Raw genomic sequence first — 57275 nt, 5'->3', positions numbered from 1 at the left:
TCGCCCTCGAGCTCGTGCGGCCCGGCTCGCTCGAGCCCGACCGCGCGGCAGCCGCACAAGTCGCGCGGGACTGCGCGGCGTCGGGCGTGCTCGTGCTCACATGCGGCACCTGGGGCAACGTCGTGCGACTGCTCCCGCCGCTGGTGATCGACGCCCGGTTGCTCGACGACGCGCTGGACGTGCTGGCCGCCGCACTGCGCGCCCTGCCCGTTTGAGGCGGACACGCCGGGCCGGGCGATGGCGCCGTCAGAGGCCCGCCGCCGCGAAGAACTCGTTGCTGAAGCGCTCGTCCTCGTCGGGCTCGAGCGTGCGGAACACGCTGACGCGTCGCAGCGTCTCGTCGTCCGGGAAGATCATCGGATTCTCGGCGAGCTCCGGATCGATCGCGACCATCGCCTCCTGGGCGCCTTCCACAGGGGTGATGTAGTTGACCCACGCGGCCACCTGGGCCGCCACCTCGGGCTGGTAGTAGTAGTCGAAGAGGTCCTCGGCGTTCGACCGGTGCGTCGAGCCGACCGGCACCAGGAGGTTGTCGCTCCACAAGGTCCCCCCGGCCTCCGGGATGGCGAACTCGAAGCGGTCGCCATGCTCGAAGTTGAGCGCGGTGATGTCGCCAGACCACGCGAACACGGCGACGGCCTCCCCCGCCACCAGCGCGTCGGCGTAGGAGTTGCCCGCGACCTCGCGCACGTGGCCGCTGCTGACCTTCTCCCGCATGACCTCGAGCGCCTGGTAGAACTCGTCGTTGCTCCACGTGCCGGACGGGTCGACGCCCTCCTCGAGCATCAGCAGGCCCATCGTGTCGCGCATCTCCGAGAGGAGCTGGACTCCCCCCGCGAGGTCGGGGTCCCACAGGTCGGAGACGGTGCGCAGCCCCTTCGGGACGGCCTGCTTGTCCCAGGCGATGCCCGCGAAGCCCGACTGCCAGGTGAGCGAGCGGGTCCGGCCGAAGTCGAAGTCGACGCCCTTGAGGCTGGGCAGCAGGTTGTCCGCGTTCGGGATCCGCGTCCGGTCCAGGTTCTGCGCGTAGCCGAGCCGGATGAGCCGCGCGGCGAGGTAGTCCGTCACCGTGACGACGTCGTAGCCGATGTCGGCGCCCGCCAGCAGGCGCTCCTGCACCGAGGCGTAGAACGACTCGTTGTCCTCGATCGCCTCCGCGTAGTCCACCCGGATGCCGGAGAGGTCCTCGAAGGCGCTGATCGTCGGCGAGGCGCCGCTCTCGTCCTGGTCGACGTAAATGGGCCAGTTGGCCCACCGCACCAGGCGCTCCTCGGTGGAGCGGTCGACCACTCCCACGACGTCCTCGCCCTCGCTGCCGCAGGCGGCGAGGAGCGCTCCCACTCCGGCGGCGCCCAGGGTGCCGAGCAGGAAGGACCGCCGGGAGAGGGCGCTCCCACGGGGTGTGCGGGCGGCGCGGACAAGCTCGCGCACCCTGGGGTCGGTGATCGGCGGACGACGACGGGGGGTCATCAGACTCCTCTCGGCCGGCAGGCCCGGGCGGCGCGCCGGAGACGGACGGGGCTGGCCCACGCGACGCGCGGCCGATTCCCCCGTGGATAGTGGCAAAACATGTCACAGCCGACAATCACCAAACACCAGGTGGGATGTGACCGGACTCGCCCGTGACACAGGCTCAGGTGGCGGCTCCGCGCGGCGCCCGCTCCTGCAGGCCCCACGGCGAGCCGTAGCCCGTCGGCTGCGGCGCCGCCAGCAGCTCGAGGAACGGCTCCGGGGGGAACGCCTCGGGGCCGAGCACTCCGACACCGTCCCAGATCCCCGCCGCGAGCAGCTCGAGCGCGACCACGGGGTTCACCGCCGTCTGCCAGACGACGCACTGCGCCCCGTACTCCGCCATCGACCACGCGTTGTCGACCACATGGTGCAGGTACACCTCGCGGGGCGCGCCATCGACACCGGTCCCCGTCACGAGCACGCCCGCGCACGTCGAGCCGGTCATCTGCGGGCCGATCGTCGCGGGGTCGGGCAGCACCGCGGCGACCACGTCACGGGGGCTGACGTGGGCCCCGCGCACCTGGACGGGCTCCGTTGAGTCGAGCCCCAGCCGGTGCAGCGTGCGCAGCACGCCGATGAACTCCTCGCCGAGCCCGTACTTGAACGTCACCTTGCGCGCGTCCAGCCAACGCGGCATGAGGAGGACCTCCTCATGCTCCACGTGCACGCACTCCACGGGGCCGATGGGCGCGGGGAAGTCGAAGACCTCGGGCTCATGGAAGGGCGGCACGGTGTGCCACCCGTCCTCGAGCCCGGCGCCCGCCTCGGCCCGCTCCGCCGACCAGATGACCGGCGGGTTCAGGCACTCCTCGATCGTGGTCCAGATGGAGAAGGACGGCGCGAACACGGGCTCGCCGTCGGGTCCGCGCACCTCGAGGTTCGCCCCGTCACGCACGCCCAGCTCGTCGATGCTCGAGAAGAGCCGCTCGGCCGCGTACCGCGCGAAGACGTCCGACAGGCCGGGCTCCACGCCGATCCCCACCAGCGCGAGCCGCCCAGCCCGCTCCCAGGAGTCCGCGAGCGCGAACTGCTCGTCGCCGAGCTTGACGCCCGGCAGCTCATGCGGGCGCTCGGGGTGCGGTCGGGACAGCGACATGGCCATGTCGAGGTAGTCGGCGCCCGCGGCGAGCACCCCGGTGAAGATCGGCATCACCAGCCGGGGGTCCACGGCGTTCAGCACATGGGTGGACCGGTGCTCGCGCACCAGCGCCTCCACCGACGCGGGGTCGGACGCGTCGATCAGCGCCGTCCGGAAGCGGTCCACGCCCACGTCGTGCTTGCGCGCCGCGGCGGCGGTGCGCTCGGCCCGCCCCAGGTCGACGTCGGCGATCACCATCTGCTCGAAGAACTCCCGGCGCGCGGCGATGCGGGCGACGGCGTCGCCCACCCCGCCGCTGCCGATCACGAGGATCCGCACGTGCCACACCTCCGTGACGACGGGGGCGGTCGGCCCCCGCTCTGGTCAACCGCGCTGGCGTCTGCCGGCGCGGACCGAGCTCACGACCTGGAACACGACCACCAGGACGAGCGCGAGGACGAACATGAACGAGCTGATGACGTTGGCCTGCGGCGGGATGCCGCGGGCCGCCGAGACGTAGACGAACTTGGGGAACGTGGTGAACGAGCCCGAGTTGAAGTTCGTGATGATGAAGTCGTCGAAGCTCAGGCTGAAGGCGAGCAGCGCGGCCGCCGCGATGCCCGGGAGCAGCAGCGGGAAGGTGACCCGCCAGAACGCGTGCCACGGCGTCGCGTACAGGTCGGCGGCGGCCTCCTCGAGCGCAGGGTCCAGGCTCGCCACCCGCGCCTTGACCGTGACGACCACGAAGCTGATGCAGAACATCACGTGCGCGATCACCACGGTGGTGAGGCCGAGCTGCACCCGCAGGGACAGGAACTGGGCGAGCAGCGCGGCGCCCAGCACCACCTCGGGTGTCGACATCGGCAGGAAGATCAGCAGGTTGACCAGCGGGCGCCCGCGGAACCGGAAGCGCACGAGCGCGACGGCCAGCAACGTGCCGAGGGCGGTGGCGATGACCGTGGAGGCCACTCCCACCCGCAGCGAGTTCGCGAACGCCTCGCACACCTGCGGGGCGCCGCACGGGTTGCGCCACGCGTCGAGCGTGAACCCGCGCCACACCAGGTTCGATTTGCCGGCGTCGTTGAACGAGAACGCGACGGTGTAGGCCACCGGCACCAGCAGGTAGAGGAAGGCGAGCCCGGCGAACACGGGCACCAGGGCCTCGCCCAGCCGCCACCGCCGCCGCCGGCTTCCGCCGGTTCGGGGCGTCGTGGCCCGGCGGACGGTGGCCGGGCGGGTCGGCTCGACAGTGGTGCTCACAGGAGCTCCTCCGTCCCGGAGCGCCGCACATAGGCGCCCACCAGCAGGAGGATCGCCACCATGAGCACCACCGACAGCGCGGCGGCGGTCGGGTAGTCGAGCACTTTGAAGAATCGGGCGTCGATGACCTGCCCGATCATCGAGGTGTTGGTGTTGTTGCCCAGCAGCGAGGAGTTCACGTAGTCGCCGGAGGCCGGGATGAACGTGAGCAGGGTGCCGCCGACGACCCCCGGCATCGACAGCGGCAGCGTCACCGTGCGGAATGTCGTGAACGGCGAGGCGTAGAGGTCCGCCCCCGCCTCCAGCATGCGGGCGTCGAGCCGTTCCAGGCTGGCGTAGATCGGCAGCACCATGAACGGCAGGAAGTTGTAGGTCAGACCGCACACGACGGCGAAGGGGGTCGCGGTGAGCCGCCCGCCGGGCGGTAGCAGGTGCAGCCAGTGCAGCGCCGAGACCACGAACGAGTCGTCCGCGAGGATCTGCTTCCACGCGATGGTGCGCAGGATGAAGCTGGTGAAGAACGGCGCCACCACGAGGACGAGCATCAGGCCCTGGAGGAGCCGCCTGCCGCGGGCCCGCACACCGATGACGTAGGCCATCGGGTACCCGATGAGCAGCGCCGCGATGGTCGCCATGAGCGCGAAGCCGAAGGACCGCACGAGCTGTGGCCAGAACTTGGCGAGCGCGTCCGTGTAGTTCTGCCAGTGCAGCGCGGGCTGGTACTGCCCCACATCGCCGCCGGGCACCGGCACATACAGCGAGGTCGCCAGGAGCGCGCCCACCGGCACCACGAAGAACAGCGTGAGGTAGACGAGGCCGGGCAGCAGCAGCGGCAGGTGCCCGCGGGCACGGGTGCGCCGCGGTGTGGCCGCCTGCGGGCCGCCCTCCCCCAGCACCGTCGCGATGCTCACGGCTCGACGTCCAGGTCGGCGAGGCCCTCGGCGGCGTCGTCGCGGCCGTCGAGGCCGAAGGTGAAGTCCACCGCCCAGGCCAGGCGCACCTGGTCGCCCAGCGCGGCGCCAGCCCGTCCCGAGAGGTTCTGCGCGAACACCCCGAACACGCCCAGGCCCGGGACGCGCACCTCGTACTGCGTGCTCACGCCCGTGAACGAGACATCGGTGACAGTCCCGGGGCCCACCACGTTCTCGTCGGGCGCCGGCTCCTCGCCGTCGGCGAGCAGCCGCACCTTCTCCGGACGGGCGCCGACAAGGACGTCGCCGGTGTCCCGCACGGCGCGCGAGGCCGGCACCCGCACCCGGGCCCCGCCGACGTCCACGCCGAGCAGGTCGCCGTCGAGGCGTTCAACGACAGTCCCCGGCACCAGGTTCGAGCGTCCGAGGAAGTTCGCGACGAACGTCGTCCGCGGATGCTCGTAGAGGTCCGCCGGGGGGCCCATCTGCTCGATCCTCCCCCTGTTCATCACGGCGACCGTGTCCGCCATCGTCATGGCCTCCTCCTGGTCGTGCGTGACGTGCACGAACGTGAGGCCCACCTCCGTCTGGATCCGCTTGAGCTCGAGCTGCATCTGCCGGCGGAGCTTGAGGTCCAGGGCCCCGAGCGGCTCGTCGAGCAGCAGCAGCGCGGGCCGGTTGACGAGCGCCCGGGCCAGTGCCACACGCTGCTGCTGGCCGCCGGAGAGGAGCGCGGGCCGCCGATCGGCCAGGTGGCCGAGCTCCACCAGGGCCAGGCCCTCGGCGACGCGCGCCTCCACGTCCGCCTCGCGCCGCCGGCGCAGCCCGAAGGCGACGTTCTCGGCGACGGTCAGGTGCGGGAACAGCGCGTAGCTCTGGAACACCGTGTTCACGGGGCGACGGTGTGCGCGCGTGCCCGTCACGTCACGGCCGTCGATCGAGATCGTGCCGTCGGTGGGCTGCTCGAGGCCCGCGACCATCCGCAGCGTCGTCGTCTTGCCGCAGCCAGAGGGCCCGAGCAGGGCGAAGAACGATCCGGACGGCACGGTCAGCGTCAGGTCGTCGACGGCGACGAAGGCGCCGAAGCGCTTCGTCACCGCCGCGAGCTCGAGTGCGGCGCCGGCGGACGCCGACGCCGCGCCGGGGTGGGCGGGGGCGGTCGTGGTCATCGCGACGACCTCAGGCGCCGATGACGTCGAGGAACTCGCCGTTGTAGCGCTCCTCCTCGTCCGGGGTGAGGCTGCGGAACACCTTGACCTGGCTGAGGGTCTGCGCGTCGGGGAAGATGAGCTGGTTCTCGGCGAGCTCGGGATCGATGGCGGCCATCGCCTCCTGGGCGCCCTGCACCGGGGTGATGTAGTTGACCCACGCCGCGACCTGCGCCGCGACCTCGGGGTCGTAGTAGTAGTCGATCAGCGTCTCGGCGCTGGCCTTGTGCGGCGAGCCCGTGGGGATCAGGAGGTTGTCGCTCCAGAGCATGCCGCCGGCCTCGGGAATCGCGAACTCGAACCGGTCCTCGTTCTCGTAGTTCAGGGCGGTGATGTCGCCCGACCAGCCGATCACCGCGACGGCGTCGCCGGAGACCAGGTCCTGGGTGTAGGAGTTCCCTCGCACCTGGCGGATGTGCCCGGAGGAGATCTTCTCCGACAGCAGCGCGAGCGCCGCGCCGAACTCGTCGTCGCCCCATGCGCCGCTCGGGTCGACGCCCTGGTCCAGCAGGATCAGCCCGATGGTGTCCCGCATCTCGGAGAGCACCTCGACGCGGCCGGCGAGCTCCGGCGCCCAGAGGTCGGACACCGAGCCCAGGCCCTTCGGCAGTTTGGCGGTGTCCCACGCCAAGCCGCCGAAGCCCGACTGCCAGGTGAGCGAGTGGGTGCGGCCCGGGTCGAAGTCGACGTCCGCGAGGTTCGGCAGGATGTTCTTCGCGTTCGGTATCCGCGAGCGGTCCAGCTCCTGGGCGTAGTCGAGCCGGATCAGCCGGGCGGCCATCCAGTCCGTCAGCGTGACCAGGTCGTAGCCGATGTCCTGGCCGTTCGCGAGCTGGCCCTGCACCTTGCCGTAGAACGAGTCGTTGTCCTCGATGTCCTCGGCGTACTGGACGGTGATCCCGCTGGCCTCCTCGAACGCGTCGAGCGTCGGGTAGGCGGAGCCGCTCTCGTCCTGGTCGAGGTACAGCGTCCAGTTCGCCCAGCGGACCAGCTCGGCGTCCGACTCGTCGGCTCCCCCACCGGACCCGCCTGGGGTGGGGCCCGTGCCGCAGGCGGCGAGGGCCGCGGCGCCTGCGGCCCCGAAGGCGCCGAGCAGCAGGGAGCGACGGGACAGCCCCGCCCGCCGAGGCGCGTGGGCCGCGGCGACGAGCGCGCGGACGCGGGGGTCGGTGATCGGTGGACGGCGGGCGGCTGTCATCGGACTCCTCTCGGGCCGGAGGGTCTGGGGACCGACCGGGGGGATGCTGGCAGGAACGCAGGCAGATCGTCGCAATGCAGCAGGCGCGGATCAAGCGATTCATCACGATCGTCCCGATCCAGGACGGAAATGTCGCACGTCACGGGGACATGAGTCGCAAGTCCCCATGATCTGGACAGCAACCTCTCGGGTCGATGCCCGGGGCGCCGCGGGCCGCGGCGCATCAGCCCTCGAACGCGGACATGACGTGCTTCACGCGCGTGTAGTCCTCGAACCCGTACACCGAGAGGTCCTTGCCGTACCCCGAGTGCTTGAAGCCGCCATGCGGCATCTCGGCGACGAACGGGATGTGCGTGTTGACCCACACCACCCCGAAGTCCAGAGCGCGCGACATCCGCATGGCGGTGCCGTGGTCCCGGGTCCACACCGAGCTGGCGAGCCCATAGCGGACGCCGTTCGCGAGCGCCACAGCCTCGGCCTCGTCCTCGAAGGCCTGCACGGTGATGACCGGCCCGAAGACCTCGTCCTGCACGGCCTCGTCGTCCTGTCGGAGCCCGTCGACGACTGTCGCCTCGAGGAAGTAGCCGACGTCGCCGATCCGGTGGCCGCCCGCGAGCACCCGGGCGTGCGGGGGCAGCCGGTCGAGGAAGCCGAGCACCCGCTCGAGCTGCTGCTCGTTGTTCAGCGGCCCGTAGTCGGCGCCCGGGTCGTCCGGCGGGCCGGTGCGCTGGGCGCGCGCCTGCTCCGCGAGCGCCTGGGCGAACTCGTCGCGCACGGACGCGTGCACGAGCACCCGGGCCGCGGCGGTGCAGTCCTGGCCCGCGTTGTAGAAGCCGCCCCCGGCGATCCCCGCCGCGGCGGCCTCGAGGTCGGCGTCCGCGAAGACCACTGCCGGAGCCTTGCCGCCCAGCTCGAGGTGCACCCGCTTGAGGTCGGCGGCAGCCTCACGCGCGACCTGCGACCCCGCGCGCACCGAGCCGGTGATGGCGACCAGGTCGGGGCGGGGGTGGGCGACGAGCGCGCGGCCGGTGTCACGGTCGCCGCACACGACGTTCAGCACGCCGGGCGGCAGCACCTGGGCGGCCAGCTCGGCCAGGAGCAGCGTGGAGGCGGGAGTGGTGTCGGACGGCTTGAGCACCACCGTGTTCCCGGCGGCGAGCGCGGGCGCGATCTTCCACACGGCCATCATCAACGGGTAGTTCCACGGCGTGACCTGGCCCACCACACCGATCGGCTCGCGCCGCACCCAGGAGGTGTGCCCCGCGAGGTACTCCCCCGCGCTGACCCCGTCGAGCATCCGGGCGGCGCCCGCGAAGAACCGGAGCTGGTCGGCGCAGGGTGGCACCTCGTCGGTGGCGGTCAGGCGCAGCGGCTTGCCGGTGTTCCTGGACTCCACGGCGACGAGCTCGTCGGCGTGCTCCTCGACCGCGTCGGCGAGCCGGAGCAGCGCGAGCTGCCGCTCAGCCGGCGTGGTGCGGCCCCAGGAGTCGAACGCGTCGCTCGCCGCGGCGCAGGCCTCGTCGACGTCCTGGGCGCCGCTGACCGGGGCATGCGCGTAGACCTTCCCGGTGGACGGGTCGACCAGGGGCGAGGTGCGCCCGTCCGCGGCGGGGCGGCGCACACCGCCCACGAGGTTGAGCAGCTCGATCGGCGCGTCCGCCGAGGACGCGGGGCTGGCGGCGGATGTCGGCAACGTGGTCACGGCTCTCTCCTTCGCTCGGGCGGCTCGGGGCGCAGGCCGGTGGATGAGGCGCCGGACGCCTGCTCGCCGTGCGCGGAACGCTATCCCGATCCATGCCCCGGAGGGGAGGGATACGACGGAACTCCGTGTCAACATTGTGTTTCGGCGCCGAGATTCGAAGCGAGAACGCGTCCTCGCAACGGATTCGCTTGCGCTTGCCGCGACAGCGCGCGACCATCACCTACGTGAGCACTCGAGCCAACCACGTCGCCCCACCCGTCCTCGACGACCTGTCGAAGGCGATCATCGAACAGCTCCAGGAGGACGGTCGCAGGCCGTACGCGACCATCGGCAAGGCGGTCGGGCTGTCCGAGGCGGCCGTGCGGCAGCGCGTGCAGCGGCTCACCGACTCCGGCGTCATGCAGATCGTGGCCGTCACGGACCCGCTCCAGGTGGGCTTCTCGCGGCAGGCCATGATCGGCATCAAGACCGACGGCGACCTGGAGCACCTCGCCGACGCCCTGGCGGCGCTGCCCGAGGTCGACTACGTCGTCATCACCGCGGGCGGCTTCGACGTGCTCGCCGAGGTCGTGTGCGAGGACGACGAGCACCTGCTCGAGGTGCTCAACAGCAAGATCCGCACGATCGCGGGCGTGCGGGCCACCGAGACGTTCGTGTACCTGCGCCTGCGCAAGCAGCTCTACAACTGGGGAACCCGATGACCGACTCCACGACCCCGCGCGGCACACTGCGCGCCGACGCCGCCCGCTCCCACCTGTGGGGGCACTTCACCCGCCAGAGCGCGTGGGACGGCGGTGTGCCGACCATCGTGCGCGGCGAGGGCCACCACATCTGGGACGACACCGGCCGCCGGTACATCGACGGGCTGTCCGGGCTGTTCGTCGTCCAGGTGGGGCACGGCCGCGCCGAGCTCGCCGAGCGGGCCCGCCAGCAGGCCAGCGAGCTCGCCTTCTTCCCGCTGTGGTCCTACGCCCACCCGCAGGCGATCGACCTCGCGGAGAGGCTCGCCTCGCACGCCCCCGGCGACCTCAACCGGGTGTTCTTCACGACGAGCGGCTCCGAGGCCGTCGAGACCGCGTGGAAGCTCGCCAAGCAGTACTGGAAGCTGCAGGGCCGCCCGGGCAAGCACAAGGTGATCTCCCGAGCGGTGGCCTACCACGGCACCACGCATGGCGCGCTGTCCATCACCGGGCTGCCGACCCTCAAGGAGCCGTTCGAGCCGCTGGTCCCCGGCGCCCACAAGGTGCCGAACACCAACCAGTACCGGGCGCCCGAGGGTCTGCGCGACGACCCGAAGGCCTTCGGCCGGTGGGCCGCGGACCGGATCGCCGAGGCCATCGAGTTCGAGGGCCCGGACACCGTCGCCGCCGTGTTCCTCGAGCCCGTGCAGAACGCCGGCGGCTGCTTCCCACCGCCGCCCGGGTACTTCGAGCGAGTCCGGGAGATCTGCGACCAGTACGACGTGCTGCTCGTCTCCGACGAGGTCATCTGCGCGTTCGGACGGATCGGCGACATCTTCGCGTGCAACGAGCTGGGCTACGTGCCGGACATGATCACGTGCGCGAAGGGCATGACGTCCGGCTACTCTCCCATCGGCGCCCTCATCGCCTCGGACCGCCTGTTCGAGCCGTTCGCCACAGGCGCCGCGTCGTTCGCACACGGGTACACGTTCGGCGGGCACCCCGTCTCCGCCGCGGTGGCGATGGCGAACCTCGACATCTTCGAGCGGGAGAAGATCCCCGAGCACGTGCGCGCCAACGCCCCGGTGTTCCGCGCCACACTCGAGCGGCTGCTGGACCTGCCCATCGTCGGCGACGTGCGGGGCGAGGGGTACTTCTACGGGATCGAGCTCGTCAAGGACAAGGCCACCCGTGAGACCTTCGACGACGACGAGAGCGAGCGGCTGCTGCGCGGGTTCCTCTCCGGCGCGCTGTACGACGCGGGGCTGTACTGCCGCGCCGACGACCGCGGGGACCCGGTGATCCAGCTCGCCCCGCCGCTGACCTGTGGGCCCGCGCAGTTCGACGAGATCGAGCAGATCCTGCGCGGGGTGCTCTCCGAGGCCTGGTCCCGCCTGTGACCGACGTGCGGCCCCTGTCGCTGTGGTGGGACCAGCTCGTCGAGGAGGATCCCACCGCGCAGGGGCCGCACCCGGCCCGGGCGGCGCTGGACGGGGACGCGCAGGCCGACGTGGTGATCGTCGGCGCGGGCCTCACCGGCCTGTGGGCCGCCTACTACCTGCTGGAGGCCGACCCGTCCCTCGAGGTCGTGATCGTCGAGCAAGAGGTCGCCGGGTTCGGCGCCAGCGGGCGCAACGGCGGCTGGTGCTCGGCGCTGTTCCCCGTCTCCGCGTCGGCCCTGGCCCGCCGGCACGGGCGCGAGGCGGCCCTCGCGATGCGCGCGGCCATGCGGGACACGGTGGTCGAGGTGGGGGGCGTGGCGGCCGCCGAGGGCATCGACTGCGACTTCGCCTACGGCGGGACCGTCACCCTCGCCCGCAACGAGCCCCAGCTCGAGCGCGTGCGCCAGGAAGCCGCCCACGCGGCGCAGTGGGGCGACGAGGAGCACCTGCTCGACCCGGACGGCGTGCGGGAGCGCGTCCGCGCCGCAGGGGTGCTGGGAGGCACGTGGACGCCCGACTGCGCGCGCGTGCAGCCCGCACGGCTGGTGCGCGGGCTGGCCGACGTCGTAGAGCAGCGCGGCGCACGCCTCCACGAGGGCACGCGCGCGCTGCGGATCTCCCCCCGCGCCGTCGTCACCGACCACGGCACGGTGCGGGCCCGGTGGGTGCTGCGCGCCACCGAGGCGTGGACGCCCGAGCTGCCCGGCGACCGCCGCGCCATCGCCCCCGTCTACTCCCTCATGGTGGCCACCGCCCCACTGCCCGCCCAGGTGTGGGATGAGATCGGCCTGGCGCGCTTCGAGACCTTCACCGACGCCCGGCGCCTCATCGTCTACGGCCAGCGCACCGCCGACGACCGCCTCGCGTTCGGCGGTCGCGGCGCCCCCTACCACCTCGGCTCGGCCGTGCGGCCCGAGTTCGACCGCTCGCCCGCCGTCCTCGCGCATCTGCAGCGGAGCCTCGTCGAGTTGTTCCCAATCATCGACGGCGCCCGGTTCACGCACTCCTGGGGCGGCCCGTTGGGCGTTCCCCGGGATTGGAGCCCCTCGGTGGGCCTCGACGCGGACACCGGCATCGGCTGGGCGGGCGGCTATGTCGGCGACGGCGTGGCGACGTCCAACCTGGCCGGGCGCACCTTCGCGGACCTGGTCACCGGCGCGGACAGCGAGCTGGTCAGGCTGCCCTGGGTGGGGCACCGCTCGCCGGCGTGGGAGCCCGAGCCGCTGCGCTGGGCGGGGATCACCGCAGGCCGGCGCGCCGCGGAGCTCGCCGACCGCGCCGAGCAGCGCACCGGGCGGCCCAGCCGGGCGGCGGCGCTGCTCGAGCGGCTCACCGGCGGCTAGGCCCGCCCGGCCAGGCGGGCGAGCGGCCTCAGCTGACGGTGACGACCGGCGCCCCGGACCCGTCCACCGGGTCCATCGACTCGGCGAGGCGCATGGCCTCCTCGATCAGCGTCTCGACGATCATCGACTCGGGCACGGTCTTGATGACCTCGCCCCGCACGAAGATCTGACCCTTGCCGTTGCCCGACGCGACGCCGAGGTCCGCCTCGCGCGCCTCGCCCGGGCCGTTGACGACGCAGCCCATGACGGCCACGCGCAGCGGCACCTCGAGGCCCTCCAACCCGGCGGTGACCCGCTCGGCGAGGGTGTAGACGTCCACCTGCGCGCGACCGCATGACGGGCACGAGACGATCTCCAGCTTGCGCGGGCGCAGGTTGAGCGACTGCAGGATCTGGATGCCGACCTTGACCTCCTCGACCGGAGGCGCCGACAGGGACACGCGGATGGTGTCGCCGATGCCCTTGCTCAGCAGCGCGCCGAACGCGGTCGCGGACTTGATGGTGCCCTGGAATGCCGGGCCCGCCTCGGTGACGCCCAGGTGCAGGGGCCAGTCGCCGCGCTCGGAGAGCAGCTCGTAGGCACGCACCATCACCACGGGGTCGTTGTGCTTGACCGAGATCTTGAAGTCGTGGAAGCCGTGCTCCTCGAACAGCGACGCCTCCCACACGGCGGACTCGACGAGCGCCTCGGGGGTGGCCTTGCCGTACTTCGCCAGCAGCCGAGGGTCGAGCGAGCCCGCGTTGACGCCGATCCGGATGGAGATCCCGGCGTCGGTGGCGGCGCGCGCGATCTCCTTGACCTGGTCGTCGAACTTGCGGATGTTGCCCGGGTTCACCCGGACCGCCGCGCAGCCGGCGTCGATGGCCGCGAAGACGTACTTGGGCTGGAAGTGGATGTCCGCGATCACGGGGATCTGCGACTTGCGGGCGATCGCCGGGAGGGCCTCCGCGTCGTCCTGGCTCGGCACCGCCACGCGCACGATGTCGCAGCCCGCTGCCGTGAGGGCGGCGATCTGCTGCAGCGTGCCGTTGATGTCGGTGGTCGGCGTGGTGCACATCGACTGCACGCTGACCGGCGCGTCGCCGCCGACCTCGACCTTGCCGACCTTGATCTTGCGGGTCGGACGGCGGGGGGCCAGCACCGGGGCTGGAGCCTCCGGCATGCCAAGACTGATCGGGATGCTCACGCGGTCATTATTCCTCTCTTCGCGGCGCCCACCGCACACAAAGCGGGGGCAGGCGCCAGACGTGCACAGATCCCGCCCGGTCGGCCGGGTGGCGGCCGGGTCAGCCGAGCGTGACCGGTTTGACCACGTCGGCGTAGATGAGCAGCGCGCCCATGCCCGCGAGCAGCACGAACACCCCGTAGGCGAGCGGCACCAGCCGCGCCGTATCGAACGGCCCGGGCCGGGCGCGCCCCCGCAGCCGGGCGACCTGCCGTCGGGCGCCCTCCCACAGCGCGCCGACCACATGGCCGCCGTCCAGCGGCAGCAACGGGATCAGGTTGAACACGAACAGGGCGATGTTGAGCGACGCGAGCAGGGCCAGCATGCTGGCGACCCGCTCCGCGGGCCCGTACCCCTCGGCTTCGGTCGAGGCGATCTCACCGGCGAAGCGGCCCACGCCGACCACCGAGATGATGGTCGACTCGTCGCGCTCCGCGGAGCCGAACGCGGACCGGGCGACGTCGGCGACGCGGGCCGGGAGGTTCACCACGACCCCTGCCGTCTGCGCCACCGCGTCGCCGACCACGCCGGGCACAGTGCTGATCGGCTGGGTCTGCAGCTCGGTTCCGGGCCGGATCCCCAGGAAGCCCACCTCGTGGGTCACCGGCTCGCCGTCGGCGGTGGCCTTCGGCACGCCGTCCTCATAGACCGGGCGCTCCGCGACCACAGGTGTGACAGTGGTGGCGACCTCGTCGCCGTCACGCTCGACCACGATCGGCACCGGGGTGGCCCCCGTCTGCTGGATCAGCGAGGAGAGCTGCTCCCAGCTCGTGATCTCCACGCCGTCGTAGGACACCACCCGGTCGCCGGGCTCGAGGCCAGCCGCCGCGCCCGGCGCCAGCTCGTCGGCGTCGGTGCACTCGCGCGTCGCATCGGCGCCCGCAGGGATGACGCACTGGTTGACGGCGGTGAGCGTGGTGCTGCTGCCCGCCAGCCCGAACCCGCTGATCACCACGGTGAGCAGCACGATCGCGATCAGCAGGTTCACGAACGGCCCGCCGAGCATGACGATGACCTTCTTGGGCGTCGACAGCCGGTAGAAGGCCCGGTGGTCCTCGCCGGGCAGGATCTCCTCGGCGCTGGCCTCACGCGCCTGCGCGGCGACCTTGCCGAATACCGTGCGCGCGGGCGGGTCGCCCACCGCCTGCGCGGTCGGGTACATCCCGACCAGGCGCACGTAGCCGCCCAGCGGGATCGCCTTGAGGCCGTACTCCGTCTCACCCTTGGTCCGCGACCAGAGCGTGGGGCCGAAGCCCACCATGTACTGGCTGACCCGCACGCCGAAGCGCTTCGCGGGGATCATGTGCCCGAGCTCGTGCAGGCCGATGGAGACCAGCACGCCCACGACCAGCACGACCACGCCCAGCAGATACGCCATGACACTCCGTTCTGAGGAACCGGGGGCTGACGCTACCCGGAGGCCGTCCTTCGATCATCCCCCGCATGGCTGAGAACGCACTGGACGTCAGCGGTTCGACGCCCACGGCAGCGCGGGGCGGCAGCGGGTCAGCGGCGCGCGAGCAGCTCGTGCGTGCGGGCCCGGGCCCACTCCTCGGCGCCCAGCACGTCGTCGAGCGTGAGCGCCCCGCGCGCGCCCTCGTGCTCGTCCAGCACCCGAGCCACCGTGTCCACGATCTCCACGAAGCCGAGCCGCCCCGCGAGGAACTCCGCGACGCACTCCTCGTTGGCGGCGTTGAGCACCGCCGGGTGGGTCGGCGAGGCGGCCACGGCCTCCCGGGCCAGCCGCACGGCGCCGAACGCCTCCTCGTCGAGCGGCTCGAACGTCCACGCCGTCGCCTGCGACCAGTCGCAGGGCGGCGCGACGTCGGGGACGCGGTGCGGCCACGACAGGCCCAGCGCGATCGGCAGCCGCATGTCGGGCGGCGACGCCTGCGCGATGGTCGAGCCATCCACGAACTCCACCATCGAGTGCACCACCGACTGCGGGTGCACCACGACGGTGATATCCGCCACCGGCACGCCGAACAGCAGATGCGCCTCGATGAGCTCCAGGCCCTTGTTCATCAGCGTCGCGGAGTTCACCGTCACCACGGGGCCCATCGACCACGTGGGGTGGGCCAGGGCCTGCTCGGGGGTGACCTTCTTCAAGTCGTCGCGGCCACGGCCACGGAACGGCCCGCCCGACGCGGTCAGGATCAGCCGGCGCACCTCGGACCGCGAGCCCGACCGCAGCGCCTGCGCGATGGCGGAGTGCTCGGAGTCGACGGGGATGACCTGTCCGGGCCGCTGCTGGGCCGCGGCGACGAGCGCCCCGCCCACCACCAACGACTCTTTGTTCGCCAGCGCGAGCGTGCTGCCCGACTCGAGCGCAGCGAGCGTGGGGCCCAGGCCCACCGACCCGGTGATGCCGTTGAGGACCACGTCGGCGCCGCGTGCGGCGAGCCGGGTCGCGGCATCCGGGCCGGCCAGCACCTCCACGCCGAGCTGGCGCAGCCCCGCGTCGGCGCTGGCCCGGGTCAGCTCCGCGAGCAGCGGGCCGGCCGCGTCGGGGTCCGCCACCGCGACGGCCTGCACGCCGAGGCTGATGGCCTGGCGGGCGAGCGCGGCGGGGTCGGCGCCGCCAGCGCTGAGGCCGGTGACCCGGAACCGCTCGGGGTTGCGGGTGATGACGTCGACAGCCTGGGTCCCGATGGACCCGGTCGAGCCGAGCAGGAGGACGGTGCGCTCACTCATGGGACCCATCATCCCGTGCCGTGGGGCCGTCACCTGACGCGTGTCACTCCGCGCCGAGCAGGACCTCCACGGCCCGGGCGAAGAACGCGTCCACGGGAGCCTCGGCGTAGGCGCCCCGGCCCTTGCGCCGCCCGAACGTCGCCGAGCGGATGTCCTGGGCGGTCAACGGCACGCCCTTGTCGAAGTAGGCGACGAGCCGCTCGCACAGGTCGTCCACGTCGTCGGCGTCGTACCCCTGCTGGCGTCCGGCAGGCGGTGCGAAACGCTCGCCGTCGGGACGGGTGAGCCGCCCGTACAGGGTCCGCGCCTGGTCGGCGAGCATCTCCATCCACGCCTGCTGGCCGCGCTCCGCGAGGACCTCCGAGCGGGAGCGCGCCACGAACGCGGCCTCCAGCCGGTCCAGCGCCGCGTCGACCGCGGAGGTGACGTACCCGCCACGAACCATGTCGAAGGCGACCGACCGCACGTCCTTGCCGGTCAGCGCCCCGGGCTGGCCCGCCTCGTACACCGAGCGGGCGTGGTCGAAGAACTCGTCGACCTCATCCGGGTCGTAACCGCTGCGTAGCCGCGAGACCGTGCGGAACATGCCCTCACTCATCCCTGTTCCTCCGCTGCGAGCTGGCCGCAGGCGCCGTCGATGTCACTCCCCCGCGTGTCACGGACCGTCGTGGGAATGCCGTGCGCGCGCAAGCGTGCCACGAACTCGCGCTCCACGGCGGGATCACTCGCGGTCCAGATCGACCCGGGCGTCGGGTTGAGCGGGATCGGGTTGCAGTGCACCCAGCCGCGACCGCGGGCGTTGAGCTTGGAGCCCAGCATGTCCGCGCGCCACGCGTGGTCGTTCATGTCCTTGATGAGCGCGTACTCGATGGACACCCGACGGCCGGTGACCTCGAAGTAGTGGTACGCCGCGTCGAGCGTCTGGTCGACGCTGTACCGGGTGTTGATCGGGATGAGCGAGTCGCGCAGCTCGTCGTCCGGGGCGTGCAGCGACACCGCGAGCGTCACCGGGATGCCCTCGTTGGTGAGCCTCGTGATCGCCGGCACCAGGCCCACGGTCGAGACGGTGATGTTCCGGGCGGACATCCCCAGGCCCTCCGGCGCGGGCGCCACGAGGGTGCGCACCGTCTCCATGACGGCCTTGTAGTTCGCCAGCGGCTCGCCCATGCCCATGAACACCAGGTTCGAGAGCCGCGTCGGCCCGCCGGGAACCTCGCCGTCCGCGAGCGACCGGCTCGCGAGCCGCACCTGCTCCACGATCTCGGCGGTGGACAGGTTCCGGGTCAGGCCCATCTGGCCGGTGGCGCAGAACGGGCATGCCATGCCGCAGCCCGCCTGGCTGGAGACGCACAGCGTCGAGCGGTTCGGGTAGCGCATCAGCACCGACTCGACCTTGGCGCCGTCGAACATGTGCCACAGCGTCTTGACGGTGGTGCCGCCGTCCGCCTTCATGGTGCGCACCGCGGTCAGCAACTGCGGGAACAGCTTCTCGACGAGGAGGTCCCTCGTCGCCTTCGGCAAGTCGGTCATCGCCTCCGGGTCGGAGGTCAGGTGCGTGAAGTAGTGCGTCGCCAGCTGCTTGGCCCGGAACGGCTTCTCGCCCAGCTCCGTGACGGCGGCGATCCGCTGCTCGGGCGTGAGATCCACGAAATGGCGCGGCGGCTTGCCGCGGGGTCCCCGGGTGGTGGGGGGCGTCAGGTTCAGTGCGACAGGTGACTTCTGCAGTTCGACGGGTGTCCCGCTCATGGGCACCCCCTTCCTAGCGATCGATGTGCGTCGGGTGCGCGAGTGCGCTCACACGACAGGTTGGAGCACGTTCAGGATGAGGTAGACGACCGGGGCCGCGAACAGCATCGAGTCGATGCGGTCCAGGAGCCCGCCGTGGCCCGGCAGCAGGGACCCCATGTCCTTGAGCTCGAGGTCGCGCTTGAGCAGCGACTCCGACAGGTCGCCGAGCGTGGCCGTCACCACCGTCGCCACGCCGAGGAACACGCCCACCACGGGGTCGCCGTCGAACATCACGCGGAGCCCGACGACGCCGACGACACACGCCAGCACGATCGAGCCCAGCAGGCCCTCCCACGTCTTCTTGGGGCTGACCGACGGCGCCAACGGGTGCCGTCCGATCAGCACCCCGACCGCGTAGCCGCCGGTGTCGCTCGCCACGCACAGCAGGATGAACAGCAGGACGCGCTGGGCGCCGTCCGGCATCGCCAGCAGCAGCATCACAAACCCGCCGAGGAACGGCAGGTACGCGGCCGCGAAGATCCCGGCCGTGGCGTCGCGCAGCGCCGGCGCCCCGTTGCCGTCGAGGACCCGCCAGATCACCACGCCGCCCGCCGTCAGCATGAACGCGACGAACAGCGCCTCGGGCCCGGCCGTGTACGCCGAGACCATGATGCCGACGTCGCCGACGAGCAGCGGCAGCAGCGGCAGGTGGATCCCCCGGCGGGCGAAGGCCTGCGCGAGCTCCCACAGGCCGCCGCCAACCGCGAGAACAGCGAGGAGGAGGAACCCCTCCTTGCGGACGAACAGCGACGCGCCGACCAACGCGAGCAGCAGCAGGCCCACGACGGTGGCGACGGGGAGGTCGCGACCGGCGCGGGGGGTGCGCGCTGCGGGCGGCATAGTGGACGGCACGGTGGCGGTGCGGACGGCGTTCGGGGACATCAGACCTCGAGCAGCTCGGACTCCTTGGCGGCGAGCACGGTGTCGATGACCTCGACGTGCCGCTTCGTCAGCGACTCCAGCTCCTTCTCCGCGCGGGCGACCTCGTCCTCGCCGGCCTCGCCATCCTTGACGATGCGGTCCAGCTCCTCCTTGGCGCGCCGGCGGATGTTGCGCACCGAGACCCGGGCCTCCTCGGCCTTGGTCTTGGCGAGCTTCACGAAGTCCTTGCGGCGCTCCTCAGTGAGCGCGGGCAGCACGACGCGGATGACGTTGCCGTCGTTCGAGGGGTTGACGCCCAGGTCCGAGTCGCGCAGCGCCTTCTCGACGGCGACCGTGGACGACTTGTCGAACGGCGCGATGAGGATCGTGCGGGCCTCGGTCACGTTGAACGACGCGAGCTGCTGGAGCGGCGTCGGCGTGCCGTAGTAGTCCACGAAGATCTTCGAGAACATCGCCGCGTTGGCACGTCCCGTGCGGATCGTCGCGAAGTCCTCCTTGGCGACCTCGATCGCCTTGTCCATCTTCTCTTCGGCCTCGAGGAGGGTCTCGTCGATCACCGGTGCTCCTTCGTCTACGTCGTGGGCTGTGCGGGGCGGGCTGCGGTCAGCTCGCGGTGACCAGCGTGCCGATCTTCTCACCCTGGAGTGCGCGGGTGACGTTGCCGCTCTCGCTCATGCCGAAGACGCGCATCTTCACGTCGTTGTCCCGGCACAGGCTGATCGCAGTCGCGTCCATCACCGCGAGGTCGTTGACGAGCGCGTCGGTGTAGGTCAGGTGGTCGAGCTTGACGGCCGTCGGGTCCGTGCGGGGGTCCGCGGAGTACACCCCGTCGACCCCGTTCTTGCCCATCAGCACCTCCTGGCAGTGCGTCTCGAGGGCGCGCTGCACGGAGACGGTGTCCGTGGAGAAGTACGGCATGCCGGCGCCGGCGCCGAAGATCACGACGCGGCCCTTCTCCATGTGCCGGATCGCACGGAGCGGGATATAGGGCTCGGCGACCTGGCCCATGGTGATCGCGGTCTGCACGCGGGTGCTGACGCCCGCCTGCTCGAGGAAGTCCTGCAGTGCCAGGCAGTTCATCACGGTGCCGAGCATGCCCATGTAGTCGGCGCGCGCCCGGTCGATGCCGCGCTGCGACAGCTCGGCGCCACGGAAGAAGTTCCCGCCGCCCACCACGATCGCGACCTGCACGCCGCCGCGCACGGCCACGGCGATCTCCGCGGCGACGCGCTGCACGACATCCGGAGCCAAGCCGATGCCGCCGCCCCCGAAGGTCTCCCCCGAGAGCTTGAGCAGCACGCGACGGGCAGGCTGGGCCGCCCCGTCGTCTCCTGCGGTCGCGTCCTGCGCCACGGTTCCTCCAACTTGCCGGTGGTGATGGTCTTGCCGGTGGTGATGGTCCAGATGCGCAGGTGGCCCCGACCCCAGCGGGCCGGGGCCACCTGCCTCACACGTGCGTGGGTCAGGCGCCCACGCGGAAGCGCACGAACTCCGTCACCGAGCCGCCAACCTCGGCCAGCACCTGGCCGACGGTCTTCTTCGGGTCCTTGGCGAATGCCTGCTCGAGCAGGACGTTCTCCTTGAAGTACCCGTTGACACGGCCCTCGATGATCTTCGGCAGCGCAGCCTCGGGCTTGCCCTCGTTGCGCGCGGTCTCCTCGGCGATGTGGCGCTCCGAGGCGACCGTCTCGGCCGGGACGTCCTCACGGGTGAGGAACGTGGGCGAGTACGCCGCGATGTGCGTCGCGATGTCGCGGGCCACCGAGGCGCCTGCGGCATCGGTGGCGACGAGCACGCCGACCTGCGGGGGGAGGTCCTTGTTCACCTTGTGCAGGTAGACCTCGACGTGCTCCCCCGCGACCCGGGCGAGACGGCGCACGACGATCTTCTCGCCGAGCGTCGCTGCGGTCTCGTCGACCACGCTCTGCAGCGGCGTGCCGTCCACGTCGACCGCGAGCAGGGCGTCGGCGTCGCGGGCCCCGGAGGACACAGCGACGTCGATGACCTTGGCGGCCAGCGTGATGAAGGTGACGTTCTTCGCGACGAAGTCCGTCTCCGAGTTGATCTCGACCATGACGCCCGCGGCGCCCTCGCCATCCGGCGTGGGGCCGACGTGCGCGGTGACCAGGCCGTCGGAGGCCGAGCGGCCCTCACGCTTGCCGACGCCCTTGAGGCCCTTGACGCGGATGATCTCGAGCGCCTTGTCGGGGTCGCCCGCGGCTTCCTCGAGCGCCTTCTTGACGTCCATCATGCCCGCGCCGGTCTTCTCCCGGAGCGCCTTGATGTCCGCGAGGCTGTAGTTCGCCATCAGATGTGTCCGTTCTTCTCGTCAGTGGGAGCGGTGGGTGCCGGCGTCACTCGGACGCGGCGTCACCCTCGGACTTGGCGGCCTCGTCCTCGACGGCCTCGACAACGGCCTCGGCGACCTCAGCGGCCTCGACTGCCTCGACGACCTCAGCGGCCTCGACGGCCGTCTCGGCGACGACCTCTGCCGTGGCGACCTCGTCGGCCACGGCAGCGGCCTCGGCGCCGGCGAGGAGCTCGCGCTCCCACTCGGCGAGCGGCTCGGCCGCGGCCGCAGGAGCGCCCTCGGCGCCTGCGCGGCCGGAGTGGCGCTGCGTCAGGCCCTCGGCGGCGGCGTCGGCGATCACCCGCGTGAGCAGCGCAACGGCGCGGATCGCGTCGTCGTTGCCCGGGATCGGGTAGTCCACGACGTCGGGGTCGCAGTTGGTGTCGAGGATCGCGACGATCGGGATGCCGAGCTTGCGCGCCTCGTCGACAGCAAGGTGCTCCTTGTTGGTGTCGACGATCCACACCGCGGAGGGCACCTTGGCCATGTCACGGATGCCACCGAGCGTCTTGGCGAGCTTGTCCCGCTCGCGACGCATGATGAGGAGCTCCTTCTTCGTGAAGACGCTGCCCGCGACGTCGTCGAAGTCGACGAGCTCGAGCTCCTTGAGGCGCTGCAGGCGCTTGTTCACCGTCTGGAAGTTGGTGAGCATGCCACCGAGCCAGCGCTGGTTGACGTAGGGCATGCCCACGCGTGCGGCCTGCTCGGCCACGGGCTCCTGCGCCTGCTTCTTGGTGCCGACGAAGAGGATGGTGCCGCCGTGGGCGACCGTCTCCTTGACGAAGTCGTACGCGGCGTCGATGTAGGTCAGCGACTGCTGCAGGTCGACGATGTAGATGCCATTGCGCTCGGTGAAGATGAAGCGCTTCATCTTCGGGTTCCAGCGGCGGGTCTGGTGTCCGAAGTGGACACCGCTCTCGAGCAGCTGGCGCATGGTCACGACGGCCATGGCACGTCCTTTCGGTGCGCACCTGCCGGTGCGCACGTCTGGGCGGGCCCCTGTGCGGGACCCGCATCTCGGTTGTCGGCTCCGGCCTTGTGACCGGCGCCCCTGGCGCCACGTCGTCGCTGGCGCCGGGCTGAACGAGCCCGGACCGATGCCAGCGCCGACCCTCGACCTGGACCGCCCTGAGAGGGCGCTCGGAGGAGAAGGTGACGCGCGATGTCGACCGGTGCGGACCGGTCGCGTGTGTCATCGTACCCGACGGCCCGACGCCTCCCACAGCACCGGCCGGGGCGCGCGCGCCCACAGGCGCGACGCGACGCCGGACCCGCGGGGTCGCGACGCGCGAGGATCCACCGCATGGCAGCCCTCACCAGCGGAATCACCTCGACGCTCGCCGTCGTCGCCCTCGCGGGCGCCCTCGCCTATGGGGCCGTCGTCGTCGGGCCGTCAGCCACGGATGCGGCCGACAGCGGGCCCGCAGCCGGGCATGGCGAGGGCGACGACGCCAGAGGGCGGCCCGGCGGTGGCGCGACCGCCCCGACGCCGCGCGGCGACTACCTCGTGCCGACAGCCACGCTCACCGTGCTGCGCGCGTTCGAGCGGCCCCCGGCAGCCTGGGCTGCGGGCCACCGGGGCGTGGACCTCGCCGCCTCGACCGGCGAGCAGGTGCGCGCGCCGGCCGACGGGACCGTGGCCTTCGTCGGCCTGGTCGTCGACCGACGCGTGCTCGCCATCGCCCACCCCGACGGTAGGCGGTCCACCCTCGAGCCCGTCGCCAGCGACCTCTCCCCCGGAGCCGTCGTGCGGCAGGGCGACGCCGTCGGCCACGTGGAGCCGGGCGCGGGGCACTGCGCGCCGCTGTCCTGCGTGCACTGGGGCGTGCGGGAGGGCGAGGCCTACCTCGACCCGCTCACACTGATCGAGGGTGGGGGGCCCGTGGTGCTGCTTCCCTGACGAGGCGGCGTCAGGAGCGCTCCGACTCCGTGAGCTTGGCGCGCAGGCGCAGCATCGCCGCGGTGTGCATCTGGGAGATGCGCGACTCCGTGACCCCCAGCACCCGGCCGATCTCCGCCAGCGTCATGCCCTCGTAGTAGTAGAGGATCAGCACGATCTTCTCGCGCTCGCCCAGCTGCTCGATCGCCCTGGCCAGCAGGAACTTCGTCTCCTGGGCCTCGAAGCTCCCGGCGGGGTCGCGGGCGCGGTCGTCGCCGAGCGTGTCGATGAGGCTCAGCTTGTCGGAGCGCTCAGACCCCGCCCCCATCAGCTCGTCGAGCGCGGCGACGTTCACGGTGGAGAGCTGCGTGAAGACGGAGCGGAGCTCGCTGACGCCCACGTCGAGGCGCTGGGCGACCTCGGCCTCGCTCGGCGTGCGGTGCAGCTCGCTCTCCAGCTCCGCGTACGCGCGGTCGACGGCGCGCGCCTTGGTGCGGACCGAGCGCGGAATCCAGTCCATCGCCCGCAGCTCGTCGAGGATCGCGCCCCGGATGCGCGCGCTCGCATACGTCTCGAACTTCACGGCCCGGTCCAGCTCGTACTTCTCGATCGCGTCGATCAGGCCGAACATCCCGTAGGAGACCAAGTCGGCCTGCTCCACGGTGCTGGGCAGGCGCATGCCCACGCGGGACGCGACAGCTGTGACCAAGGCGCCGTAGTGCAGGATCAGCCGCTCGCGCACCCGCCGGTCGCCGTGCGCCTTGAACTCGACCCAGGCCAGCTCGATGTCGTCCGCGGCGGGCGCGTCCGTGTCGTCGGCGGGCCGGACGAGGTTGAGGCGGCGCTGCTGCGGAAGCGTGCCGATGGCCTCCGCGGTGTGCGGCTGGGGGATGACCCCCTCCGGCGCCGTCACCGTGGAGTGCGTCCGGGATGCGAGCAGCACGACAGACTCGGCCTGTGCAGTCATCTCGCTCCTCCTCTCGTCTGGGGTCATGCCCGCGGGTGCGCCTGTTCGAACGACGCTCGTAGCCGCTCCGCGGTCACGTGCGTGTACCTCTGGGTCGTCGCCAGGCTCGCGTGGCCCAGCACCTCCTGCACGCTGCGGAGGTCCGAGCCGCCCTGGAGCAGGTGGGTGGCGGCGCTGTGGCGGAGGGCGTGCGGCGCGATGTCGTCGACGCCGGCGAGCCCGGCGACCTCATGCGAGACCGCGCGCAGCTGGCGCTGGTCCACCCGGCCCCCGCGGCGGCCCAGGAACAGCGCAGACCCGGACGTCGATGTCGCGAGCGCCGGCCGGCCGCGGGAGATCCAGTGGCCGAGCGAGTCGGCGGCGGGGATGCCGAACGGCACCACGCGCTCCTTGTCGCCCTTGCCCACGACCCTGACGGTCCGCTCGTCGAGGTCGACGTCGTCGATGTCGAGGCCGCAGATCTCGCCCACGCGGGCGCCCGTGGCGTACAGCAGCTCGAGAGCCGCCCAGTCACGCAGGTGGACCGGGTCCGCGTCGTCCGCACGGGTCCGGGCGACGTCCAACAGTTGCGCGGCCGAGTCCACCGCCAACACCGTTGGCAGGCGGCTGGCCGCCCGCGCGCTGGCGAGCCGGAGCGCGGGGTCCGCGGGCACCCGGCCCGTGCGGCTGGCCCACTCGAAGAAGGTGCGCGCCGCGGCGCCGCGGCGCGCGAGGGTCGAACGGCTGCGCTGGGCGGCGGCCATGCTGGCGAGCCAGCCGCGCAGGACGCCGAGGTCGATGTCGCACAGCTCGTCGCGCCCGTGCCGCCCGGCGTACGCGAGCAGGTGCTCGAGGTCGCTGAGGTAGGCCCGCACGGTGTGGTCTGACAGCCCGCGCTGCATGCGCAGGTGCGTGGCGAAGTCGGCGAGTGCGCGGACCTGGTCCGCCGTCGCCCTGACCTCGCTGACTGCTGTCATGCCCCTACCGTGGCCTGTCACACAGTCGGCCCACAAGCGCCGTTGGTCACAGTTCACCCGCTGCCCCGGCGATACCTCGCCGGATGTCCTAAACGCCGCTTCTCCTCGGCCCGGTCGAAACCGAATTGTGATGTCGCGAAGTGACGACGCTCACAGGCAACGGCGTCTCAGCAGGTCGCGCTACCACAAGGCTCCGGGCCACACACGTTCGTGACTCACCCGCCCGGCGACCATGACTGCCCCCAGGGAAAGCGCAACCCCGTCCACGCGCCCGATGCGGCGTCACGCCCGGACGACCCGGCGCGCGACGTCGCACTAACACCGCTAACCTCCCAAAAGGTACCAAACGGGACGGGGGCGGATCGTGGCACACCAGGGGACCAAGGCAGACGAGACGGCGGGCAGGCGCCTGCTCGGGCGCGGGATCGCAGCGGCGACGGTGGCGGCGGCCATCGTCGCGGCCACACTGTGGATCCCCCTCGCGGAGGTGCGAGCGGCGGTGCCGACACCCGGGCCGACGTCATCAGTCATCACCGTCAACGCCGGGGGCGTGCGGGACACGGCCACATCAGTGGCCGGGCTGGCCGGCGTCACGCTCCAGCTCTACAACGGCGGAGCCGCCGGCCCGACGACCCCAGTGGCCGACAGCTGGGCCACTTGCGTCTCCGACGCGGACGGCGACTGCAGCTTCGTCGTGCCCGGCACGAACCTCACCGGCCCCAACCGCGACCGCCGCTTCTGGGTCGTCCAGACCGGTGCGGCGCCCGACTACGAGATCACCACCACGCTCGGCACCGGCGACAACGGGGAAGTCTCGACGCCCTACCGGTTCCGCACTGGCACGGTGCTCCGCAGCGGGGAGACCTACTCCTCGACCAGCTCCTTCATGATCGGCACCGGCGACACCAACTCCGTCGCGTCGGGCGGGATCTGGGCGACGACTCGGGACAACCCCGCCATCCCCGCCCAGTGCGGGCTGACCGTCGCGCTCGTCCTCGACCTGTCGGGCTCCACCGCCGGCAGCTTCGACGCGCTGAAGACCGCTGCGCAGGAGATGGTCGACGCCCTCGCCGGCACGAACTCCCAGATCGCCCTCTTCACGTTCGCCACCACCGCCCCGGCAGCCCCTGGCGCCAACCTGCCCGTCACCCCGGTGTCCACCGCCGCCGGCGCCGCGACCGTCAACGCCGCGATCGACGCGCTCCCGACACCTGTGGGCGGCACCAACTGGGACCGCGGCCTCTACCAGGTGGCCGCGAGCACCACCGGCTTCGACACCGCAGTCGTGGTGACGGACGGCAACCCGACCTTCTACGGCAACGGCGAGGGCCCCGGCTTCTTCACCCGGTTCCGCGAGGTCGAGAACGGCATCTTCTCGTCCAACACCGTGAAGTCCCAGGGCACGAACGTGACCGTGCTGGGCGTCGGCGCCGGCCTCACCGGACCGCCCGACAACCTCGCGGCGATCTCCGGCCCCGTGCAGGGAGTCGACTACTTCCGGGAGACGGACTACTCGGCGGCCGCTGCCGCGTTCCGGGCGCTCGCGCTGGCCGGGTGCGCCGGATCGGTGACGGTGGTCAAGAACGTCATCCCCTCGACGAACGCGGCGGGCGACGTCAGCAACGCCACCCCGGCGGGCGGCTGGACGTTCGACGCCACCGTCAGCACACCACCGGGGACTGTCGCCCCGGCGTCAGGGCAGACGGCAGACGTGACCGGCGCGCTCTCCTTCGCTCTCACCGACAACACCGACGCGACACGGCTCCAGCTCGTGGAGACGGTCCAACCGGGGTTCAGCATTGAGCAGGTCGACGGCGCCAACGCGGTCTGCACCGACCTCAACACGCAGGCCTCGGTGGCGGTGGACAACGTCACCGAGGGCTTCTCGCTGCCTGTCCCACCTAATGCGGCGATCACGTGCCAGGTCTACAACCGCTCCCCCGCCTCCGCGGCGACTGTCGTCGTCGACAAGGAGTGGGTGATCAACGGCGGCGACCCCGTCCCCGAGGGCAACCAGCTCGAAGGGCTCCAAGCGAGCCTGGAGCTCGACGCCACCACCACGCCGTGGGGGGTGACCGTGTCCGGCTACACCGAGGGCGCCACTCTCGAGGTCGGCGAGAGCACCACTGTCGACCTGGACCTGTGCGAGATCACATCGAGCACCCTGACCGGCACCGGAGTCATCGGCTCGGTCCCGCTCGACCCCACGGCGAGCGTCGAGCTCGCCGCGGGCGAGAACGACTTCGTCGTGCGCAACATCGTCGAGTGCGCGTCCCGCCTGACGCTGGTGAAGGCCACCAACGGCGGGGCGGCCGACGTCACCGCATGGGACCTCGCGGCGTCCGGCCCCAGCGGGTCGCTCCCAGGGCCCTCGGGGGCCTCGGGATCCTCCTCGGCGACCGCCGAGGTGAGCCCGGCCGTGCGGTACGAGCTGGCCGAGTCCGGCGGGGACCCGCGATACGTGCCCTACCTCAACCCGGAGGCGGCTGCTGGCACCACGGCGAGCTGGGATTGCGTGCAACTCGACGAGTCGGGGGGCGTCGTCCCAGGCTATGCGGACGGGCTCAACGGCGGCGTCACCGTCCCGTACGGGCTCATCGTGCGCTGCACGGCGCTCAACCAGATCTCGAGCCTGATCCTCGTGAAGGAGGTCGTCAACGACTCAGGCGGCCAGGCGGTCCCGGCCGACTGGACCCTGCGCGCGGAGCTCGTCAGCCCGATCCCGGGGATCGACCCCCTCGCGGTGCCGGGGTCTGCCGAGGGCACGGAGGTGGCGGTGCGGCCCGGAACCGACTACCGCGTGTCGGAGACTGGCTCCAGCCCCGCCACCGACGCCTACGGATTGGAGAGCCTGACCTGCGTCGACGCGGCGGGCGAGCCTGCCAACCTGGTGTCCTTCGACGAGGTGTCGGTCGTCGTCAACATCCCGGCCGACACCACCATGGTGTGCACCTTCGTCAACACCGACGTGCCGGGAACGTGGCGCACCTCGAAGTCGAGCGACCCCGTCACCGGATCCACGGTGCGCGTCGGCGACCTCGTCACTTACACCGTGCAGGCGGTGCACACCGGCGGTGGGCCCGTTCCCGACGCCCTCGTGGTCGACGACCTCTCCGCAGTCCTCCCGCACGCCGAGATCGTCACGCAGCCGGTCGTGACCGCGGGAGCGGTCACCCGAGTCGGCGACCGGCTCGAGTGGCTCATCCCGTCGCTGGACGCGACGCAAACCATGACGTTCTCGGTGCGCGTGACCACCACCCAGCCCAACGTCGAGATCCTCAACGTCTTGCAGCAGTCGGCGGGCGGGCCGTGCGACGACGCGTGCACGAGCGTCGTGCGGACGCCTGGCACGCCCACACCGCCCGAACCCGGCGCCGGGGGCGGACGGCTGCTGCCCACGACCGGATCCGCTCCCGTGCCCTACTTCGCCGTGATGCTCGTCATCATGGTGGTCGGCGTCGCGCTCGTCCTCGAGGCCCGGCGCCAACGGTCCCAGATCTGACCCTCTCGAACGACCGCGCGCGCCGGGGCCGGGGACCTCGCGGCGGTCGTCACACGTCCACCCGTGGCGCCGCGCGCGCCCAACCCGTCGGCGCCCGGACGGCGAGGCCGGCCAGCGCGAGCTCGCCGACGGCTGCCCGCGCCTCCGCCACCGACAGGCCCGCCCGACGGGCCAGATCCTCATGGGTCGTGGCGCCACGCCGAGGGAGGATGTCGAGCACGCGTCGCGCGCCCGGGTCGAGGCCGTCACCCGGGCGGGTGTCCTCGGCCGGGTCCGGCGCCAGGTGCTCGCCAGCGGGCGCCAGCAGCTCGAGCACCTCGGCAGTGTCCGTGACGCACACCGCCGCCCCCGCCCGGAGCAGCCGGTGGCACCCGGCCGACGCGACGGACGTCACCGGCCCCGGCACCGCGCCCAGCGGCCGCAGGAGCGCAGCCGCGTGGTGGGCGGTGCTCAGGGCGCCCGACCTCCACGCCGCCTCCACCACGACGGTGGCCGACCCGAGGGCGGCGATGAGCCTGTTGCGCTGCAGGAATCGGCTACGGAGCGGGACCGCCCCAGGCGGCGACTCGCTGACCGCGGCGCCACCGGAGGCGAGCGCGTTCTCGATGAGACGGGCGTTGCCCTGCGGGTAAGGGCGGTCCACACCCCCGGCGAGGAGCACCACGGTGCGCCCGTCGACCGCCAGGGCGCCACGATGCGCCGCGGCGTCGATGCCGTAGGCGCCCCCGGAGAGGATGGCGACGCCGCGCCCTGCCAACCCCTCAGCGAGGCCGGTCGCGACCCGCTCCCCGTAGGCGGTCGACGCGCGCGACCCGACCAGCGCCGCCGAGCCGCGCACCAGGGCGGCAAGGTCGTCGTCGCCCCGCACCCACAGGCACAGTGGCGCCGTCGGGCCGAGGTCTGCGAGGGCCGTGGGCCACCCTGCGCTCGCAGGGTGCAACAGCCTCCCGCCGGCACGCTCGAGACGGTCGAGGTCGCGGCGCGGGTCGAGCCCGGCAAGCCGGGGCTCCCACCGCGACACAGCCCTCGCCAGTCGCCGGCGAACCGGCCCCAGGGCGCCCGGTCCCGGGAAGCCGTCCGGCCCCAAGGCTCCATCCGGGTCGACAGCATCAACCGGGACCACGGCCCCATCTGATGAGATCGGGTCAGTCTCGGCAAGTGCGGCCTCCACCCCGTGGGCTGCGGCGATCCGGGCCCACCGGAGCGCCGGCCCAGCGCCGTAGAGGCCCACGAGTGCCCCGGCGACCGGGTCGCCCGGTTCGACGAGCGCGCTCCACGCCGCCCGGGCCAGCGCCTCGGGCTCCGTGCACGACTCCGCCCCCCTGGTCACGTAGCCCCCTGCCCGCGGGTGCGCAGCGCCAGCGCCTGCCCGACGTCGGGCCTGCCGGGCGCGGCACGCCCCGCCAGGTCGGCGAGCGTCCAGGCCACCCGCAACACCCGGTCGACACCCCGCAGGCTCAACGTGCCACGGTCGATCGCCCTCTCGAGGTCGGCACTGAGGGCACGGTCGGGGCCGAGCCGGTCGCGGAGCCAGCGCCCCGGGACCTCGGCGTTGGTGCGCCACGGTGTGCCCGCGAGCCGCTCGGCTTGCGAGTGCCGGGCGGCGCGGACCCTGGCGGCCACGGTGGCGGTCGACTCCCCCGAACCGGTGGCGTGCACCGACCGGGCCAGCGCCCCGCGCGAGACAGGATGGAGCTCGACTTGGAGGTCGACGCGGTCCAGCAGCGGGCCAGACATCTTCGTGAGGTAGCGCCGCCGCCGATCGGGCGTGCAGGTGCAGTCGAGCCCCTTGCCGACGTACCTGCCGCACGGGCACGGGTTCGCGGCGAGGACGAGCACGAACTGCGCGGGGTACCGCGCGGCGCCCGCTGCCCGGTGGATCACGACCTCGCCGTGCTCCAGGGGCTGGCGCAGCGTCTGGAGCACCGCGTTCGCGAACTCGGGCGCCTCGTCGAGGAACAGCACCCCACGGTGTGCGCGGGACGCGGCGCCGGGGCGGGGCACGCCGCTTCCGCCGCCCACGATGCTGGCAGGGGTGGCCGTGTGGTGGGGGTCCTCGAACGGTGGCCGGCGCATGAGGCCGGTGTCCGCGTCGAAGGTGCCCGCCACGGAGTGCACTGCGGTGACCTCGACGGCCTCGGCCTCGGTCAGGTCGGGGAGCAGGCCCGCCAGCCGTGCGGCGAGCATCGTCTTGCCGCATCCTGCGGGGCCCACCATCAGGATGTGGTGGGCCCCGGCCGCTGCGACCTCGAGCGCGGCGCGCGCGTCCTCCTGGCCGACCACATCCGCGAGGTCGGCGACGATGCCACCCGCCACGCTGCCGTCGAGGTGCACCGCTCCGACGGGCGCCACATCAGGAGCCTCGACGTCCGCCCCACACCGCCGTGCCACCTCCGCCAGGCTGTGCGCCGCGGTGACGTGGGCGCCGGGGACCAGCTCCGCCTCACGCGCGTTGGCGGCCGGGACCACCACGCGGGGGTGCCCTGCTGCCACCGCGGCGGCGACTGCCGGGAGCACGCCCCGCACCGGCCTAAGCCGCCCGTCGAGGCCGAGCTCGCCGAGGTGGACCACTCCGCGCACGACGGACGCGTCGAGCAGGCCGGCGCCCGCGAGCGTGGCGACCGCGATGGCCAGGTCGAACCCCGAGCCCGACTTGGGCAGTGTCGCGGGCGTCAGGTTGACGGTGATGCGCCGGTTCGGCCACGCGAGCCCACTCGAGGCGACCGCGGCGCGGACGCGGTCGCGTGCCTCGCCGAGCGCGGCGTCGGGCAGGCCGACGAGGCTGAACGCGGGCAGCGACGGCGCGAGGTGCGCCTCCACCTCGACGACGTGGCCGCTGAGCCCGACCAGCGCGACCGCGAGGGTGCGTCCGAGGGCCACTCAGACCACCCCCACGAGGTGCTCGAGCTGGGCTGGCCCGCGCCCGGTGAGCCGCACGGCGATCACGTCGACGCGCACCGAGGCCGGCCGGACGTCGTGCGTGTGCAGCCACTCGGCGGTCAGGCGGCGGATCCGCGCGAGCTTGCGCGCCGTGACCGCCTCCGCCGGGTGCCCGAAGGCGGTGCTGCGCCGCGTCTTGACTTCGACGGCCACGAGCTCGGGGCCGTCGAGCGCGACGAGGTCGAGCTCTCCCCTGGTCCCGCGCCAGTTGCGTTCGAGGATCGTCCAGCCCGCGTCGAGGAGGAACCTCGCCGCGGCATCCTCGCCATGCCTGCCCACCGCATCCGTCGCGCGCATGTGACCACCTCCGATCCCCACTTTCTCGGTCGGCTTGCCCGGGCCGTGAACGAGCACCCGTGACGGTGGACCCGGATGGCGCGGCGAGCCCTGGGGGTGGGTCAACGCCAACGAGCGCCTCGGCATGGGCCCGCCCCCGGCCCGCAATGCCGGGGTTCTGCGGTCCTGATAAGTTCGCAAAACGGGACAAAACACTCAAGGGGGAGTCATGGCTGGACTGGAAAGACGCCGTCGATCTCACGACGGTCCGCGCAGGCTCGCGGTCGGGCTCACCACCGCAGCCCTCACCGCGCTCGTCACACTCGGCGCCAGCCCGATCGCACACGCCACCGAGGATCCCGTGGCCCCCGCCAGCTCCTCGGATGCGGACGCCAACGCCGACGCAGCCGCCGTCGACGCGGCGACGACCGACGCGACGGCCGACGCCGCCGAGCCGGCCGAGGGAGCGTCCACGAGCAACGCGGACCCGATTGTCCCCGCCCTCGATGACGAGGCGGCGGCGAGCACCGTCGACGGGCCCTCCTCTGAGGCCGGCACACCTCGGGAGGCCCGCCCCTCGAAGCCGACGCCCACCTTCACCACAACGCCCGATCCGACTCCGACCCCCAAGCCCACGCACACCGCGAAGCCCACGCACACCGCGAAGCCCACGCACACCGCGAAGCCGACGCACACTGCGAAGCCGACGCACACTGCGAAGCCCACACACAAGCCCTGTCATTTACACATATCTCCGTGTCCACGAGACAGGCAGAAATCTAGTAAGCCGTTTTCTGCTTGCTAATAAACACATCTCCGCTCCCCCTTGACTAGTCCTACTCTCTTCTACCTTCTCGATGTCGAGTTGTTCGATGCACGACTGAGTGAGCCATCAGCTATACACGTGTCCGGTTCTTAGTAGAGTCCTAGGCCGCCCCCCACATCCACACCACTGAGGGTGGTCGCAAGGGGCAGAGGGAAAAAAGGGACCCCCCCCCCCCCCCCCCCGCCACGACCGGCGACGCTCGAGGTGGCCAAGGAGTGGGTGGTGAACGGGGCCGCAGCCGTGCCTGACGGCGAGCAGCCGGACGGGCTCGAGGCCACGCTCCTCCTCGACGGCGACAGCACCCCGTGGGGTGAGGCGCAGACCGGCTACACGCAAGGGGACACCGTGAGCGTCTCCGAGACGACCCAGGTCGGCGACGTCGACCTGTGCGAGATCGTCGGCGCCACGATCCGTGGCACGACGATCGAGGGCACTGTCGATCTGGAAGGGCCCTTCGACCTCACGCTCGCCAAGGGGGCGAACGAGCTCACGGTGACCAACGAGGTCGAGTGCACCTCGCGCCTGCGGCTCTTCATGACCACGAACGACGGCTTCTCAGTGGCCGGCTGGACGCTGGGCGCCGAGGGCGGCGGCTCGACGATCGGGTTCGCCGACGGCCTCTCAGGCGTCGAGGGCCAGGTCTCACCGAACGCGCTCTACGAGCTGACGCAGAGCCCGGGCGACCCCCGGTACGTGTCGTTCATCAACTCCGGCGCGGTCGCGGGCACCACCGCCAGCTGGGTCTGCGAGCAGGTCGACGCCCAGGGCGACAGCATCCCGGGCTTCACCGACGGCATCGACGGCGACGTCACAGTGCCGCTCGGATACCGCGTCGAGTGCACGGCCTTGAACCAGGCCGCCACGTTGCGGTTGATCAAGAACGTGGACAACAGCGGCGGCGGCATCCAGCAGCCGGACCACTGGACGCTGCACACCGAGCCGGTCGACGACGTCGAGGGCATCGCGATCGTCTCCCAGCCCGGCTCGACCGCAGGGTTCGCCGTCACGGTGCGCCCCGACACCGAGTACTACATCTGGGAGACGGCGCCGCCCACGCTCGGCTACACCCTGGTCGGCCCGACCTGCACGGACGGCACGACTTCCGTGCCGGTGCGCGCCGCGGGCGACGGCAGGTACATCGTGACGCTCGCCGTCAACACGGTCGTCTCGTGCACGTTCCTCAATGACGACGGGCCCGCCGTCTGGAAGTCCGCCAAGACGAGCAACCCGCCCACGGGGACGACTGTCGCGCGGGGCGACCTCATCACGTACACCGTCACCGCGAGCTACGTCAGCGGCGTGGAGGCTCGTGACGTGGTGGTGGTCGACGACTTGGCAGGGCTGCTCGCCCACGCCGAGATCGTGTCGGGGCCGACGGCGACCGCCGGGTCGGTCGTCCGTGAGGGCTCGACGTTCCGATGGACGCTGCCGGTGCTTGCCAGCACCGAGTCGATCACGTTCACCGCACGGGTGACGGCCACCAGCGCGGTGACCGTCGTCAACTCCATCACGCCGTCGGCCGGGGGCACATGCGACCCGTGCCGCACGGCCCACCCCACCCGGGTGGTCGCGGACCCGGCCGTCGCCACCACGCCACTGGCCGCCACCGGCGGCCAGGTGCTCCCGGCAGCCGCATTCGGCCTCGGGGCGCTGACGCTCGGCGCGATCCTGCTCGACCAGCGTCGACGACGCCTCAACCGCCTCTGAGAGCGGGCACGACGGCGGCGCCGGGACTAGCAGTGGTCCCGGCGCCGCCGTCCGCACGCCCGGCGCCACCTGGCGCCGGGCAACGCATATCAGCGAGCGAAGCCCGCCCCGGTGGACAGGTCGAGGTCCGCCTTGGCGAGCTCCTCGACGTTGACGTCCTTGAAGGTGACCACCCGCACCGACTTCACGAACCGCGCGGAGCGGTAGACGTCCCACACCCACGCGTCGGCCAGCGACAGCTCGAAGTACACCTCGCCCGCCGCCGATCGCACCTGCAGGTCCACCTGGTTCGCCAGGTAGAAGCGGCGCTCGGTCTCCACGACGTAGGAGAACAGGCCGACCACGTCCCGGTACTCGCGGTAGAGCGCGAGCTCCATGTCGGTCTCGTAGTTCTCCAGGTCTTCGGCGCTCACCCCGCCATCATCCCTCATCGCGGCGGGCGTCGCGCACAGGCGCGAGGCACGGCGAGGCGTCGGAGCGGCAGGTTCACCCCGCCGCGTCGAGCCCCAGGGGGAGCCGCCAGCTGCGCCGGTGCACCGGGCTGGGCCCATGCTCACGCAATGCGCGGATGTGCTCGGCGGAGCTGTAGCCCTTGTTGGAGTCCCATGCGTACTGCGGGTGGTCCGCCGCCATCCGCGTCATGATGCCGTCCCGCTCGCATTTGGCGAGCACGCTCGCGGCGGCCACGGAGGCGCAGGTCAGATCCGCCTTCACCCGGACATGCACGCGTGGGACTCCGACGACGTCGGCGCCGGGCAGCTCCACCTCGCCGAACAACTCGCCCTGGGCCGGGGGCGTCAGCCAGTCATGGGAGCCGTCCAGCAGCACCGCGTCCACGGGGCCCACGGCGCCGGCCACTGTCTCGAGCGCGCGCATCCCCGCCATGCGCAGGGCGGCGATGATGCCGACCTCGTCGATCTCCGCCGCGCTGGCATGCCCCACGGCCCGGGCGAGTCCCCAGCGCCCGAGCGCCGGCAGCAGCGCCGTCCGGGCGGCGGCCGTGAGGAGCTTCGAGTCGGCGACCCCCGGAGGGCAGGCACGCGTGCGCGCGTCGACCACCACGACGCCGACTGAGACCGGCCCCGCCAAGGAGCCACGGCCCACCTCGTCCATGCCCGCCACGAGCCGGGCGCCCTCGCGCAGGATCACCCGCTCATGGCGCAGCGCGGGGCTGCGTCGCACCGGCGCCGGCGACCGCGGCGCAGTCGCCGGCGGCTCGGAGATCGGGCGCTCCAGGAGAGTCATGACGGGTCGGGAACCTCAGTGAACGTCTCGGAGGGGTTGCGGAGCAGCCCCAGCCGGTCGAACGGCCACACCTTGATGAACGTCATGCCGACCACGTTGTCGATGGGGATCGAGCCGCCACCCGGGTCGCCCAGGTGGTAGCGCGAGTCCGCGGAGTCCGAGCGGTTGTCGCCCATCACCCACACATACCCCTCGGGGACCGTGATGTCGAAGGAGATGTCACTCGGCGAGACGCCCTGCGCCACGTAGGGCTCGTCGATCGCGACGCCGTTCACCGTCACGGGCTCACCCGAGCCCTCGGAGGCCACCCGGTCCCCCGGCAGGCCGATCACACGCTTGATGAGGTGCTCGCCCGAGTCCTGCGGGAGCAGCCCCACCCAGGTCAGCGCCTGGCTGACCTTCTCGGCGACGGCGCCCTGGTCGGCTGTGGAGCTCGACGGCAGCCAGCCGCCCGGGTCCTTGAAGACGACGATGTCGCCGCGATGCAGGTCGAACGGGCCGGGGGTGAGTTTCGAGACGAGGACGCGGTCGCCCTCGACCAGCGTGTCCTCCATCGAGGCGCTGGGGATGAAGAACGCCTGGACCAGGAAGGTCTTGACCAGGAACGAAAGGATGAACGCGCTCACCAGGATGATCGCGGTCTCCCGGAGCCACACGGCGCCCGCACTGCGACGCTTGCCCTGCGTCACCGTCGCCTCCGGCTCGGACGTCCCACGTTCGGGTGCTCGCTGATCGGTCACCTGCACACTGTGCCATGTCGAGCAGGGCGTCACCTATCGCGTGCGCATCGGATGAGACCGGTCCCACACCATCCCCCGCACACGCCGACGGGCGGCCACCGGGAACCCGGCGACCGCCCGTCAGGACGCGATCAACTCTGCTGGACCACTGCTCACTTGGGAGCAGGCGTGTCCCGCTTCTCCTTGATCTTGGCCTTCTTGCCGCGCAGCGCGCGCAGGTAGTACAGCTTCGCGCGGCGGACGTCACCACGGGTGATGACCTCGATCGAGTCGATCGTCGGGGAGTTCACCGGGAAGGTGCGCTCGACGCCGACGCCGAAGCTGATCTTGCGGATCGTGAAGGTCTCCCCCACGCCGCCGCCGTGGCGGCGGATGACGATGCCCTGGAAGACCTGGACGCGGGAGCGGGTGCCCTCGACGACCTTGACGTTGACCTTCAGCGTGTCCCCGGCGCGGAACGCCGGGATGTCGGTGCGCAGCGATGCCGCGTCGACCTGGTCGAGAGTGTGCATGTGATGTCGCTTCCTCGCCCTGCCACAGGTCAGCAGCGTCGTCGAGGCCGTGCCGCGCGAGCGGGGGCCTGATGGCTCATGGTCTGGTGCGTCCGGGGCTCCCTCGCGGGACCCGGAGTGGCCGTGGCCGTCTCCCCTGTGGCAGAGACGCGACCGAGCGCACCGAAAGAACAGTCTGCCACAGCGCGGGCAGGACGGTGAAACCGGCCGTCAGGGCGTCGGCGCCTGGCCGGCGTCGGCATCGCGCACCAGCCGCCCCTGCTCCACGGACCAGCCGCGCTCGGCGAGGACCGCGAGGTCGTGACGGTCGAGCGAGGCCGGGTCGAGCGCGGCCACCAGGTCGGGGCGACGGGCGGCGGTGCGCTGCAGCGCCTGGTCCCGGCGCCAGCGCTCGATGCGCGCGTGGTGCCCGGACAGCAGCACCTCGGGGACCTCGTGCCCCTGCCACTGCGGCGGCTTGGTGTACACCGGGTACTCGAGCAGCCCGGCGGCGCCATGCGACTCCTCGACCAGCGAGTGCGGGTTGCCGACCACGCCCGGCAGCAGCCGCGCGACCGCCTCGATGAGCACGAGGGCCGCGACCTCTCCCCCGTTGAGCACGTAGTCGCCGATCGAGAACTCGCTGACCCGCACTCCGGGGCGCTGGCCGTAGTGCTCGGCGACCCGCGAGTCGATCCCCTCGTAGCGGCCGCAGGCGATCACGATCTGCTGCTCGTGGGCGAGCTCCTCCGCGCGACGCTGGGTCAGCGGCGCGCCGGACGGGGTCGGCACCATCAGGTGCGCGCCCTCGTGCAGCACGTCGTCGAGCGCCGTGCCCCACACGTCGGGGCGCATGACCATGCCGGCGCCGCCGCCGAAGGGAGTGTCGTCGACGGTGCGGTGCCGGTCGGTGGTCCAGTCCCGCAGGTCGTGGACGCGCAGGTCGAGGATCCCGGACGTGCGGGCCTTGCCGACGAGCGACAGGTCCAGGGGCGCCAGGTAGTCGGGGAAGATCGAGACGACGTCGATGCGCACGTCAGCCCTCGTCCTCCACGCGGTCGGCCGAGCCCGCGGCGCCCGTCTCCTCGCTGACGACCAGGTTCGCGGCGTCCGAGGCGAGCAGCCCGCCGGGCGGGTCTAGGACGACCCGGCCCCCGGCGACGTCGACGACGGGGACGATCGCGCGGACGAACGGGATCAGCGTCCGCGCCCCGGAGGTCTCGCGCAGCAGCAGCGCGTCGTGGGCGGGCAGGTGCTCGAGGCCGATGACCTCGCCGAGCACGCGTCCGTCCACATGCTCCGCCCGCAGCCCCGCGAGCTCATGCGGGTACCAGGCGTCCTCCTCGTCGCTCTCGTCCTCCTCGACGACGAGCTCGACGCCGCGCAGCGCCTCGGCGGCCTCACGGTCGTGGACCTGGGCGAATGTCACGCTCCACCGGCCGGCCTGGGCGCGGGCGCGCTCGACCGTGAGCGGTCCAGCGGACGCGGGGACGGTCTGGAGCACGGCGCCGACGGCCAGGCGCTCCTCGGGGGTGTCGGTGCGCACGTCGAGCACGACCTCACCCCGCAGTCCGAGGGCTCGGCCGATGCGGGCGACGGTGAGCTGCATGAGGTCCTCTCGCGAGTTCAGGAAGGGTTCGCCCCGCAGGGGGCGCAGAGCGAAGGCCCGGTCCCCAGGGTAGGGGACCGGGCCTTGTGTGCTGCGTGGGCAGCGGCCGTGGTGCTGACCGTGGAGGTCAGCGGCGGTCGACGTCGACGACGTCGACGCGGACCGGGCCGTCTGCCGAGAGGGCTCCGACGACGGTGCGCAGCGCGCGCGCCGTGCGACCGCCGCGGCCGATGACGCGCCCGAGGTCGTCCGGGTGGACCCGGACCTCCAGGAGCTCACCGCGACGCAGGGACTTCGTGCTGACCTGCACGTCGTCCGGGTGGTCGACGATGCCCCGCACCAGGTGCTCGAGCGCGTCGTCGAGCATCAGGCCTGCTCGTCCTCGGACGCGGCAGGCGCGGCAGCCTCGGCGGCCTTCGCGGCAGCCTTCTTCTCCGACGCCTTGGCCTTGGCCTTCTCGGCGTCGAGCGCGACAGCCTCAACGGCAGCCGCAACATCGCCCTCGGCCGGCGTGGCCTTGGTGCGCAGGGTGCCCTCGGCGCCCGGGAGGCCCTTGAACTTCTGCCAGTCACCCGTGATCTTCAGGAGCGCGAGGACCTGCTCGGTCGGCTGCGCGCCGACGCTCAGCCAGTACTGCGCCCGCTCCGACGTGATGTCGATGAGCGAGGGCTCCTCGGTGGGGTGGTACTTGCCGATCTCCTCGATGACGCGGCCATCGCGCTTGGTGCGCGAGTCCGCGACGACGACGCGGTAGTACGGCGCCCGGATCTTGCCAAAACGCTTCAGACGGATCTTGGTGGCCACAGTGTGGTCTCTCCTGGTTTCTGCTGTGGTGGCCCGACGGGTCCATTGCTCGTGGGGTTGAGCGGACGGGTCAGGCCGGAAGGACGCGGTCACGCCCGGGTAGAGGGGCCAGACGCACCGAGTACGCAGGACATTCTGCCAGACGCGGCGCGTCCGCCCAACCGCTTCCCGGCGGCGGCCTGGGCCGACGGCGCGCACAGCGCCACCCGCTCAGCGGACGCGCGCCCCCCGCAGGACTACCGCACGCGGCGCGGCGAGCACCCGGATGTCCTCGCGCGGGTCGCCCGCCAGCACGACGAGGTCGGCGGGCTCCCCCTCGGCCAGGCTCGGGACGCCAAGCCACGCGCGGGTGCGCCAGCTCGCGGCGGCGAGCACCTCGCGGTCCGGGACGCCCGCCGCGACCAGCTCCGCGGCCTCGTCGGCGATCCGCCCGTGCCCGATGGTGCCGCCCGCGTCCGTGCCGACCAGGAGCCGCACCCCGGCGTCGTGCAGGTCCCGCACGTGCTGGTGGCGCCGGGCGTGCAGCCTGCGCAGCCGCGCCGCGAAGCGGGGGTAGCGGCCGTCGGCCTGCGCGGCGATGGCCTCGAACTGCGCGACCTGCAGCAGCGTCGGCGTCACCGGGATCCCCGCGGCGGCGATGCGCTCGATCTGCCCGGCGTCGGCGCCGGTGGCGTGCTCGAGGCAGTCCACGCCCGCGTCGAGCAGCGGGTCGAGGGCCTCGCCGGAGAAGGTGTGCGCCGTCACGCGGGCGCCGGCGGCGTGCGCGGCGCCGATCGCCTGGGCGAGGACGTCCGCGGGCCACAGCGGTGTCAGGTCGCCGTCGGCGCCCAGGTCGCGGTCGATCCAGTCCGCGACGACCTTGACCCAGCCGTCGCCGCGCGCCGCCTCCTCGGCGACCGCGTCCGCCAGCTCCGCAGGGGTGGCGAGCTCGCGGCCGTAATGCCGCAGGTACCGCTTGGGGCGGGCCAGGTGCCGCCCCGCCCGGATCAGGCGCGGGAGGTCGTCGTCGTCGTGCACCCATGCGGTGTCCGCCGGGGAGCCTGCGTCCCGCACCAGCAGCACGCCCGAGTCGCGGTCCGCCAGAGCCTGCGCCCGGGCGGCCTGCTGGTCCACGGGCCCGTCCGCGCCGAGCCCGATGTGGCAGTGCACGTCGACGAGCCCGGGGACGACCCAGCCCTCGACCTCCGCCACGTCACCGGCCGAGGCGTGCGGACGCTCGAACGTCACACGGCCGCCGACCACCCACGCCTCGGCGGCCTCCCGCTCGTCGTCGAGGAGCACCGGGCCGCGCAGGTGCAGCACCTGCGCGGCGGCGACCGGCTCTGTCACGCGTCAGCCCTTGTCACCAGTCAGCGCCCGAGGAACTTGCCCAGTGCGCCCAGGTCGATGGTGGACGGGTCCACCTGCTCCGGCTCCTTGGCCCCGCCCAGCCCGAAGGCCGAGCCCTTCGGCGCCGCCGGGGCGATGCCGGCCGCGCGGTCGGCGGCGAGCCGCTCCTGCTCCGCGCGCTTGGCCGGGTTGCCGGACTTGGCGACCTTGCCCTTGCGCTTGGGCGGGGGCGCGACGCGGCCACGCGACTTCTTGCCGCCCATGCCCGGCAGGTTGCCCATCCCCGGCATCGGCATGCCGCCGCTGCGGGCCATCTGGCGCATCATCTTCTGCGCGCCGGCGAACCGGTCGAGCAGCCCGTTGACGTCACTCGGCGTGGTGCCCGAGCCGCGGGCGATGCGGGCACGGCGCGAGCCGTTGATGATCTTGGGGGTGCGGCGCTCGGCGGGCGTCATCGAGCGGATGATCGCCTCGATGCGGTCGACCTCGCGCTCGTCGAAGTTGTCCAGGGCCTCGCGCATCTGGCCCATGCCCGGCAGCATGCCGAGCATCTTCTTCATCGAGCCCATGTTCTTCATGGCCTGCATCTGCTGCAGGAAGTCCTCGAGCGTGAAGTCCTCGCCGCTCGCGATCTTGCCGGCCATCGCCTCGGCCTGGTCGGCGTCGAAGGCCTTCTCGGCCTGCTCGATGAGGGTGAGCACGTCACCCATGTCGAGGATGCGCGAGGCCATGCGGTCGGGGTGGAAGACCTCGAAGTCGGTGAGCTTCTCACCCGTGGAGGCGTACAGGATGGGGCGGCCGGTGACCGAGGCCACCGACAGGGCCGCGCCACCACGCGCGTCGCCGTCGAGCTTGGAGAGCACCACGCCGGTGAAGTCGACGCCGTCGGCGAAGGCCTGCGCTGTCGCGACGGCGTCCTGGCCGATCATCGCGTCGATGACGAACAGGATCTCGTCGGGCTGCACGGCGTCGCGGATGTCCGCGGCCTGCGCCATGAGCTCCGCGTCGACGCCCAGGCGGCCGGCGGTGTCGACGATCAGGACGTCGTGCTGGCGGGCCTTCGCCGCGGCGAGGCCCTCGCGGGCCACGCCCACGGGGTCGCCGAAGCCGGGGTCGACCTCGCCGTGGCCCTGGTTGCCGGGGTGCGGGGCGAAGACGGGCACGCCGGCCCGCTCCCCCACGATCTGCAGCTGCGTGACGGCGTTCGGACGCTGCAGGTCGGCGGCGACCAGCAGCGGGGTGTGCCCCTGCTCGCGCAGGTGCAGCGCGAGCTTGCCGGCGAGCGTCGTCTTGCCGGCGCCCTGGAGGCCCGCGAGCATGATCACGCTCGGCGGGTTCTTGGCCAGGCGCAGCGGACGGTTCTCGCCGCCGAGGATCGCCACCAGCTCGTCGTTGACGATCTTGACGACCTGCTGGGCGGGGTTGAGCGCGCCGGAGACCTCGATGGACAGCGCCCGCTCGCGGACGGCGCCCGTGAAGGCGCGCACGACGGGGACGGCGACGTCGGCGTCGAGCAGCGCACGGCGGATCTCGCGCACTGTGGCGTCAATGTCCGCCTCGGACAGGCGCCCCTTGGTGCGGAGGTTCTTGAAGGTCGACGTCAGTCGGTCGGACAGGGTGGCGAACACCGCTGGATCCTCACGCTCTTCTCGGGATCACGGACGTCCCAGCGTACCTGCCGCCCGCGCGGTCAGGTCGTCGACGAGCCGGGCCCGCCACGCGGTCCAGGTGGCGGGCCCCGCCGCGGTCGCGTCGGCCTCCGTCAGCGCCCGGAGCAGCTCGAGCACGTCGAGCCTCCCGTCGACGGCGTCGAGCAGCGCCGCAACCGTCGCCGGGTCGTCCGGATCGGCGGTGGTGGCGAGCTCCGCCAACGTCAGGTGATGGCGGACGAGTCGGGTGACGTCCGCGGCGTCCTGGTCGTCGAAACCCATCCGCGTGACGATGGGGCCCGCCAGCCGGGCGCCCTCGGTCGAGTGGTCCCCGGCGCCGGGCCGCTTGCCGATGTCGTGCAGCAGGGCCGCGAGCAGCAGCACGTCCCCGCGCGCCACCAGCCGTCGGGCCCGGCCCGCCTGGGCGACCGTCTCCACCAGGTGCCGGTCCACCGTGTGCCGGTGGATCGGCGAGCGCTGGGGCCGGTTGCGCACCGCCGCCCACTCGGGGATCCAGGTGGTCACCACCCCGGACAGGTCGAGCGCCTCCCACACGGGGACCTGCGCGTGGCCCGATCCCAGGAGCTGGAGCAGCGACGTGCGCGCCGCCCGGGGCCAGGGCGTCTCGAGCGCCGGCGTCCGCATCAGGCTCGCCACCGTCACCGGCGAGAGGGTCAGGCCGGTGCGGGCGGCCGTCGCGGCGGCGCGCAAGGAGAGCAGCGGGTCCTCGCCCGGTCGTGCGTCGACCGCGAGCACGATCTCGCCGTCGTGCTCCACGAGCCCCTCGCCCACCGGCCGCAGGCGCGGCGCCGTGCGGCGGCCGCGCACGAGCACCGGCTTGCGCGCGGGCCGTTGCAGCGCCTGCCGGGCGTTGCGGACCGTCGTGTCGAGGGCGTACGAGATGATCCGGCCCGACTCCGCGAGGCTCGCGAGCAGGTCGTCGCGGTCGTCGAAGCCCGCCAGCTCCGCGACCTCGTCCTGGTCGGCCAGCAGCAGGCGGTTCGTGTGCCTGCGGGTGACCACCTGGAGCGCGTCACGCACGTCGAGCAGGTGCTCGTACGCCGTGTCGACGGCGCCGTGCGGGCGGTCGGTGAGCCAGGTGGCGGCGAGGGCGGACAGCACCACGGCGTCACGAATGCCGCCCCGCGCCTCCTTGAGGTCCGGCTCGATGAGGTAGGCGAGCTCGCCGTGCCGCTCGGCGCGCTGCCGGGCCGTGGCCAGCAGCTCCGGCAGCCGGCGGCGGGCCGCGGAGCGCCAGTCGGCGAGCAGCGCCGACTGCGCGTGGTGGATGACCAACGGGTCCCCGGCCACCGGCTGCAGGTCCAGCAGGCCGACCGCCGCCGGCAGGTCCCGGGAGGCGACCTGCCGGCACTGCGCGAGCGAGCGCACCGCGTGGTCGAGGTCCAGGCCGGCATCCCAGACGGGATACCAGAGCCGCTGGGCGAGCGCGGCCACGTCCTCGGCGCTATGGCCCCGGCCCTCGTGCACCAGCAGCAGGTCGAGGTCGCTCATCGGGCTCGCGTCCCCGCGCCCGATGCTGCCGACCGCCCCGAGCGCGATGCCCGTCAGCTCCCCGCCGGTCGCGTCCTCCCACAGCTCCGCGAGCCGGCGGTGGACGAGGTCGACGCCGGCGCGCCGTCGTGTGGTCCCGTCCTGGCCCGGGCCGGTGAGGCGGGCCGCGAGGTCGAGCCGTTCAGCCTTGAGGTCCCGTACCCCGATGGCAGCGGGGCACGGGACCTCGGCGGACCCGTCCTCGGCCGCGCCCCCTGCGGGCGGCCGTCCGTGTCTCATGTGATCAGTCGAACCGTCCTGCTCAGAGAGCGTCGTCGCCGTGCTCGCCGGTGCGGACCCGGGCCACGTCCTCGACCGGCGTGGTCCAGACCTTGCCGTCGCCGATCTTCCCGGTCTGCGCCGCCTGGATGATCACCTCGGTGATGCCCGGGGCGTCCTCGTCGGCGACCAGCACGTCGATCTTGACCTTGGGCACCAGGTCGACGGTGTACTCCGCCCCCCGGTAGACCTCGGTGTGCCCGCGCTGGCGGCCGTACCCGCTCGACTCGCTGACCGTGAGCCCACGGACTCCCGCGGCCTCGAGGGCTGACTTCACGTCGTCCAGCCGATGGGGCTGGATCACTGCGGTGATGAGCTTGGTCATCACTTCACCTCCGTCACGACTCGGGCGCCAATGGTCTCGTACGCGGTCTCGCCGTGGACGGCGAGGTCGATCCCTCCGACCTCCTGCTCCTCGCTCACCCGGAACCCGGACGTGCGCTTGATCACCGTGCCGATGATGAAGGTGAGGACGAAGGAGAACACCACGGCGAACAGGGCGATGATGACCTGCAGGACGAGTTGGTCGATGCCGCCGCCGTAGAACAGGCCGGTCTCGGTGCCGAGGAAGCCGATGCCGATGGTGCCGACCAGGCCGCCCACGAGGTGGACGCCGACCACGTCGAGCGAGTCGTCGTAGCCGAGCTTGTACTTCAGGCCCACGGCGAGGGCGCAGAGCACGCCGGCGACGAGGCCCAGGAGGATCGCGCCCACCGGGCTCAGTGCCGCGGCCGCCGGGGTGATGGCCACGAGGCCCGCGACGACGCCGGACGCGGCGCCGAGCGAGGTCGCGTGCCCGTCGCGGATCTTCTCCGTCACGAGCCAGCCGATGATCGCGCCCGCCGTGGCGACAGTGGTGTTGACCCAGGCCAGGCCCGCGACGTCGTTCGCCGCGCCAGCCGAGCCGGCGTTGAAGCCGAACCAGCCGAACCACAGGAGAGCGGCGCCGAGCATCACGAACGGCAGGTTGTGCGGGCGCATCGGCTCCTTGCCGAAGCCCTTGCGCTTGCCGAGGATCAGCGCCAGAGCGAGGCCTGCGACGCCGGCGTTGATGTGGACGACTGTGCCGCCGGCGAAGTCGATGGGCGCCAAGTCGGCCAGCCCGTCGGTGCTGCCGTACAGCCACGCCGCGATGCTGTTCTCGCCGCCCCCGAGGATGCCGCCACCCCAGACCATGTGCGCCAGGGGGAAGTAGACGAGCGTGACCCAGACGCCCGCGAAGAGCAGCCAGGCGCCGAACTTCGTCCGGTCGGCGATGGCGCCCGAGATGAGGGCGACGGTGATGATCGCGAACGTCGCCTGGAAGCCGACGGCCACGTAGGCCGGGACCCCGGAGCCCGCGAGCAGGCTGAGGTCGTCCGTGAGGCCGCTGAGGCCGAAGAAGTCAGTCGGGTTGCCGACGATGCCGCCCACGTCTGCGCCGAAGGTCATCGAGTAGCCCCAGAGCACCCAGATGACGGCCACGACGGCGATGGCGCCGAAGCTCATCATCATCATGTTGAGGACGGACTTGACGCGCACCATGCCGCCGTAGAAGAACGCCAGACCAGGCGTCATCAGCAGCACCAGGGCGGCGGACGTCAGCAACCATGCGGTGTTGCCGGTGTCCAGCTGGAATTCCATGTGGATCGCCTCTCCCCTCGCCAGCCGAACGGCCGGTCGGGTTCCACTTTCGGCGAGCGGCGTTTCCAGAAGGAGCGGAGATGGTTACAGGGATGTGACAGCGACGCGGTGGGCGTAAACGTTCGGTTTCGGCTTGGACAACTGCCCAGGACCGGCTCAGTCGCCGAGCAGCCCGTCGACGAACGCCTCGGGGTCGAACGGCGCCAAGTCGTCCGGGCCCTCGCCGAGCCCGACGAGCTTCACCGGCACGCCCAGCTCGCGCTGCACCGCGATGACGATGCCGCCCTTCGCGGTCCCGTCGAGCTTGGTGAGCACGATGCCCGTGACACCTGCCACCTCCGCGAACACCCGCGCCTGGTTAAGGCCGTTCTGGCCGGTGGTGGCGTCCAGCACGAGCAGGACCTCCGACAGCGGGGCCTCGCGCGTGATGACACGCGTGATCTTGCCCAGCTCGTCCATCAGCCCGGCCTTGTTCTGCAGGCGGCCGGCCGTGTCGACCAGCACCACGTCGACACCGTCACGCACACCCGTGCGCACCGCGTCGAACGCGACGGCGGCCGGATCGGCGCCATCCCGGTCAGAGCGCACCGTGGGCACCCCGACGCGGGAGCCCCACGTCTCGAGCTGGTCGGCCGCCGCCGCGCGGAACGTGTCGGCCGCGCCGAGCACCACCGTGCGGCCCTCCGCCACGAGCACCCGGGCGAGCTTGCCGACGGTGGTCGTCTTGCCGGTGCCGTTCACGCCGACGACCAGGACGACCGCGGGGACCGTGGTCGTGGAGGCCGCGTCGCCCTCGCCAGCCTCGCGCCGGTTCGGGTCGGTTGCCAGGGAGCGGTCGAGCGTGGGGTCCACGAGGGCCAGGAGCTGCTCGCGCAGCATCGCGCGGACCTGCGCGGGCTCCTTGACGCCCTGGACGCGGACCTGCGTGCGGAGCGCGTCGATGAGCTCGCCGGACGGCCCCGCGCCCACGTCGGCGAGGAGCAGCGTCTCCTCGAGCTCGTCCCAGTCGTCCTCGGTGAGGTGGTCGCGGGACAGCACCGCGAGCAGCCGGGCGCCGAGCGGCGAGCCCGAGCGGGAGAGCCGGTCGCGCAGCCGGGCCAGGCGGCCCGTCGCAGGCGCCGGGACCTCGAGCGGAGGCGCCTCCTCGAGGTCCGGGACCTCCTCCACCTCGGGCGCCGCGGCCTCCTCCGTGCCCGCCTCGGCGGACGGGCGCGGCTCGACAAGGGTCCCGCCGGTCGCCGGGTGGTCGGCGTCAGAGCCGGTGGGCCGCTGGGCGTCCGTGTCCGTGCCGCCGGGCGAGCGTCGCCGGGCGACGAGGACGGCTGCGGTCGCGATCGCGAAGAGCGAGGGCACACCGACGAAGAGCGCTGTCAGGAGGTCGTTGTCCACGCGGCCAGTCTCTCAGCATTCGTCCAGGGCGCTCGACGCCCGGCCCGACGCGGAGGCGTCAGGCGGAGCGCCGGCCGAGCCACGGGACCGTGCGGGCGGCCTTCTCCCGCGCCTTGGCCAACGTGTCGGTGATGTCGTCCGCGTGCAGGTAGGCGTCCTCGTCCACGGCTGTCGCGCTCAGGAACTCGTCGAGCCGCACGTCCACCGGCTCGGCGGACTCACGGACGGCAGCCCGATCGGGGTCGTTCCGGTCGCGTCGCGTCACCAGGCCGACCACGCCGTTGCGCAGGTCCTCGAGGCCTGACCTCAGCCCCCGGTCGCCAGGCTCACGGGACGCCACGCTCGCGACGAGGAGCACGCCCGCCCCAGAGGCGAGCGCGATGATGGTCCACACGACGACGGCTGTCATCACCCCAGTATCCGTGGGGCGAAGGCGGGGTCACGGCCAGGGCGGTCGAGACCGGCAACTGCCACAGAACATTCACATCCCCGCGCCATCCGGGCGCCATCGCGGTCAGCCCAGCGGGGCAGGCGCCTCCTCGCGCATCCGCTGGCTGATGACGGTGGTCACACCGTCGCCGCGCATGGTCACCCCGTACAGGGCGTCGGCGATCTCCATGGTGCGCTTCTGGTGGGTGACGACGATGAGCTGCGAGTCCTCCTGCAGCTCGCGGAACAGCCCGAGCAGCCGCCCCAAGTTCGCGTCGTCGAGCGCGGCCTCCACCTCGTCCATGACGTAGAACGGGCTCGGCCTGGCCTTGAAGATCGCGACGAGCAGCGCGACGGCCGTGAGCGAGCGCTCCCCGCCGGACAGCAACGACAGCCGCTTGACCTTCTTGCCGGCCGGACGGGCCTCGACCTCGATGCCCGTGGTGAGCATGTTGCCCGGGTCGGTGAGCACCAGGCGGCCCTCGCCGCCGGGGAACAGCCGGGGGAAGACGCGGTCGAACTGCTCGGCGGTGTCCCGGTACGCGTCGGCGAAGACCTGCTCGACGCGCTCGTCGATCTCCCGGACGATCTCCAGCAGGTCCGCGCGGGACTTCTTCAGGTCGGCGAGCTGCTCCACGAGGAACTGGTGCCGCTCCTCGAGCGCGGCGAACTCCTCGAGGGCCAGCGGGTTGACCCGGCCGAGCTGGGCGAGCGCGCGCTCGGCGGCACGCAGCCGCTTCTCCTGCTCGGCGCGGACGTACGGGACCTCCGTGGGCGCGTCGTCGGCGGGCTCGGAGCCGGGCGGGAGCACGACCGGGACCGGGCGGTGCGGCCCGAACTCGTCGAGCAGCACCTCGGGGTCCAGGCCCAGGTCCTCCACCGCACGCGTCTGGAGCTGCTCGACGCGCAGGAGCTGCTGGGCGCGCGCCACCTCGTCGCGGTGCGCGACATCGGTCAGCTCGGCGAGCTCATGCGAGCGGCGCTCGACCTCGGCCCGCACCTGCGCGAGCGCCGTCTCACGCTCGGCGCGCGCGGCCTCGGCGGCCTCGCGCTCGGCTGCCGCGCGCTGCAGCGACACGTCGAGAACGGCCAATGCCCGCTGCGCGCCCTCGCGGACGGCGTCGGCGATCCGGGACTGCTGCGCCCGGGCGCGCGCCCGCTCGGCGGCCCGCTCGCGGGCGGCCCGCTCGGTGCGCGCCGCGCGCTCGAGGGACTCGGCGCGGCCGGACAGCGCACGGGCGCGCTCCTCGCTGGTCCGCAGGGTCAGGCGGGCCTCGGTCTCGCGGGACCTGGCCGCCGCCGCGGCCTCCGCGGCGCTGTCGCGCTCGGTCGTCCCGGCCTCGATCGACGCCTCGCCCTCAGCAGGAGCCTGCTCGGCGACGGCCAGGCGCTCGGTGAGCTCGGCGAGCTCGGCCGCGTCGGCGGCGAGGGTCGCGGTGGCGGTGGCCAGCGTGGCCTGCACCCGCTCGGCCTCCGCCCGGGCCCCGCGCGCCGTGGCCCCGAGGTGCCCGAGCTGCTCGGCGACGGCCGCCAGCGCGGCGTCCGACTGGTTGAGGCGCTCGAGGGTCTCCTCGTACCGGGCGTTCGCCTGCTCCTGGGCGGCGCGCGCCCCGATGAGCTCGCCGCGCGCCCGCTCGGCGGTGGCGGTGGCCTGTGCGGCGTCGCTGCGGGCCTGGTCGAGCGCCGCCTGCAGGTGCAGCGCGCTGGGAGCCGTCGCCGAGCCGCCAGCGGCGTGGGCGCGGGCCAGCAGGTCGCCCCCACGGGTGGCCACGACCAGGTCGGGACGCTCGGCGACGAGCGCCCGCGCCACGGCCAGGTCGTCGACCACCACCACGCCGGCCAGCAACGCCTCGACGGTGGAGCGCACCGCGGCCGGCGCCTGCACCAGGTCGATCGCGCGGTCGGCGCCGGCGGGCACGGCATCAGGCGAGAGCTCGCGGGCGGGTGCGGCGCCGGCGATCACGAGGGCCGCGCGTCCGGCGTCCTCGGTGCGCAACAGGCGGATCGCGTCGACCGCGGAGTCCACCGACTCGACAGCGACGGCGTCCGCGAGACGGCCGAGCGCGGCGACGATCGCGTCCTCATCGCGCGGGGCGACGCTCAACAGGGCCGCGACAGATCCGATGGCGCCCGGCAGGGAGTCGGAGGCGAGCAGCGCGCCGGCGCCGTCCTTGCGGGTCAGGCTCAGCTCGAGCGTCTCGATCCTCGAGTCGAGCGTGCTGCGCTGGCGCACGGCGGTGGCGACGAGCTCGGTCAGCTCCGCGACCCGGGCGTCGGCCTGCTCCACCGCGTCGGCCGCCTGCTCATGCTCGGCGTCGAGGCCCTCCTCGCCCTCCTCCACCCCGGCGACCTGGGACTCCAGGACAGTGAACTCCGTCGTCGCCTGCTGACCCCGGTGCTCGGCCTCGGCGAGGCTCGCGCGCAGGCGGCCGATCTCCGCCTCGGTGGCCTCGAGCCGGCTGCGGCGCGCGCCCACCTGGCCCGCGAGCCGGGCCAGGCCCTCGCGCCGGTCCGCGGCGCCGCGCAGCGCGGTGGCCAGCGCCTTGTCCGCCGCTGACGCGGCCGCCTCGGCCCCCTGCCGGTGGGCCACGGCGCCCTCGAGCGCGGCCCGGGCCAGCTCGACCTCGGCGGCCAGCTCGGCCTCGGCGGCCCGCACGCGCTCGGCCTGCGCGGCCAGCTCGTCGGGGTCCGCGCCGCCGCCACGCTCAGGGGTTCCCGCCCCGAGCAGGCGCACCCGCTCCCCCGCCAGCGTCGCCGTGCCGCGCAGCCGCTCGCGCAGCGCCGAGAGCCGGTACCAGACGTCGCTGGCCTCGCTCAGCGCGGGCGCGGCCTCCGCGGCGGCGCGCTCCAGCGAGGCGAGCCGCCCACGCGCCTCGGTGACAGCGGCCTCGACCTCGGCGCGCCGGACCCGCAGCGCGGACTCGTCGGCGATCTCCTGCTCGAGGGTGGCGGTGAGCTGGGCCAAGTCGTCGGCGAGCAGCCGGGCCCGCGAGTCGCGCAGGTCCACCTGCACCACCTGCGCCTTGCGGGCGACCTCCGCCTGGCGGCCGAGCGGGCCGAGCTGGCGGCGGATCTCGCTGGTGAGGTCCCCGAGCCGCACGAGGTTCGCCTGCATCGCGTCGAGCTTGCGGAGCGCCTTCTCCTTGCGCTTGCGGTGCTTGAGGACGCCCGCGGCCTCCTCGATGAAGCCGCGGCGCTCCTCGGGGGTCGCGCGCAGCACCGCGTCGAGCTGCCCCTGTCCGACGATCACATGCATCTCGCGGCCGAGGCCCGAGTCGGACAGCAAGTCCTGGATGTCGAGCAGGCGGCAGCCGCGGCCGTTGATCGCGTACTCCGAGCCGCCGTTGCGGAACAGCGTCCGCGAGATCGTCACCTCGGTGTACTCGATGGGCAGGGCGCCATCGGTGTTGTCGATCGTGAGCGAGACCTCGGCGCGGCCCAGCGGCGGGCGGCCGGTGGTCCCGGCGAAGATGACGTCCTCCATCTTGCCGCCGCGCAGCGACTTGGCGCCTTGCTCCCCCATGACCCACGCGAGGGCGTCGACCACGTTCGACTTGCCCGAGCCGTTCGGCCCGACGACGCAGGTGACGCCCGGCTCGAAGTTCAGCGTCGTCGCCGAGGCGAACGACTTGAACCCCCGCAGGGTGAGGGTCTTGAGATGCACGGCACGAGACTAGGCGGTGGACGCCCCACGCGGCCCCGGAGACGACGCGACCCGCCGCCCCGTGCGGGGACGGCGGGTCGCGGGTGAACTCGCGCGGACTGCTCAGAGGCCGGGGAACCAGAGCGCGATCTCGCGGGCGGCCGACTCCGGGGAGTCCGAGCCGTGCACCAGGTTCTGCGTGACGGCCAGGCCCCAGTCGCGGCCGAGGTCGCCGCGGATCGAGCCGGGGGCGGCCGTGGTGGGGTCCGTCGTGCCCGCAATGACCCGGAAGCCCTCGATCACGCGCTCGCCCTCGGCCACCACGGCGAGCACCGGGCCCGAGGCCATGAAGTCCACCAGCGGGCCGAAGAACGGCTTGCCCGCGTGCTCGGCGTAGTGCTCGGACAGCAGCGCCTCGTCAGCGGTGCGCAGCTCGACCGCCAACAGCGTGTAGCCCTTGGCCTCGACCCGGCTGAGGACCTCGCCGGCCAGGCCGCGTCGGATCCCGTCGGGCTTGACCAGGATGAGGGTGCGCTCGGTGTGGGGTGCGTCAGTCATGGCCGCACCCTATCGGGGCCTGGCCAGCGGCTCAGCCCTGCGGCTGGTCCTCGGGATAGTCCTCGGGATGGGCGGCCGCCCACTCGGCGCGCTCGCGGTCGATGCGGCCGCCGAGCCGCAACGCGACGACCCACATCACCACGAACACCCCGCCGACGATGAACATCATCGGCACGGCGATCCCCGTCGCGAGCACCAGCACCTGGGCCACCGACCCGGCGATGTAGCCGCCCGGCCACGCCATCAGCCGCGAGAGCACGATGAGCACGAGCATCAGCGCGCCCCCGACGGCCCAGATGGCGCCGCCGGACGGGCCACCGGGCTCGATGGCCGCGAGGCCGTACGCCACGAGCGTCACGAACAGCACCAGGAACGCCTCGAGCAGGAGGATCGTCGAGGTGAACTGCAGGCGCGCAGGACGCTTGCGGCGCACGGCCGGCGCGGGAGAGCTCATCCGCCCAGGCTACCGGCGTCGCGGGGCGTGCCCTGGCCCTCGGGACCTGTCGTGGGCTCGGCGCCCGTGACCAGCACCGGGGTGCGCTCCTCGACTGCCTGGCCGGCGGGCGGCGCGGCCACGGCCTCGCCACGCGCGACCATGCCGGCCTCGTTCGAGAGCTTGACCTCGCGCAGGAACAGCGTGAGCACGAAGGCCACCACGACGAGCGGCACCAGGTACCAGAACGCGGGCGCCAGGGCGTCGGTGAACGCGTTGACGACCCCCGAGTGCAGCGGCTCGGGCAGCCCGGCGACCACCGCGGGCGTCAGGCCGGACGTCGAGGCGCCCGCGGGCAGGCTGCCGGCCGGGGCCTCGCCGAACACCGTGCCGAGCCGGTCCGTGAGCCGGCCCGTGAAGATCGTGCTGAACAGCGCCACGCCGACGGCCGCGCCGATCTCGCGGAAGAAGTTGTTCGAGCTGGTCGCGGTGCCCAGCTCGTGCGGGTCGACGGCGTTCTGCACGGCCAGCACGATCGTCTGCATCACGAGGCCGAGGCCCGCGCCGAGCACGAAGATCATCGCGCCGAACAGCACCATCGACATGTCGCCCTGGATCTGCGTGAGCCAGACGAGGCCTGCCGTCGCGACCGCCATGCCGACGATCGGGTAGATGCGGTAGCGGCCGGTCTTGGTGATCGCGAAGCCCGAGCCGATCGCCGTGAGCATGACGCCCGCCATCATCGGCAGCATGAGGTAGCCGGACTCAGTGACGCCGGAGCCGGTGGCCATCTGCAGGAAGGTGGGCAGGAAGCCGAGGGCGGCGAACATGCCCATGCCGATGATGAGGCCCACCGTCGTGGAGATCGCGAAGGTGCGGTTCTTGAACAGGTGCAGCGGGATCAGCGGCTCCTGCGCCTTGCGCTCGACGAGCACGAACGCCACAGCGGCCACCACAGTCGTCAGGACCAGGGCCACCAGCAGCCCGTCGCCCCAGTCGTAGCCGTCGCGCCCGCTCCAGCTCGTCCAGCTCGTCACCAGCACCAGCGCCGACGTGGCGACCACCATGAAGAAGATGCCGGCCACGTCGATCTTCTTGTCCGAGCGGTGGCTGGGCAGCTTGAGGGTGAACCAGGCGGTGATGAACGCGGCGATGCCCACGGGGATGTTGATCCAGAAGCACCAGCGCCAGTCGAGGTGGTCGGTGAACAGGCCGCCCAGCAGCGGGCCGAGCACCGCGGCGATGCCGAACAGCGCGCCCATCGGGCCCATGTACTTGCCACGCTCGTTGGCGGGGACGATGTCGGCGATGATCGCCTGCGACAGGATCATCAGGCCGCCGCCGCCCAGGCCCTGCACACCGCGCCAGATGACGAGCTCGGCGAAGGACCCCGCGAAGCCCGCTCCGGCGGAGGCGATGGTGAACAGCCCGATGGCGATGAGGAAGGGCCAGCGGCGGCCCCACAGGTCGCCGAACTTGCCGTAGAGCGGCATGACGATGGCGATCGCGAGGATGTAGGCCGTCACGACCCAGCCCTGGTGCTCGACGCCGTTGAGCTCGCCGACGATCGTGGGCATCGCGGTGCCGACGATGGACTGGTCGAGCGAGGACAGGAACATGCTGGCCATCAGCGCGCCGAAGATGAGCCAGACGGTGCGCTTGGTCAGCACGACCAGCGGCTGGCCGGGCGCAGGTCAGGACGTGCGGGGGTGATGCGGGCCGCGGGGCGCGGCGGGTGTCAGGCGCCGGTGAGCGTGCGGAGCTCTGCGGCGACCTGGGGAAGCCCGTCGGACGCGTGGAGGGAGTCGTCATCCGCCTCCCAGCGCTGCACCGCGATATGCGTCATCAGCAGGAGGGCCATGCCTGCCACGTCCACGCCGATGCCCAAGGCGCCGGTGTGGGCGAACCGCTGCCCGATGAGGTCCTCGACGCTGCTGCGATGGGCGTCCATCCAGCTCAGCCGCCGCTGGGCGAGCCGCGGCTCGTGCTGGGCGATCTCGTGGGCGCAGCGCATCTGGTCACCGGGGGCGAACTGCCGGTCGATGACCCGTCGGGCCAGGGCCTGGAGGTCGGTGAGCAGGTCGCCGGTGGGCCCCCCGCTCACGAACTCGTCGCGGGCCTCCGGGTCGACGGCCCACTCGCCGACGCCGAGCACGGCGTCGTCCTTCGTCTCGAAGTAGTTGAAGAACGTGCGGGGCGAGACGCCGACCTCGGCGCAGATGTCCTCGACGGTGACGCCGTCCAGCCCACGCTCGGCGACGAGTCGCTGGGCGACGTCGATGAGTGCGGCCCGGCGTGCGCGCTTCTTGCGCTCGCGCAGCCCGCCGCCGACCTCATCTTCTTGCACAGGTGAAATATTACACGACTGCAAACTTCCGCTGGGCCTGCTCGCCCAGGGGCTCTCGGATGGCCGCTAGCCCGGTCTCCACCCGCTCAGACCTCGCCGAAGCCACCCTCGATGGCCTCCACCACCGCGTCCAGCGCGGCCCGGCCCTCGGGGCCCGACGCCCGCACCGTGAGCTCCTGCCCGCCCGTCGCACCCAGCTTCATCAACTCGAGCACGCTCGCGGCGTTGACACCGTCGACGGTGACAGCAGCGTCGAAACCCGCGACCATGCGGGCGAGCATCGCCGCGGGGCGGGCGTGCAGCCCGAGCGGATTGCGCAGCGTCACGACGGCCATGCCCTCCAACGCCTCATCCGCCGGCGCCCCTCCGACCTGCGTGGCTGGCGTGTCGGCAGTCGCCGGGGCCACCGACGGCGCGAACGTCGATCCGGCGTGCTCGGCGGACGCGAGGACGGCGTCCAGGCCTCCCCCGCCGTGCGCCGTCACCGCTGCGGCGACCGCGCCCTCGACCAGCGGCGCGTCGGCGATGCGCACCCGCGCGACCACCTCCGGCTCGGCCAGGTCCAGCACCGACTCGGTGGTGAGCACCGCCGATCCGAGGTCGGTCAGCACCACTGCCGACCGGCCGTCCGCCGTCGCGCGGGCCACGGCCTCCTCCACGCGCTCGAAACTCGTGCCCAGTCCGCCCGATCCGTCACCGCCCGCCGGCAGCAGCAGCACCTGCGGCGCCATCTGCGCGGCCAACTCGGCGACGCCCTGCGCGAGCTGCTCGGAATGGGACACCAGCACCAGTGCCACCCGCGCGACGGCGGCCGTGCCGCTGGAGTCGGCCGACAGGCTCATGCCTCGGCCTCGGCTGCGGCGCGTGCCGCAGCGCGCAGCACCAGCGCGCTCGACTCGGCCCCCGGGTCACGGTGCCCCGCCGAGCGCTCGCCCAGATAGCTCGCGCGCCCCTTGGTCGCCACCATCGGGATGGTCGCCTCCGCGCCCCGCTCGGCAGCGTCGGCCGCGGCGGCGAGCACTCCCGCCGGATCCTGCCCCGCGTCGGCGGCCGCCACTGCCGCCTCGACGGCTGGCGACCACGCGTCCACCATCGTCTTCTCGCCGGTGGTCGACTTGCCGCGCACGACGATGCCCTCCAGGGCGCCCTCGAGCAGGGCCACGACGCCCGCGCTGTCGAGCTCGGCCACGCCCGTGGCCTTCGCGGCCCGCAGGTACGCCGTGCCGTACAGCGGCCCCGCCGCCCCGCCCACCGTCGACATCAGCGTCGTCGCGACGAGCTTGAGCACGTCGCCGACCTCCGCCGGCGGCTCCTCGAGCGCGTCGAGGCGTTGGATCACCGCGGTGAACCCCCGAGTGAGGTTCTCCCCGTGGTCCCCGTCCCCGATCTGCCGGTCGAGCTCGACCAGCTCGTCTCGGTGCTCGGTCACGGTCTCAGCCGTGCCGCGCACCCATGCGATGGCCCACGCCACGTCCAGCGTCATGCTCCAGCTCCTTGCTCGGTCCAGCGCAGGCGACATCACCATCGCAGCGCGGCGGTGTGCACCGGCGCGTCCCACAGCATCGTCAGCTCCTCGTCCAACCGGAGCACCGTCACCGACGCCCCTTGCATCTCGAGCGAGGTCACGTAGTTGCCGACGAGCGAGCGGGTCACCTCGACGCCGCGCTCCTCGAGCAGCCTGCGAGCCCGACCATAGACGACGTAGAGCTCCGACGCCGGAGTGCCGCCCATCCCGTTGACCAGCAGCAGCACCTGGTCGCCGGGGGCGAGCCCGAGGTCGTCGGCCACAGGGTCGAGCAGCATCGCGGTGATCTCGTCGGCCCCCGCCATCGGGACGCGGCGGCGGCCGGGCTCGCCGTGGATCCCGATGCCCACCTCGATCTCGTCGTCCGGCAGGTCGAAGCTCGGCACCCCGGCATGCGGCACGGTGCAGGCGGTGAGCGCCACGCCCATCGAGCGGACGTTCGCGATGACCCGCTCCGCGACCTCGGTCACCTGCTCCAGGCCGTCGCCGCGCTCGGCGGCCGCCCCGGCGATCTTCTCCACCGCGACGGTCCCCGCCACACCGCGGCGTCCCGCCGTGTACAGCGAGTCCTCGACGGCGACGTCGTCGGCGACGATGACCGTCCGCACCCGGTGGCCGTCGGCGTCCGCCAACTCGGCGGCCGTCTCGAAGTTGAGCACGTCGCCGGTGTAGTTCTTCACGATCGCGAGCACGCCCGCGCCCGAGTCGGCCGCGGCGATGGCCGGGCCGATCTGGTCCGGCGTCGGCGACGTGAACACGGGCCCCGGCACCGCGGCGTCGAGCATCCCCCTGCCCACGAACCCCGCGTGCAGCGGCTCATGCCCGCTGCCCCCGCCGCTCACCAGTCCCACCTTGCCGGACACGGCGCCGCCGGCCCGGCTGACGAACAGCGGGTCGGCGTGCACGGCGACCACGTCGGCATGCGCCAGCCCGAACCCCGCCACCGACTCGGCGACCACGGTCTGCGGGTCGTTGATCAGCTTCTTCATCGCGATCTTCCCTTCATGCCGCGTGGCCGCACCGTTGAGGCGCACCGAGGCGCAGGACCCAGGTCCGGAGCCTCACCCTCACACTCGTGCCGCCGTGCCGGGCCGTCAAGCGGGGAGCACCCCCGTCGGCCTGTCATGACCTGCCGAGCAGCACCCGCGCCTCCGCGACGAGCAGGATCGAGCCGGTGACCAGCACCCCGGAGCCGTAGTCCTCCAGCGACTCGGCGCGCGTGGCCGCCAGGTCGATGGCCTCGTCGAGCCGCTCGGCGACATGCACCCGGTCCTCGCCGAACACGTCGACCGCCACCTCGGCGAG

54 protein-coding genes (2 of these 54 running past the window's edge) are annotated in these 57275 nt (G+C 72.7%); 7 read left to right on the top strand and 47 right to left on the bottom strand.

Annotated features, from left to right (window positions below):
- Nucleotides 1-215, top strand: the 3' end of a protein-coding gene (gene gabT / locus BN3788_RS01320; RefSeq protein ID WP_066582038.1) for a 4-aminobutyrate--2-oxoglutarate transaminase. Its footprint begins 1138 nt before the window's first position; 215 of the gene's 1353 nt are visible here — the last part of the coding sequence; its start codon lies off the left edge, out of view; the stop codon is at nt 213-215.
- A gap of 31 nt (nt 216-246) precedes the next feature.
- Here gabT and BN3788_RS01315 read toward each other — a convergent pair whose 3' ends face one another.
- The 7 genes from BN3788_RS01315 to BN3788_RS01285 form a co-directional block, all read right to left on the bottom strand.
- A complete protein-coding gene (locus BN3788_RS01315; protein ID WP_066582036.1) occupies nt 247-1470 on the bottom strand; it encodes an ABC transporter substrate-binding protein in 1224 nt (407 codons plus the stop codon).
- Between the two features lie 163 nt (nt 1471-1633).
- Nucleotides 1634-2929, bottom strand: coding sequence for a saccharopine dehydrogenase C-terminal domain-containing protein (locus tag BN3788_RS01310; RefSeq protein WP_066582034.1), 1296 nt, complete (start codon nt 2927-2929; stop codon nt 1634-1636).
- A 45-nt stretch (nt 2930-2974) separates the two neighbouring features.
- Nucleotides 2975-3760: an ABC transporter permease gene (locus BN3788_RS01305; protein WP_066582203.1), complete on the bottom strand. Its 786-nt coding sequence runs from the start codon at nt 3758-3760 to the stop codon at nt 2975-2977.
- A gap of 86 nt (nt 3761-3846) precedes the next feature.
- Complete coding sequence (locus BN3788_RS01300; RefSeq protein ID WP_066582033.1) at nt 3847-4761, bottom strand: ABC transporter permease; 915 nt, start codon at nt 4759-4761, stop codon at nt 3847-3849.
- Nucleotides 4758-5930 (bottom strand): ABC transporter ATP-binding protein, encoded by a 1173-nt coding sequence (locus BN3788_RS01295; RefSeq protein ID WP_066582031.1) that lies wholly within the window; start codon nt 5928-5930, stop codon nt 4758-4760. The genes BN3788_RS01300 and BN3788_RS01295 overlap by 4 nt, the downstream gene beginning before the upstream one ends.
- 10 nt (nt 5931-5940) lie before the next feature.
- Nucleotides 5941-7167: a polyamine ABC transporter substrate-binding protein gene (locus BN3788_RS01290; protein WP_066582029.1), complete on the bottom strand. Its 1227-nt coding sequence runs from the start codon at nt 7165-7167 to the stop codon at nt 5941-5943.
- A gap of 223 nt (nt 7168-7390) precedes the next feature.
- Nucleotides 7391-8860 (bottom strand): gamma-aminobutyraldehyde dehydrogenase, encoded by a 1470-nt coding sequence (locus tag BN3788_RS01285; protein WP_390619574.1) that lies wholly within the window; start codon nt 8858-8860, stop codon nt 7391-7393.
- Nucleotides 8861-9093: 233 nt separating this feature from the next.
- Here BN3788_RS01285 and BN3788_RS01280 point away from each other — a divergent pair, with 233 nt between their 5' ends.
- From BN3788_RS01280 to BN3788_RS01270, 3 genes are read left to right on the top strand one after another with little or no spacing between them, the layout of a single operon-like run.
- Complete coding sequence (locus tag BN3788_RS01280; protein WP_234346416.1) at nt 9094-9570, top strand: Lrp/AsnC family transcriptional regulator; 477 nt, start codon at nt 9094-9096, stop codon at nt 9568-9570.
- Nucleotides 9567-10949, top strand: a complete 1383-nt coding sequence (locus BN3788_RS01275) for an aspartate aminotransferase family protein (RefSeq protein WP_066582026.1) — start codon at nt 9567-9569, stop codon at nt 10947-10949. The genes BN3788_RS01280 and BN3788_RS01275 overlap by 4 nt, the downstream gene beginning before the upstream one ends.
- Nucleotides 10946-12334 (top strand): NAD(P)/FAD-dependent oxidoreductase, encoded by a 1389-nt coding sequence (locus tag BN3788_RS01270; RefSeq protein ID WP_234346415.1) that lies wholly within the window; start codon nt 10946-10948, stop codon nt 12332-12334. The genes BN3788_RS01275 and BN3788_RS01270 overlap by 4 nt, the downstream gene beginning before the upstream one ends.
- Nucleotides 12335-12362: 28 nt before the next feature.
- Here BN3788_RS01270 and ispG read toward each other — a convergent pair whose 3' ends face one another.
- From ispG to rpsB, 10 genes are all read right to left on the bottom strand, one after another.
- Nucleotides 12363-13496, bottom strand: a complete 1134-nt coding sequence (gene ispG, locus BN3788_RS01265) for a flavodoxin-dependent (E)-4-hydroxy-3-methylbut-2-enyl-diphosphate synthase (protein WP_187138347.1) — start codon at nt 13494-13496, stop codon at nt 12363-12365.
- A 124-nt stretch (nt 13497-13620) separates the two neighbouring features.
- Nucleotides 13621-14937: a M50 family metallopeptidase gene (locus BN3788_RS01260; RefSeq protein ID WP_066582023.1), complete on the bottom strand. Its 1317-nt coding sequence runs from the start codon at nt 14935-14937 to the stop codon at nt 13621-13623.
- Between the two features lie 128 nt (nt 14938-15065).
- A complete protein-coding gene (dxr, locus tag BN3788_RS01255; protein ID WP_066582021.1) occupies nt 15066-16253 on the bottom strand; it encodes a 1-deoxy-D-xylulose-5-phosphate reductoisomerase in 1188 nt (395 codons plus the stop codon).
- Nucleotides 16254-16296: 43 nt separating this feature from the next.
- The gene (locus BN3788_RS01250; protein ID WP_066582019.1) at nt 16297-16851 is read right to left on the bottom strand and encodes a DivIVA domain-containing protein; all 555 of its coding nucleotides are present in this window, start codon (nt 16849-16851) and stop codon (nt 16297-16299) included.
- Nucleotides 16848-17999, bottom strand: a complete 1152-nt coding sequence (gene rlmN, locus BN3788_RS01245) for a 23S rRNA (adenine(2503)-C(2))-methyltransferase RlmN (RefSeq protein ID WP_066582018.1) — start codon at nt 17997-17999, stop codon at nt 16848-16850. Before rlmN ends, BN3788_RS01250 begins: the two co-directional genes overlap by 4 nt.
- A 48-nt stretch (nt 18000-18047) precedes the next feature.
- Complete coding sequence (locus tag BN3788_RS01240; protein ID WP_234346414.1) at nt 18048-18923, bottom strand: phosphatidate cytidylyltransferase; 876 nt, start codon at nt 18921-18923, stop codon at nt 18048-18050.
- Nucleotides 18923-19480: a ribosome recycling factor gene (gene frr, locus BN3788_RS01235; RefSeq protein WP_066582017.1), complete on the bottom strand. Its 558-nt coding sequence runs from the start codon at nt 19478-19480 to the stop codon at nt 18923-18925. Before frr ends, BN3788_RS01240 begins: the two co-directional genes overlap by 1 nt.
- A gap of 46 nt (nt 19481-19526) precedes the next feature.
- Entirely contained in the window at nt 19527-20276 is a 750-nt protein-coding gene (gene pyrH / locus BN3788_RS01230) for a UMP kinase (protein WP_066582015.1), read from the bottom strand.
- Nucleotides 20277-20385: 109 nt separating this feature from the next.
- Nucleotides 20386-21231, bottom strand: a complete 846-nt coding sequence (gene tsf / locus BN3788_RS01225; RefSeq protein WP_066582013.1) for a translation elongation factor Ts — start codon at nt 21229-21231, stop codon at nt 20386-20388.
- Nucleotides 21232-21277: 46 nt separating this feature from the next.
- Nucleotides 21278-22222, bottom strand: coding sequence for a 30S ribosomal protein S2 (rpsB, locus tag BN3788_RS01220; RefSeq protein WP_066582011.1), 945 nt, complete (start codon nt 22220-22222; stop codon nt 21278-21280).
- Nucleotides 22223-22576: 354 nt separating this feature from the next.
- Between rpsB and BN3788_RS01215 the strand changes: the two genes are divergently transcribed.
- On the top strand, nt 22577-23173 hold the full coding sequence (locus BN3788_RS01215) for a M23 family metallopeptidase (RefSeq protein WP_082812472.1): 597 nt from the start codon (nt 22577-22579) through the stop codon (nt 23171-23173).
- A 10-nt stretch (nt 23174-23183) separates the two neighbouring features.
- Here BN3788_RS01215 and whiG read toward each other — a convergent pair whose 3' ends face one another.
- Together whiG and BN3788_RS01205 are read right to left on the bottom strand one after the other, a co-directional pair.
- Nucleotides 23184-24119 (bottom strand): RNA polymerase sigma factor WhiG, encoded by a 936-nt coding sequence (whiG, locus tag BN3788_RS01210; protein ID WP_082812471.1) that lies wholly within the window; start codon nt 24117-24119, stop codon nt 23184-23186.
- A 23-nt stretch (nt 24120-24142) separates the two neighbouring features.
- Nucleotides 24143-25075: a tyrosine recombinase XerC gene (locus tag BN3788_RS01205; protein ID WP_066582010.1), complete on the bottom strand. Its 933-nt coding sequence runs from the start codon at nt 25073-25075 to the stop codon at nt 24143-24145.
- 364 nt (nt 25076-25439) lie between these two features.
- Here BN3788_RS01205 and BN3788_RS01200 point away from each other — a divergent pair, with 364 nt between their 5' ends.
- Nucleotides 25440-28577, top strand: a complete 3138-nt coding sequence (locus BN3788_RS01200) for a DUF7927 domain-containing protein (protein WP_066582009.1) — start codon at nt 25440-25442, stop codon at nt 28575-28577.
- A 49-nt stretch (nt 28578-28626) separates the two neighbouring features.
- Here the strand turns inward: BN3788_RS01200 and dprA are convergent, their stop codons facing one another.
- The 4 genes from dprA to BN3788_RS19175 all read right to left on the bottom strand — a co-directional run bounded on the left by dprA (nt 28627) and on the right by BN3788_RS19175 (nt 32519).
- Nucleotides 28627-29907, bottom strand: a complete 1281-nt coding sequence (gene dprA / locus BN3788_RS01195; RefSeq protein WP_066582008.1) for a DNA-processing protein DprA — start codon at nt 29905-29907, stop codon at nt 28627-28629.
- Nucleotides 29904-31457: a YifB family Mg chelatase-like AAA ATPase gene (locus BN3788_RS01190; protein ID WP_066582006.1), complete on the bottom strand. Its 1554-nt coding sequence runs from the start codon at nt 31455-31457 to the stop codon at nt 29904-29906. Before BN3788_RS01190 ends, dprA begins: the two co-directional genes overlap by 4 nt.
- Nucleotides 31458-31814: a YraN family protein gene (locus tag BN3788_RS01185; protein ID WP_066582005.1), complete on the bottom strand. Its 357-nt coding sequence runs from the start codon at nt 31812-31814 to the stop codon at nt 31458-31460.
- A gap of 237 nt (nt 31815-32051) precedes the next feature.
- Nucleotides 32052-32519, bottom strand: coding sequence for a hypothetical protein (locus BN3788_RS19175; RefSeq protein WP_066582003.1), 468 nt, complete (start codon nt 32517-32519; stop codon nt 32052-32054).
- Nucleotides 32520-32841: 322 nt separating this feature from the next.
- Here BN3788_RS19175 and BN3788_RS01175 point away from each other — a divergent pair, with 322 nt between their 5' ends.
- Nucleotides 32842-34326, top strand: a complete 1485-nt coding sequence (locus BN3788_RS01175; protein WP_147525027.1) for a DUF7927 domain-containing protein — start codon at nt 32842-32844, stop codon at nt 34324-34326.
- An 89-nt stretch (nt 34327-34415) separates the two neighbouring features.
- On the opposite strand, the gene BN3788_RS01170 is transcribed toward BN3788_RS01175, so the two are convergent.
- The 24 genes from BN3788_RS01170 to BN3788_RS01055 form a co-directional block, all read right to left on the bottom strand.
- Complete coding sequence (locus BN3788_RS01170; protein WP_066582000.1) at nt 34416-34739, bottom strand: DUF2469 domain-containing protein; 324 nt, start codon at nt 34737-34739, stop codon at nt 34416-34418.
- Between the two features lie 73 nt (nt 34740-34812).
- Nucleotides 34813-35571 carry a ribonuclease HII gene (locus BN3788_RS01165; protein ID WP_066581998.1) on the bottom strand — a complete coding sequence of 253 codons (759 nt, stop codon included), beginning with the start codon at nt 35569-35571 and terminating at the stop codon, nt 34813-34815.
- On the bottom strand, nt 35568-36311 hold the full coding sequence (gene lepB / locus BN3788_RS01160; RefSeq protein WP_066582197.1) for a signal peptidase I: 744 nt from the start codon (nt 36309-36311) through the stop codon (nt 35568-35570). The genes BN3788_RS01165 and lepB overlap by 4 nt, the downstream gene beginning before the upstream one ends.
- Nucleotides 36312-36463: 152 nt before the next feature.
- On the bottom strand, nt 36464-36823 hold the full coding sequence (gene rplS / locus BN3788_RS01155; RefSeq protein ID WP_066581996.1) for a 50S ribosomal protein L19: 360 nt from the start codon (nt 36821-36823) through the stop codon (nt 36464-36466).
- A 210-nt stretch (nt 36824-37033) separates the two neighbouring features.
- Entirely contained in the window at nt 37034-37837 is an 804-nt protein-coding gene (gene trmD / locus BN3788_RS01150) for a tRNA (guanosine(37)-N1)-methyltransferase TrmD (RefSeq protein ID WP_066581991.1), read from the bottom strand.
- A 1-nt stretch (nt 37838) separates the two neighbouring features.
- Nucleotides 37839-38411, bottom strand: a complete 573-nt coding sequence (rimM, locus tag BN3788_RS01145) for a ribosome maturation factor RimM (RefSeq protein WP_066581990.1) — start codon at nt 38409-38411, stop codon at nt 37839-37841.
- A gap of 127 nt (nt 38412-38538) precedes the next feature.
- Nucleotides 38539-38778, bottom strand: a complete 240-nt coding sequence (locus BN3788_RS01140) for an RNA-binding protein (RefSeq protein WP_066581989.1) — start codon at nt 38776-38778, stop codon at nt 38539-38541.
- The gene (gene rpsP, locus BN3788_RS01135; protein ID WP_066581988.1) at nt 38778-39215 is read right to left on the bottom strand and encodes a 30S ribosomal protein S16; all 438 of its coding nucleotides are present in this window, start codon (nt 39213-39215) and stop codon (nt 38778-38780) included. Before rpsP ends, BN3788_RS01140 begins: the two co-directional genes overlap by 1 nt.
- Nucleotides 39216-39425: 210 nt before the next feature.
- Nucleotides 39426-40544, bottom strand: coding sequence for an amidohydrolase family protein (locus tag BN3788_RS01130; protein ID WP_234346413.1), 1119 nt, complete (start codon nt 40542-40544; stop codon nt 39426-39428).
- A gap of 20 nt (nt 40545-40564) precedes the next feature.
- The gene (gene ffh / locus BN3788_RS01125; RefSeq protein WP_066581987.1) at nt 40565-42172 is read right to left on the bottom strand and encodes a signal recognition particle protein; all 1608 of its coding nucleotides are present in this window, start codon (nt 42170-42172) and stop codon (nt 40565-40567) included.
- A 27-nt stretch (nt 42173-42199) separates the two neighbouring features.
- Entirely contained in the window at nt 42200-43984 is a 1785-nt protein-coding gene (locus BN3788_RS01120; RefSeq protein WP_066581981.1) for a [protein-PII] uridylyltransferase, read from the bottom strand.
- A 22-nt stretch (nt 43985-44006) separates the two neighbouring features.
- Nucleotides 44007-44348, bottom strand: a complete 342-nt coding sequence (locus BN3788_RS01115; RefSeq protein ID WP_066581978.1) for a P-II family nitrogen regulator — start codon at nt 44346-44348, stop codon at nt 44007-44009.
- The gene (locus BN3788_RS01110; RefSeq protein ID WP_066581976.1) at nt 44348-45646 is read right to left on the bottom strand and encodes an ammonium transporter; all 1299 of its coding nucleotides are present in this window, start codon (nt 45644-45646) and stop codon (nt 44348-44350) included. The genes BN3788_RS01115 and BN3788_RS01110 overlap by 1 nt, the downstream gene beginning before the upstream one ends.
- Before the next feature lie 156 nt (nt 45647-45802).
- Nucleotides 45803-47035, bottom strand: a complete 1233-nt coding sequence (ftsY, locus tag BN3788_RS01105; protein ID WP_066581975.1) for a signal recognition particle-docking protein FtsY — start codon at nt 47033-47035, stop codon at nt 45803-45805.
- Between the two features lie 58 nt (nt 47036-47093).
- Nucleotides 47094-47444 carry a hypothetical protein gene (locus tag BN3788_RS01100; protein WP_066581973.1) on the bottom strand — a complete coding sequence of 117 codons (351 nt, stop codon included), beginning with the start codon at nt 47442-47444 and terminating at the stop codon, nt 47094-47096.
- Between the two features lie 105 nt (nt 47445-47549).
- Nucleotides 47550-51128: a chromosome segregation protein SMC gene (smc, locus tag BN3788_RS01095; protein WP_066581967.1), complete on the bottom strand. Its 3579-nt coding sequence runs from the start codon at nt 51126-51128 to the stop codon at nt 47550-47552.
- A 102-nt stretch (nt 51129-51230) separates the two neighbouring features.
- Nucleotides 51231-51665 (bottom strand): nucleoside-diphosphate kinase, encoded by a 435-nt coding sequence (gene ndk, locus BN3788_RS01090; protein WP_066581965.1) that lies wholly within the window; start codon nt 51663-51665, stop codon nt 51231-51233.
- Nucleotides 51666-51696: 31 nt separating this feature from the next.
- Complete coding sequence (locus BN3788_RS01085; protein ID WP_066581962.1) at nt 51697-52119, bottom strand: DUF4233 domain-containing protein; 423 nt, start codon at nt 52117-52119, stop codon at nt 51697-51699.
- Nucleotides 52116-53768 carry an MDR family MFS transporter gene (locus tag BN3788_RS01080; RefSeq protein WP_261797896.1) on the bottom strand — a complete coding sequence of 551 codons (1653 nt, stop codon included), beginning with the start codon at nt 53766-53768 and terminating at the stop codon, nt 52116-52118. The genes BN3788_RS01085 and BN3788_RS01080 overlap by 4 nt, the downstream gene beginning before the upstream one ends.
- A gap of 68 nt (nt 53769-53836) precedes the next feature.
- Nucleotides 53837-54445, bottom strand: a complete 609-nt coding sequence (locus BN3788_RS01075; RefSeq protein ID WP_066581961.1) for a TetR/AcrR family transcriptional regulator — start codon at nt 54443-54445, stop codon at nt 53837-53839.
- An 86-nt stretch (nt 54446-54531) separates the two neighbouring features.
- Nucleotides 54532-55287, bottom strand: coding sequence for a dihydroxyacetone kinase phosphoryl donor subunit DhaM (dhaM, locus tag BN3788_RS01070; RefSeq protein ID WP_066581960.1), 756 nt, complete (start codon nt 55285-55287; stop codon nt 54532-54534).
- Complete coding sequence (gene dhaL / locus BN3788_RS01065; RefSeq protein ID WP_066581958.1) at nt 55284-55928, bottom strand: dihydroxyacetone kinase subunit DhaL; 645 nt, start codon at nt 55926-55928, stop codon at nt 55284-55286. The genes dhaM and dhaL overlap by 4 nt, the downstream gene beginning before the upstream one ends.
- Before the next feature lie 35 nt (nt 55929-55963).
- Nucleotides 55964-56959, bottom strand: a complete 996-nt coding sequence (dhaK, locus tag BN3788_RS01060) for a dihydroxyacetone kinase subunit DhaK (protein WP_066581955.1) — start codon at nt 56957-56959, stop codon at nt 55964-55966.
- A 133-nt stretch (nt 56960-57092) separates the two neighbouring features.
- Nucleotides 57093-57275, bottom strand: partial view of a bifunctional folylpolyglutamate synthase/dihydrofolate synthase gene (locus tag BN3788_RS01055; RefSeq protein ID WP_066581953.1) — the 3' portion only. Its footprint extends 1200 nt past the window's final position; only the last 183 of its 1383 coding nucleotides appear in the window; its start codon lies beyond the right edge, outside the window; its stop codon occupies nt 57093-57095.

The organism is Cellulomonas timonensis, from assembly GCF_900046455.1.
Taxonomy (GTDB): domain Bacteria; phylum Actinomycetota; class Actinomycetes; order Actinomycetales; family Cellulomonadaceae; genus Cellulomonas_A; species Cellulomonas_A timonensis.
The sequence above is the reverse complement of the archived record's forward strand: the minus strand, read 5'-3'. Positions and strand labels throughout refer to the sequence as shown.

What these genes read in the sequence shown, in the direction of transcription:
- BN3788_RS01295 (WP_066582031.1), bottom strand. Translation starts at nt 5,930, where the DNA reads ATGACCACGACCGCCCCCGCCCACCCCGGCGCGGCGTCGGCGTCCGCC.
- rimM (WP_066581990.1), bottom strand. Translation starts at nt 38,411, where the DNA reads ATGCAGCTCACCGTCGCCCGCATCGGCCGAGCCCTCGGACTGCGGGGT.
- rplS (WP_066581996.1), bottom strand. Translation starts at nt 36,823, where the DNA reads ATGCACACTCTCGACCAGGTCGACGCGGCATCGCTGCGCACCGACATC.
- BN3788_RS01250 (WP_066582019.1), bottom strand. Translation starts at nt 16,851, where the DNA reads ATGAGTGAGGGCATGTTCCGCACGGTCTCGCGGCTACGCAGCGGTTAC.
- dhaK (WP_066581955.1), bottom strand. Translation starts at nt 56,959, where the DNA reads ATGAAGAAGCTGATCAACGACCCGCAGACCGTGGTCGCCGAGTCGGTG.
- BN3788_RS01185 (WP_066582005.1), bottom strand. Translation starts at nt 31,814, where the DNA reads ATGCGCGCGACGGATGCGGTGGGCAGGCATGGCGAGGATGCCGCGGCG.
- BN3788_RS01315 (WP_066582036.1), bottom strand. Translation starts at nt 1,470, where the DNA reads ATGACCCCCCGTCGTCGTCCGCCGATCACCGACCCCAGGGTGCGCGAG.
- ndk (WP_066581965.1), bottom strand. Translation starts at nt 51,665, where the DNA reads ATGACTGACGCACCCCACACCGAGCGCACCCTCATCCTGGTCAAGCCC.
- BN3788_RS01140 (WP_066581989.1), bottom strand. Translation starts at nt 38,778, where the DNA reads ATGCTCGACGACGCGCTCGAGCACCTGGTGCGGGGCATCGTCGACCAC.
- BN3788_RS01085 (WP_066581962.1), bottom strand. Translation starts at nt 52,119, where the DNA reads ATGAGCTCTCCCGCGCCGGCCGTGCGCCGCAAGCGTCCTGCGCGCCTG.
- rlmN (WP_066582018.1), bottom strand. Translation starts at nt 17,999, where the DNA reads ATGAGCGGGACACCCGTCGAACTGCAGAAGTCACCTGTCGCACTGAAC.
- BN3788_RS01215 (WP_082812472.1), top strand. Translation starts at nt 22,577, where the DNA reads ATGGCAGCCCTCACCAGCGGAATCACCTCGACGCTCGCCGTCGTCGCC.
- dhaM (WP_066581960.1), bottom strand. Translation starts at nt 55,287, where the DNA reads ATGAGCCTGTCGGCCGACTCCAGCGGCACGGCCGCCGTCGCGCGGGTG.
- BN3788_RS01275 (WP_066582026.1), top strand. Translation starts at nt 9,567, where the DNA reads ATGACCGACTCCACGACCCCGCGCGGCACACTGCGCGCCGACGCCGCC.
- BN3788_RS01260 (WP_066582023.1), bottom strand. Translation starts at nt 14,937, where the DNA reads ATGGCGTATCTGCTGGGCGTGGTCGTGCTGGTCGTGGGCGTGCTGGTC.
- ispG (WP_187138347.1), bottom strand. Translation starts at nt 13,496, where the DNA reads ATGCCGGAGGCTCCAGCCCCGGTGCTGGCCCCCCGCCGTCCGACCCGC.
- BN3788_RS01165 (WP_066581998.1), bottom strand. Translation starts at nt 35,571, where the DNA reads ATGACTCTCCTGGAGCGCCCGATCTCCGAGCCGCCGGCGACTGCGCCG.
- dxr (WP_066582021.1), bottom strand. Translation starts at nt 16,253, where the DNA reads ATGAGTGAGCGCACCGTCCTCCTGCTCGGCTCGACCGGGTCCATCGGG.
- dhaL (WP_066581958.1), bottom strand. Translation starts at nt 55,928, where the DNA reads ATGACGCTGGACGTGGCGTGGGCCATCGCATGGGTGCGCGGCACGGCT.
- tsf (WP_066582013.1), bottom strand. Translation starts at nt 21,231, where the DNA reads ATGGCGAACTACAGCCTCGCGGACATCAAGGCGCTCCGGGAGAAGACC.
- BN3788_RS01240 (WP_234346414.1), bottom strand. Translation starts at nt 18,923, where the DNA reads ATGTCCCCGAACGCCGTCCGCACCGCCACCGTGCCGTCCACTATGCCG.
- whiG (WP_082812471.1), bottom strand. Translation starts at nt 24,119, where the DNA reads ATGACTGCACAGGCCGAGTCTGTCGTGCTGCTCGCATCCCGGACGCAC.
- BN3788_RS01120 (WP_066581981.1), bottom strand. Translation starts at nt 43,984, where the DNA reads ATGAGACACGGACGGCCGCCCGCAGGGGGCGCGGCCGAGGACGGGTCC.
- BN3788_RS01100 (WP_066581973.1), bottom strand. Translation starts at nt 47,444, where the DNA reads ATGACAGCCGTCGTCGTGTGGACCATCATCGCGCTCGCCTCTGGGGCG.
- BN3788_RS01110 (WP_066581976.1), bottom strand. Translation starts at nt 45,646, where the DNA reads ATGGAATTCCAGCTGGACACCGGCAACACCGCATGGTTGCTGACGTCC.
- BN3788_RS01115 (WP_066581978.1), bottom strand. Translation starts at nt 44,348, where the DNA reads ATGACCAAGCTCATCACCGCAGTGATCCAGCCCCATCGGCTGGACGAC.
- BN3788_RS01205 (WP_066582010.1), bottom strand. Translation starts at nt 25,075, where the DNA reads ATGACAGCAGTCAGCGAGGTCAGGGCGACGGCGGACCAGGTCCGCGCA.
- BN3788_RS01290 (WP_066582029.1), bottom strand. Translation starts at nt 7,167, where the DNA reads ATGACAGCCGCCCGCCGTCCACCGATCACCGACCCCCGCGTCCGCGCG.
- rpsB (WP_066582011.1), bottom strand. Translation starts at nt 22,222, where the DNA reads ATGGCCGTCGTGACCATGCGCCAGCTGCTCGAGAGCGGTGTCCACTTC.